The following is a 57,671-nucleotide window of genomic DNA, read 5'->3' on the forward strand; positions in this document are numbered from 1 at the left end:
CTTCTTGGCCGGAGCGGCCTTCTTCGCCGGAGCGGCCTTCTTGGCCGGAGCGGCCTTCTTGGCCGGAGCGGCCTTCTTGGCCGGAGCGGCCTTCTTCGCCGGAGCGGCCTTCTTCGCCGGAGCGGCCTTCTTGGCCGGAGCGGCCTTCTTCGGTGCGGCCTTGGCCGGGGTCTTCGCAGTTGCCATGGTTTTCTCCTTGATCAAGTGGAAAAGTCACCGTCCCACACGGACCGGTCCGTGCAGATACGGTTATTCACCGTCCGAGAGTCGCTCAGGAGGAACGCCTCGGTACGGTGAATGGGATCGCCATGCAGCCCCGCCACCTCAAGGGTGTTGATGCGGGTTTCGCTCGGTGACTGCATTGGCCAGGTCTTGATCTTGTTGAGGCCGGGGGATCAGTCCCAGCTCAGCGCCCCGCCCGACTGGTACTCGATGACGCGGGTCTCGAAGAAGTTGCGTTCCTTCTTCAAGTCGATCATTTCGCTCATCCAGGGGAAGGGGTTTTCTTCGTTCGGGAACAGGGCTTCGAGGCCGATCTGCACCGCACGGCGGTTGGCGATGAAGCGCAGATAACCCTTGAACATCGAGGCGTTGAGGCCCAGCACGCCACGCGGCATGGTGTCCTCGGCATAGCGGTATTCCAGCTCGACGGCCTTGAGGAACAGCGCCTTGATCTCGGCCTTAAATTCGGCCGTCCAGAGGTGCGGGTTCTCAAGCTTGATCTGGTTGATCAGGTCGATGCCGAAATTGCAGTGCATGGACTCGTCGCGCAGGATGTACTGGTACTGCTCGGCCGCACCCGTCATCTTGTTCTGGCGGCCCATCGCGAGGATCTGCGTGAAGCCAACGTAGAAGAACAGGCCTTCCATCAGGCAGGCGAAGACGATGAGCGACTTCAGCAGTGTCTGGTCGGCCGCGGGCGTGCCGGTGACGAACTCCGGCTTCATGATCGCTTCGATGAAGGGGATCAGGAACTCGTCCTTGTCGCGGATCGACTTCACCTCGTTGTAGGCGTTGAAGATCTCGCTCTCGTCCAGACCCAGGCTCTCGACGATGTACTGGTAGGCGTGCGTGTGGATCGCCTCTTCGAAGGCCTGGCGCAGCAGGAACTGGCGAGCCTCGGGCGCCGTGATGTGGCGGTAAGTGCCCAGCACGATGTTGTTGGCGGCCAGCGAGTCGGCGGTGACGAAGAAGCCGAGGTTGCGCTTAATGATGCGGCGCTCGTCTTCGGTCAGGCCGTTGGGGTCCTTCCAGAGCGCGATGTCGCGGCTCATGTTCACCTCCTGCGGCATCCAGTGGTTGGCGCAGGTGGCAAGGTACTTCTCCCAGGCCCACTTGTACTTGAACGGCACCAGCTGGTTGACGTCGGTCTGGCCGTTGATGATGCGCTTGTCGGCAGCCTTCACGCGACGCGCGGTCGTGGGTTCACCGGACAGTTGGGGGGCGGGCATCGAGACGCTGGCAGCTCCGTGCGACGCTGTCGCCGAAGGCATGGCCGCGAGGGGTTTCGCGGCAGAGGTATCAGTGGACTTCAGGTCTTCGTCCCAATCCAGCATGGTTTGCTTCCTATCACTTCGAATTATCGGCAGTGCTGGTGCAAATCAACAAGAACCAGCAACTGCTATTTGCATCATTCGCGCAATCTTTGTTGCGCGAGGGCATCGAAAACAAGCAGCGCCAACTTGTCTATACATGTCGACGCTGCCGCTTCGATTACTGGCAGGCCTCGCAACCTGGGTCGTCGATGGCGCAGAACTTCATGTCCGTCGCCGGCAGTTCCGGCTCGACGGCGGCGACAGGCGCGGCCGTCGCAGCCATCACCGGCGCGGCGCTGTTGGACACCGCATTGAGCTGGCCCGAGCGCGTGACGGTGCTCTTCTCGGCCTGCGTGGCGCTGATGGTGCGCAGGTAGTAGGTCGTCTTCAGGCCGCGCTGCCAGGCAAGCTTGTAGGTCTCGTCGAGCTTCTTGCCCGACGCCCCGGCCATGTAGATGTTCAGGCTCTGCGCCTGGTCGATCCACTTCTGGCGGCGCGCGCCGGCTTCGATCAGCCACACGGTGTCGACTTCGAAGGCCGTTGCGTACAGCGCCTTGATGTCCTCAGGCACACGGTCGATGCGGCGCAACGAGCCGTCGAAGTGCTTGAGGTCCATGACCATCACGTCGTCCCACAGGCCCAGCGCCTTCAGGTCACGCACGAGGGACTCGTTGATGACGGTGAACTCGCCCGACAGGTTGGACTTGACCGAGAGGTTGCCGAAGCACGGCTCGATGGACGCGTCGACGCCGATGATGTTGGAGATGGTGGCCGTGGGCGCGATGGCGACGCAGTTGCTGTTGCGCATGCCGTAGGTGGCGATGCGGCCGCGCAGTGCGTCCCAGTCCATCGAGGTCGAACGGTCCACGTCGACATAGCCACCGCGGGCCTCGGCCAGCAGGTCCAGCGAGTCGATCGGCAGGATGCCGCGATCCCACAGCGAACCCTTGTAGCTGCTGTAGCGCCCGCGCTCCTCGGCCAGCTCCGTCGACGCCCAGTAGGCGTGGTAGCAGACGGCTTCCATCGAGCGGTCGGCGAACTCGACGGCGGCCTGGCTCGCGTAGGGCGTGCGCAGCTGGTAGAGCGCATCCTGGAAGCCCATGATGCCCAGGCCCACCGGACGGTGGCGCAGGTTGGAATCACGCGCCTTCTTGACGGCGTAGTAGTTGATGTCGATGACGTTATCCAGCATGCGCATGGCCGTGCGCACGGTCTTCTTCAGCTTGGCCTGGTCGATCTGGCCATCCTTGATGTGCTGGGCCAGGTTGACGGAGCCGAGGTTGCAGACGGCGATCTCGCTGTCGTTGGTATTCAGCGTGATCTCGGTGCACAGATTGGACGAGTGCACGACGCCGACATGCTGCTGCGGGCTGCGCACGTTGCAGGCGTCCTTGAACGTGATCCAGGGGTGGCCCGTCTCGAACAGCATCGAGAGCATCTTGCGCCACAGGTCTTTGGCCGGCATGCGCTTGAAAAGCTTGAGCTCGCCGCTGTCCGCCTTGCGCTCATACCCCACATAGGCCTCCTCGAAGGCCTTGCCGAACTTGTCATGCAGATCCGGGCAGGTGGAGGGGCTGAACAGCGTCCAGTCGCCGCCTTCCAGCACGCGCTTCATGAACAGGTCGGGAATCCAGTTCGCCGTGTTCATGTCATGGGTGCGGCGGCGGTCGTCGCCGGTGTTCTTGCGCAGGTCCAGGAACTCTTCGATATCCAGGTGCCAGCTTTCCAGGTAGGCGCAGACGGCGCCCTTGCGCTTGCCGCCCTGGTTCACGGCCACGGCCGTGTCGTTGACGACCTTCAGGAAGGGCACGACGCCCTGCGACTTGCCGTTGGTGCCCTTGATGTGCGAGCCGAGCGCGCGCACCGGGGTCCAGTCGTTGCCCAGGCCGCCGGCAAACTTGCTCAGCAGCGCGTTTTCCTTCAGCGCCTCGTAGATGCCGTCCAGGTCGTCGGACACGGTCGTCAGGTAGCAGGACGACAGCTGCGAGCGGCGCGTGCCGGCGTTGAACAGCGTCGGCGTGGAGCTCATGAAGTCGAAGCTCGACAGCACTTCGTAGAACTCGATGGCGCGGGCCTCGCGATCGATCTCGCCCAGGGCCAGGCCCATGGCCACGCGCATGAAGAAGGCCTGCGGCATCTCGATGCGCACGTCTTCGATGTGCAGGAAGTAGCGGTCGTACAGGGTCTGCAGGCCCAGGTAGTCGAACTGCAGGTCGCGCTCGGCCTTCAGCGCTGCGCCCAGCCTGGCCAGATCGTACTGACCCAGCTTCTCGTCGAGCAGCTCGGCCTTGATGCCCTTCTTGATGTAGCCGGGGAAGTACTCGGCATAACGCGCCTGCATCTCGGCCTGCGTGACCTCGCCGCCAATGATCTCGCGGCGGATGGTGTGCAGCAGCAGGCGGGCGGTGGCGCGGCTGTAGCCCGGGTCCTTCTCGATCAGCGTGCGCGCGGCCAGGATGGCAGCCTTGTAGACCTCGTCGATGGCGACGCCGTCGTACAGGTTGCGCTGGGTCTCGGCGAGCACGGGCTCGGGCTTCACGTCGGCGCCCAGGTTCTCGCAGGCCGAGGCGATCAGCGACTTCAGCGCGCCGAGGTCCAGCGGGCGGCGCTCGCCGCCGTCCACCACCATCAGCTGCGGCTCGGCGGCGCGGGCGGCTTCGCCTTGGGCGGCGCGCTCCTGCGCGCGGCGCTCGCGGTACAGCACATAGGCGCGGGCGACTTCATGGTGACCGCTGCGCATCAGGCCCAGCTCGACCTGGTCCTGCACGTCTTCGATGTGGAAGGTGCCGCCGCTCGGGCGCGACCGCAGCAGCGCGCGCACGACGTTCTGGGTCAGCTGCTCGACCGTCTCGCGCACGCTGGCCGAGGCCGCGCCGCTGGTGCCGTGCACAGCCAGGAAGGCCTTCATCAGCGCGACGGCGATCTTGCTCGGCTCGAACGAAACCACGGCGCCGTTGCGGCGAATGATCTGGTAAGCCTGGTAGGTCGTCAGCGTCGGGGCGGTGGGGGCTTGTGCGTCGGATCCAAACGCAACCGGCGATACCGGGGAAAGCGAGGCGGCGGGGGCGGCCTGGCCCGTGGCGGCTTCTTGCAGCATGAGGGGATCCTTTATCGAGAAATGACGGGCAAATGCGCGGCAGCAACCCGGGTCCGGGTCGGCGCGTCGCGCGTTGGTTCAGTTGGGGTATTTCGTCCCTGCCGGTCCACTGCCAAGCCGGCATTCCGGCTTGGGCCTCGGGTGCATTGCCGCTGCGGCCTGGCCACAGCGAACAGCGATTCCGAGGGGATGGGCATGGGGGTCGACTGGGTCAGCAGGATAACACGAAGGGACACTATATCTATGGCCCTCGCCCCCCTCAAGCACTACCGCTAGTGTCAAACCCTGGCCGGCGCTTGACCGGAAAAGCAGCCGGTCGTGCACCTTGCCCCGATCAGATCGGGGCTTGTCCGCCACGGCCCGCATGGGCATTGGGCTAGCGGGCTGAAGCGGGCCGCCAGCCCGCGCCGTTGCTGCATTTCGGCGCGCAACACCCGCCGCCAATCAGTCCTCGTGACGGATTCAAGCAGGGCAAATCCCGAGAGGGATTTTTCTCGCCTCAGCTGTCGCCGGCCGAGATCGCCAGCCGTGCCATGCGGTAGCGGATCTGCCGCAGCGACAGCCCCAGGCTGGCCGCCGCCGCCGTGCGGTTGAAGCGGTGCAGCTCCAGCGCGCGCAGCAGGATGGCGCGCTCGACCTCGTCGAGATAACGCGCCAGATCGCTGGGCAGTTGCTCCGGCAGCGACAGCCCCTCGGCCACTGGTTCGGCGGCCACCGGCGTTTCCAGCGAGGCGAACTGCGATTCGCTGCGGCTCTCGTCCAGCAAGGTATCGGGCAGGCCGAGGTCGTCGGCGTCTATCCACTCGCCACCGGCCAGGGCCAGCGCGCGGTGCAGCAGGTTCTCCAGCTCGCGCACGTTGCCGGGGAAGGCGTAGCGCGACAAGGTCTGCAGCGCGGCAGCCGTCAGCCTCGGCGCAGGCGACACGCCGGCGTCCTGGGCGATGCGGGCCAGCACCCGGGTGCTGATCAACCCCAGGTCTTCCAGCCGCTCGCGCAGCGGCGGCACGCGGATCTGGATGACGTTGAGGCGGTAGAACAAGTCCTGGCGGAAGCGCCCGCCGGCCACCTCGGCGCCGAGATCCTTGTGCGTCGCACTGAGGATGCGCACATTGATGGGTGTCTCCGCAGTCGCCCCCACCGGGCGCACCGAACGCTCCTGGATGACCCGCAGCAGCTTGCTCTGCATGGCCAGCGGCAGGTCGCCGATTTCGTCCAGGAAGAGCGTGCCGCCGTCGGCCGCCTGGAAGAAGCCCTCGCGGTCCTCGTTGGCGCCGGTGAAGGCGCCCTTGCGGTAGCCGAAGAACTCCGCCTCCAGCAGGTTCTCGGGAATGGCGCCGCAATTCACCGCGACGAAGCGCTGCCCGGCGCGCGCGCCATGGTCATGGATGGCGCGCGCCACCAGCTCCTTCCCGGTGCCCGACTCGCCCTGCACCAACACCGGCGCCATGCTGCGCCCCACCTTGTCGATCAGCGAGCGCACGGCACGGATGGCCGGGGATTCGCCAACCAACCGCAGGGCCGAGGCCGGCGCCGCGACCTCCTCCTTCGCCACGGGCGCCGGCTCGGCCGCCACGCGCCCCAGCGCAGAGCCCACGACGAGGCGGAACTGGCGCAAATCCACCGGCTTGGTCAGGTAGTCGTAGGCGCCGGCCTTCAACGCCTCGACGGCGTTCTCGGCCGAGCCGAAGGCCGTGATGACGATGGCCTTCTCCGGCCGCCCGGCCTGCTCCAGCCAGCGCAGCAGCGACAGGCCCGAGCCGTCGGGCAGCTTCATGTCGGTGATGACCGCGCTGTAGGTTCCGGCCTGCAGATGGTCCAGCGCCTCGGCCACCGAGCCGGCGCTGTCGATCTCGTAGCCCTCGCGCAGCAGCGTCAGCTCGTAGAGCGTGCGCAGGTCGGGCTCGTCGTCGACGACCAGCAGGCGCGGGGGGGGGGCAGCAGAAGTCATGCGGATTGAGGGGTGCGCAGTCGAACGCTGAATTCGTTGGCGGCCGCCTCGGATGCACGGCGGTAGTCGATGGCGGCGCCGTGGCGCTCGCACAGTTCACGGCAAATATAGAGGCCCAAGCCCGAACCGCGGCTGCGCGTCGAGAAGAAGGGCTCGAACAGATGGCGCTCGATCTCGGGCGGCACCGGGGCGCCGACGCTGCGCACGACCAGGTCCAGCGCATCGCCCTGCCGGGCCAGCACGACCTGGATCGCGCCGGCGCCGGGGTCGGCATGCCGGTGTGCGTTGTCCAGCAGGTTGACGAGCACGCGGCGCAGGTGCTCAGCATCGAACAGCCCCATCAGGCCGGGCGAGGCGATCTGCAGCCGGAGGCGGCTCGCATCGCCGGCCACGATGTTGTTGACATAGGCCCAGTCCTCGCAGGCCTCCTGCACCAGGGCGCTGATATCCAGGGCCTGAGTGTCGGGCTGCACGCTGGGCGCCAGCTCGCTGACGTCGTCGACCAGTCGCTTGAGCCGCTGCACATTCGAGGCCACCATCTGGGTCAGCTGCTCGGCGCGCGTGCCGCCCACGTCCTCGGCCAGCAACGCATTGGCCTGCGCGATGGCCGCCAGAGGGTTGCGGATCTCGTGCGCGATGCCGGCCGACACCCGGCCCATCGCAGCCAGCTTCTCCTGGCGGGTGCGCGCCAGCAACTCGCGGTTGTCCTCGACGAAGAGCACGCACAGCTCCTCGCTGCCCTCGCGCTGGCGCGTGAAGCGCAGGCGCAGGCGCAGGCTGCGGCTGGCGCCACTGGCCAGGGGCAGCGCCACGTCCACCTCCGCACCCGCGCCGCCCGCGCCACCGGCATAGGCGCTTTCCAGCGCCAGCACCAGAGGCTGCCAGTCGGCCCGGCCGCGCAGCTGCCAGCTCAGCTCGCCGCTGGCTGCGCCAAGCAGTGCGCGCGAGGCCGGGTTCATCGCCCGCACCCGGCCACGCCGGTCGACGACGAGCACGCCCTCCTGCATCTCGTCGATGACCAGACGGTTCAGCAGCTCCTGCTGACGGGCCAGCGCCAGGCTGCCGCGCGCGGCCTTTTCCTCGCGCGCCAGCCGCGCACTCAGCTCGCCGGCCAGCAGGCTGACGGCGAACAGACCGCTGCCCACCAGGCCGGCCTGCGTCGTCTTCAGGCCCACGTCCGCGCCCGACAGCAACGACCAGCCCGCCGCACCCAGCAGGCCCAGCGTCGCCATCGCCGCTGTGGCCAGCGCCAGCAGGCGCGGGCTCAGCACGGCCGCCATCAGCACGGGCATCACGAACAAAGCACCGTAGTTCACGCCGCTGGGGTCCAGCGCATGCAGCACGCCGAACAGGATCAGGTCGACGCCGATGGCGCTCCACCAGTGGGGGCTGCTGATGCGAGCCAGGCTGCGCGCCGACGCGCCGCGGCGCAGCTGGGGCAGCAACCACAGCGCCACCGCGGCGGCTGCATAGGAGGCGCTCAGCCCCAGCGTCGACGAGGCCGGCGGCGTGGACAGGGCCGCCGCGATCAGCTGGGCCGCGATCAGCGCCAGGCCCAGCGCCGCGCGGGCGGCCAGGAAGGCGCGGTACAGGCGCTCGAAGCTGGCGCTGCTCTCGGCCGGCTCGGCCGGCGTGGACTCGACGAACCAGCTGCCCTCGCCGGCGAGGCTGCTCACGCTCAAGCCTGGCCCTGGCGGGCTTCGAAGCTGGCCCGATGCGCCGCGCTGCAGAACATGCCGCCCTTGCCCGGCAGCGCCTCGTCCGCCGGCAGATGCACGCCGCACTCTGCGCAGCGCGACATGGCCTGCGGCGCTGCCGGTGGCGCGGGCGCGCGCGATTCGGGCTCGCGCGGCCGGCCGCGCCGGGCACCCAGCACGAGGAAGAGGCCGCCCAGCAGCAACAGCAGCAACAGGTATTTCAAGCACCGACTCCGTTGACCGCCCGTTGCAGGATGACCTCCAGCACGAAGCGCGAGCCGGCATAGGACAGCAGCAGCAGGGCCGCACCGGCGTAGAGCCAGCGCGTGGCGCGTCGGCCGCGCCAGCCATAGATGCGCCGGCCCACCAGCAGGCCAGTCAGCACGAGCCAGCCCAGCACGGCCAGCAGGTTCTTGTGGTCCCACTTCCAGGTCGGCGTGAACCACCAGCCGAGGAAGATGGCCAGCGACAGCACACCCACGCCCGCGGCCACGAACTGGAAGGTCAGCCGCTCCAGCTGCAGCAGCGGCAGGCCGCCAGGCGTGGCCTGCTTCTGGCGCAGCCGCGTCTCGGCCCGATTCATCAGCGCGGCGTGCAGCACGGCCACGCCGAAGAGCCCGTAGGACGCCAAGCCCAGCACCCAGTGCAGGGGCGCCCAGGGCGAGGCGGCGGTCGGCCGGCTCTCGCCGGGAAAGCTCCAGGCCAGCAGCACGGCGGCGGCGGCCAGCCAAGCAAGCACGCGGCGCACGCTGTGCAACGGCAGGAAGCGGCTTTCCACCAGATAGACGGTCAGCACCAGCCAGGTCGTCATCGAGAGCGCCGGCGCAAACCCGAAGCGCGCTCCCGGCGTGGCCAGCCCATAGCCGCTGATGTCGATGTACAGGGCGACGAACTGCGCCGTCCAGGCCATGGCCATCGGCGGCACCGAGCGCAGCGGGCGGCGCACCACCACGTCGCCCTCGGCGGCGCGGGCGCGCAGCAGCCCGACCCACACATAGCCCAGCAAGGCCAACGCACTGGCAATGGCCAGCACCAGACCCGGCCCGAGGCCTTGCGCGCCGGCAGCAGCGTCTCCGAGGGGAGCGGGCGATAAACTCATGGCTGCAGTGTACTTTTGGGTTCCGCGCGTTCTGCCGGTCCAACCCTCCCCAACGATGGCTTCCAACCTCACCGACCGCCTGAGTCGCCTCGTGAAGACGATGCGCGGCCAGGCCCGCATCACCGAGAGCAATGTGCAGGACATGCTGCGCGAGGTGCGCATGGCCCTGCTGGAGGCCGACGTGGCCCTGCCGGTGGTGCGCGACTTCATCGCCCGCGTGAAGGAGAAGGCGCTCGGCCAGGAGGTCGTCGGCTCGCTGAATCCGGGCCAGGTTCTGGTCTCGGTCGTGCACAAGGAACTCGCCGCCACCATGGGTGAGGGCGTGGCCGACATCAACCTCGCCGCCCAGCCGCCCGCCGTCATCCTTATGGCCGGCCTGCAGGGCGCCGGCAAGACGACGACGACCGCCAAGCTCACCAAGCACCTAATCGAGAAGCGCAAGAAGAAGGTGTTGACGGTCTCCGCCGACGTCTACCGCCCCGCGGCCATCGAGCAGCTGAAGACGGTCACCCGGCAGGCCGGCGGCGAATGGTTCCCTTCCGAACCCAACCAGAAGCCGCGCGACATCGCCCTGGCCGCGCTGGACTACGCCAAGCGCCATTTCTTCGACGTGCTGCTGGTGGACACCGCTGGCCGCCTCGCCATCGACGAAGCGCTGATGGCCGAGATCAAGGAGCTGCACGCGACGCTGAACCCGGTCGAGACGCTGTTCGTCGTCGACGCCATGCAGGGCCAGGATGCGATCAACACGGCCAAGGCCTTCAAGGAAGCCCTGCCGCTGACCGGCGTCATCCTGACCAAGCTCGACGGCGACTCGCGCGGCGGCGCGGCGCTGTCGGTGCGCCAGATCACCGGCGCGCCGATCAAGTTCGCCGGTGTCTCGGAAAAGATCGACGGCCTGGAGGTCTTCGACGCCGACCGCCATGCCGGCCGCGTACTGGGCATGGGCGACATCGTCGCCCTGGTGGAACAGGTCACTCAGAGCGTGGACCTGGCCTCGGCCCAGGCCATGGCCGAGAAGCTGAAGAGCGGCAGCGGCTTCGACCTCAACGACTTCCTGCAGCAGATCGCCCAGATGAAGAAGATGGGCGGCCTCGGTGGCCTGATGGACAAGCTGCCGCAGAACATGATGGGCAACAAGCAGCCGGGCCAGGCCGACATGGACCGCGCTGAGCGCGACATGAAGCGCATGGAAGGCATCCTGCGCGCCATGACGGCCAAGGAACGCGCCCAGCCCGCGCTGCTGATGGACGGCAAGAGCAAGGCCAGCCGCAAGCGCCGCATCGCCGCGGGCGCCGGCGTGCAGATCCAGGACGTCAACCGTCTGCTGAACCAGTTCGACCAGATGCAGGGCATGATGAAGAAGATGAAGGGCGGCGGCCTCATGAAGATGATGAAGCGCATGGGCGGCATGAAGGGCCTGCCGGGCATGTGACCCGGGAAGGCTGCCCGACAGTCTTCCGTCAGCGGCGACACAAGTGCTCACACTTGGTCCCAGGGTCGAGGGACAGCCGGGCATGGTCAAGCGCCGCCGCTGCCGATAGCGTCGCGCGCATGCTCAACCTCCACCTCCCCCGCGCCGTCGGCGCCTGGCTCGACAACCTGACCGGCCAACGCGACACCCATCGCGCCAAGCAGACCGAGGCCTCCGACACCGTCATGCACTGGCCGCCCACGGCGACGCGGGTGCTGGTGAGCGCGGAACGCCATGCCCACAAATGCATCGCGCAGGCCCTGGCCCTGGAGCACCCCAAGGGCTTCCTGCTCGCGCATGTGCCGCTGCACAAGCTGGTCAGCGTGCCCAAGCAGTATTCCTACCGCGAATGGTTGTCGCGCACGGGGCTGCTGACGGCCGACTTCGCGCTGTGCGACGAGCACGGCTATGTGCGCTCGGTGATCCTCATGCCGGTGGGCGAGGACCAGGCGCGCCAGTCCCGCAAGCGGGAGCGGCTGATGCGGGTGCTGGGCGCCACCGAGCTCAAGGTCACGCTGTGGGACCGGGAATGGCAGAACGACGCCAACGACCGGCTGCGCGACAGGCTCTTCCCCAAGACGCGCGGTGACGGCTACTACGCCGACACGCCGCACGCTGAACACTGACGCCCCTCGACCAAGGCTTGCGTTGGCCGGCCCTGCAGACCGCACTGCGGCCCGCGGCGCTGAGCCGCAAGCACACCGCCGGGCGGGCAGGCTTGGGGCGGTCCGGCGCCCGGCCCGCTTGCTATTCCAGCAACGCCCGCGCGAACTCGCGCGCGCTGAAGGTTTCCAGGTCTTCCAGCTTCTCGCCCACGCCGATGAAGTAGACCGGCACGGGCCGCTCGCGTGCAATGGCGGCCAGCACACCGCCCTTGGCCGTGCCGTCGAGCTTGGTGACGACCAGCCCCGTCAGGCCCAGCGCCTCGTCGAAGGCCTTGACCTGGTTCAGCGCGTTCTGGCCGGTGTTGCCGTCCACCACCAGCAGCACCTCGTGCGGCGCGCCTTCCTGGGCCTTGGCGATGACGCGCTTGATCTTCTTCAGCTCCTCCATCAGGTGGATCTGCGTCGGCAGGCGGCCGGCGGTGTCGGCGATGACGACATCGGCGCCGCGCGCCTTGCCGGCATTCACCGCGTCGAAGGACACGGCCGCCGGGTCGCCCCCCTCCTGGCTGATGATCTCGACCTTGGCGCGGTCGGCCCACACGCCCAGCTGTTCACGCGCTGCGGCGCGGAAGGTGTCGGCAGCGGCCAGCAAGACCTTCTGATCAGCCTCGGCGAGGTGGCGGGTCAGCTTGCCGATGCTGGTCGTCTTGCCGGCGCCGTTGACGCCGACGACCATCATCACCGTGGGCGTGAAGCGGCCCACCTCCAGCCCTTTCTCCAACGGTGACAGCAGCTCGGTAAGCGCGTCGACGAGCAAGCCGCGCACGGCCTGCGGATCGCTGGCCTTGACCTCCTTGACGCGACGCTTCAGGTCGTCGAGCAGGAACTGCGTGGCCTTGACGCCGGCGTCCGCCAGCAGCAGGGCCTCTTCCAGCTCCTCGTAGAGCTGATCGTCGATCCTGGTGCCGCTGAAGACGCCGGCAATGCTGCTGCCGGTCTTGCGCAGGCCGTTGCGCAGCCGGTCCATCCAGCTGGCGCGAGGCGCCGGCGCCGGGGCGGCAGCGGGGACAGGAGACGGTGCCGAGACGACGACGGGTGCCGGCACGGGTGCGGCGACGGGTGCGACCACAGGAGCCGGAACGGGTGCGACGACCGGGACGGCCGCCGGCGCGGGCTTGCTGGCGGGCTTGGTGACCCAGCCTTCGGGCAGCAGGGCCGGCGCCTCGGCAGCGGGCGCGGGAGGCGGGGGCGCCTTCTTGAAGAAACTGAACATAGGCCGCCATTTTCGCCTGCCCTCGCAACACCCCTCTGGCGGCCCTTTCTCGCACGCGCTTGATTTTTTGGCGCTGACAAACCGGGTGACACTGATTCAGGCTTCCCGCACTCCCGGTCCGCTATGCCCGCTGCCTTGCCGTTTGCACCAATGCCCCGCACCGCCGTCTGGCTGGCTGCGCTGTTGTCGAGCAGTGCCCTCCAGGCGCAGGATCTGCCCGGCCAGCTGCCCCCCACGGCCGTCAGCACACCGGCTCTCGCGGTCAAGTCCGTGGTGAAAGCCGAGCGGACCTTCCTGATGTCGGCCTTCATGGCCACCTCGCAGGACAAGCTCAGCCTGTTCACATCGAACGACGGCGTCACCTTCACGTCGCTGGGCTCCGAGGTCTACCAGCCGCCCCGGGACCTGCTGCGCGACCCGTCCATCATCCGGGCCACCGATGGCCTCTACTACATCGCCTACACGACCAACTGGTCGGGCTCCACCTTCGGCATCGCCAGGTCGGCCGATCTGAAGCACTGGACGCATTTGGCCGACGTACCGGTGAAGCTGCCCGGTGTCTCCAACGTCTGGGCGCCAGAGTGGTTCCGCGAAGCCGACGGCAGCCTGAAGCTGGTGGTCAGCCTGTCCAGGACCGGCACGCAAGGCCCCTTCGCCGCCTACTCCGTGAAGGCGCTGGATGCCGGCTTCACGAAGTTTTCCGACCCGGTGCCCATGAAGGGTCTGGAGAACAACACCATCGACACCTTCGTCATCCAGCACGAAGGCCGCTACGTCGCGTTCACGAAGAACGAGACCACCAAGTTCATCGAACTGGCGACCGCACCGTCGCTGGACGGCCCCTGGACCTTCGAGAAGACCGGCGACTGGGCCGGCTGGGGCGGACCGTCGGAAGGCCAGGCGCTGGTGCCCATCCAAGGTGTCGATGGCAAGCCGGGCTGGCGCATCTACTTCGACGACTACACGACCAAGCGCTACTGGTATTCCGACAGCTTCGACGGCCTGAAGACCTGGACGCCCAAGAGGGAGCTGGGCGGCGTGTCGGGCACGGTGCGTCACTTCACCGTGATCTCCGAAGAGACCGCGCAGCTGGAGCGCACGACGGCGCCGAGGAACAAGCCCAAGGCCATCGCCTGGGACCGCCACTCGCTGATCATCGACGGCAAGCGCGAGATGATCTTCGCCGGCGAGTTCCACCCTTTTCGCCTGCCCTCGCCCAGCCTGTGGCGCGACGTGCTGCAGAAGATGAAGGCGTCCGGCCTCAACGCCGTGTCCTTCTATTTCAGCTGGGGCTACCACTCGGCCAAGCCCGGCCACTACGACTTCACCGGCGTGCGCAACATCGAGCGCGCCATCCAGATGGCCGAGGAAGAAGGCCTCTACGTCATCGCCCGCATGGGGCCTTACGTCAATGCCGAGCTGACCGCCGGCGGCTTCCCCGGCTGGCTGCTGCGCCAGCGCGCCGAGGCCCGCACCGACGCCGCCGAGTACCAGGCCGCGGCCGACGAATGGATGACGCAGATCAACGCCATCCTGGCCCGCCACCAGATCACCAACGGTGGCGGCACCGTCATCGCCTACCAGCTGGAGAACGAGCTGTTCTCGGTCCAGCCCAAGAACATCCGCCACATGCAGCACCTGGCGGACAAGGCGCGCGCCGACGGCATCACCGTGCCCCTGTTCCACAACGCCGCCTCGCGCCTGCCGGACTGGACACCGAAGAACTCCACCGCGCCCTTCGCCAATCCAGGCCCGACGGACCTCTACGCCTTCGACGGCTACCCCGGCGGCGTCTGCAGCGTCGATGGCCAACCCGGCACGCCGGCTCCGGCACCGGACTGGGGCATCTACGGCAAGAACTATCCCAAGGTCGGGTCCCTGGCCTCGCCCAACACGCCAGGCTTCGTCGCCGAGATCGGCGCGGGCTGGTTCGACTACTGGGGCAGCAACGGCACCTACGAGTGTACGGCCCAGCGCCAGGGCGGCGGCTATGCGCGCGTGTTCTACGGCAGCAGCCTCATCAACGCGCTGACCATCCACTCCATCTACATGGCCTATGGCGGCACCAGCTGGGGCTGGCAGCCGGGGCCCATCGTCTACACCAGCTACGACTACGGCTCGCCCATCAGCGAAGCCCGCGTGATGCGCGACAAGGCCCTGGTGCTCAAGCAGATGGGCAGCTTCGTGCAGGCGGCCGCGCCCGTGCTCGCGCAGATGGACAAGGGCGAGGTGCTGGACCCCGGCAACGCCAAGGTCGGGCTGTATCACAACATCAACAAGGCTTTAGGCAGCCATGTGCTGCTGGCCCAGCACAACCAGCTGGCTGGAACGGAGGCCTTTGGCTTCAGGCTGCAGACCAGGGACGGCAGCTACCAAGTGCCGCAGGCTGGCAAGCTGACGCTCACCGGCCAGGACGCCAAGATGCTGCTGGCCAGCTACGCACTGGAGCGCCAGCACCTCGTCTACAGCACCAGCGAGCTGCAGACGCAATTGCAGCAAGGTCCGCGCGATCTGGCGCTGTTCTACGGCCGCCATGGCGACGACGGCGAGACGGTGCTGCGCTACGCCGCCCGGCCGACCGTGAAGCTGCTGCGCGGCCAGGCCCAGGTGAACTGGGATGCCAGGAGCGGCGACCTGCGGCTGAACTACCAGCACCGCGGCCTCATCGAAGTGCTGATCAGCGGCGCCGGCCGTGCGCCCCTGATGCTGCTGATCGCAGACGAGAAGACAGCGCAGGAGTTCTGGCGCCTGCAGGGCGTGCTGGTGCGCAGCCCCGCCCTCATCCGCTCGGCAGCCATCGACGGCAAGACCTTGAAGCTCAGCGGCGACACGACCATGCCCAGCACGCTGCGCGCCTGGGCGCCGGACAGCATCGACGCACTGAGCTTCAACGGCCACGCGGTCGCGACGGCGGCGCAGGATTTCAGCCTCAGCGCCCGCGCCGCCCTGCCCGGCCCCGACGCGATCACGCTGCCTGATCTGGCGCAGCTGACATGGACCCGCCGCTTCGACTCCCTCGAGGCCGATCCCAAGTTCGACGACAGCGCCTGGCGCCAGGCCGACGCCGGCGCATCCGCCGCCAACGTCTACACCGCGCCCGACAAGGGCCAGCCCGTGCTGGCCATGAGCGACTACGGCTTCCACCATGGCGACGTCTGGTACCGCGGCCGCTTCACGACGACGGACGCCAAGCCGCTGCAACTGGAGCTGTTCTTCGGCGCCGGTGGTGCCGGCATGATCCAGGTCTGGCTGGATGGCCGATTCCTCGGCCAGCAGGAGAACGACACCGGCCGCCCCTTCCCCGAGACGACCGACACCTTCAAGCAGTGGCTGAAGGACCTGCCCGCGGGCGAGCATGTACTCTCGGTGGTCGTGCGCAACAACTCGCACAACTGGGACCTGTTCGCCGACGACGCCCACAAGGAGGCGCGCGGACTGATCGCCGCGTCGCTGTCGCCGCGCGGTGGTCAGCGCTTCGCCACGCCCGTCGCATGGAAGATCCAGGGCAACAAGGGTGGCGAGGACATCGCCGACCTCGTGCGCGGCCCCATGAACAACGGCGGCCTGCATGGCGAGCGCATGGGCTGGCATCTGCCCGTCGACGCCGCCAAAACGCAGCCCGGCTGGGACACCACAACGCCCAACGCCGCACCGCCCGCCCCAGGCACCTACTGGCTGCGCACGAATTTCACGCTGAATCTGCCACAAGGCCACGATGTGCAGCTGGGCCTGGCCTTCGGGGACACGAGCAAGGCGCGCTCCGAGGTCGAGAACCGCGCACTGATCTTCCTCAACGGCTGGAACCTGGGCCAGTTCATCGCCCACATCGGCCCGCAACGCGTGTTCGTGCTGCCGCCGGGCATCCTGAACCCGAACGGCGACAACACGCTGACCCTGGCCGTCACCACCGACGGCCAGGCGGCCAACGCACCCGAAGCCGTGCGCCTGGTGCCTCTGGCCGTGGCCCGTGGCGGCGTGCCGCTGGAAGCCGTGGCCCAGCCGCGCAACCTGCAGCGATGAACGCCGCCGCCCGATTGAACGTGCTCGCCGCCGGCATCGCGCTGGCGCTGGTGGCCGGCACCGTGCTCGCCCAGCGCCAAGTGCAGCTGCTGGACAGCGGCTGGCGCTTCCAGAAAAGCGATCCCGGCGCAGCGATGAACCCCGCCTTCGACGACAGCGGCTGGCGCACCGTGCGCGTGCCGCATGACTGGAGCATGGACGAGCCCTTCCGTGCCGAGTTCGGCAGCGGCAACGGCTACGCCGCTGGCGGCATCGCCTGGTACCGCCGCAGCTTCACCATCGACGCTTCGCAGCAGGGCCGCGTCGCCCGCATCAGCTTCGACGGCGTCTACGACCACGCCCAGGTCTGGCTCAACGGCCACTACCTGGGCGGCCGGCCCTATGGCTACAGCAGCTTCCAGTTCGAGCTGACGCCCTACCTGAAGACCGACGGCAGCGCCAATGTGCTGGCGGTGCGCGTGGACCATTCGCGCCAGACCGACTCGCGCTACTTCACCGGCTCGGGGCTGTATCGCGACGCGCGGCTGGGCTTCACGGACGCGCTGCACATCGCGCCCTGGGGCAGCTACGTGACCACGCCCAAGGTCAGCGCAGCCCAGGCGGAGGTGAAGGCCGAGGCGGAACTGATCAATGCCGCCACGAGCGCCCGCCGGTTCACGTTGCGCGCCGAGCTGATCGCGCCGGACGGCCGCGTCGTCGCCACGCGCGACACACAGGCCCAGCTCGCCGCCGGCCAGCGCCAAACGCTCGCACAGACGCTGGCGGTGGACAAGCCCCGGCGCTGGTCGCTGGAGTCGCCCGTCCTCTACACGCTGCGCCAGACGGTGCTGGTCGGCGGCAAGCCCGTCGACCAGACCGACACGCCCTTCGGCATCCGCAGCTTCCGCTTCGACGCCGACACCGGCTTCACGCTAAACGGGCAGCTGCTCAAGCTCAAGGGCGTCTGCCTGCACCACGACGCCGGCAGCCTGGGCGCGGCCGTGCCAGTCGCCGTGCTGGAGCGCCGGCTGCAGCAGCTGCAACGCATCGGGGTCAACGCCATCCGCACCAGCCACAACCCGCCGGCCCCCGAACTGCTGGACTTGGCCGACCGCATGGGTTTCCTGGTGCAGGCCGAGGCCTTCGACGAGTTCACGCCGACCAAGAACAAATGGATCGCCGGCTGGAACGTCGGTGTGCCGGGCCGCCAGGGCTATGGCGAGGAATTCGCGCAGTGGAGCGTGCGCGACGTCGAGGACATGGTGAGGCGCGACCGCAATCACCCGAGCATCGTCATGTGGAGCGTCGGCAACGAGATCGACTATCCCAACGACCCGTTCTCCCACCCGGTGCTGGGCGCCAAGTACCGCCCCGCCGCGCCCCCGGCCAGCGACCTCGTGCGCTGGGGCAAGCCACTGGTGGACGCAGTGCGCCGCATGGACCCGACACGCCCGGTAACCGCGGCGATGGCCTCGGTCGAGATGAGCGATGCCGTCGGCTTTGGCGAGCTGTTCGACGTGGCCGGCTACAACTACCAGGAAGCCCGCTACGCGGCCGACCACGCCAGGTTCCCAAAGCGCGTCATCTACGGCAGCGAGAACCGCCACGACTACCGCGCCTGGGCCGTCGTGCGCGACACGCCCTGGATCAGCGCCCAGTTCCTGTGGACCGGCTTCGACTATCTCGGTGAAGCCGGCCGCTGGCCGCAGCGCGCGGCGGACTTCGGCCTTTTCGACCTGGCCGGCTTCATCAAGCCGCGCGGCGCCTTCCGCGCCAGCCTGTGGGCGACGGAGCCCGTCGTCTACCTCGCCGCCGCCACGGCTTCTGCCACGCAGATCGCCTCCCAATCCGGCCAGGGCACGCCGCTGCTGGACCAGCAGAAGCGCGCCAAGGTGGCCGAGCACTGGAACTGGCCAGCGGGCGAGTCCATGGTCGTGTCGGCTTACGCCAACACGCCCGAGGTCCAGCTGTGGCTGAACGGCCAACTCATCGGCACGCAGAAGGCTGCCGACGCGGTCGAAGGCATCCTGAGCTGGACCCTGCCCTTCCAGGCCGGCGAGCTGAAGGCCGTGGGTCTGAAGGACGGCAGGGCCGTCGCCGAGTTCAAGCTGGAGACGGCCACGGCCGCCACGCGCATCGAACTGAAGCGCGTCGCCGCGGCCAAGGGCGGCATCGAGCAGATCGCCTTCTTCATCGTCGACGCCCAGGGCCGCCGCGTGCCGGAGGCTGCCTCGCGCCTGCACTTCTCCCTCGAAGGCCCTGTCGAGGTCCTCGGCATCGGCAACGGCAACCTCGCGGACGTGGATGATCCGAAGGCTGCCGAGCACGCCGCCTACGAGGGCCGCGGCCTGGCCGTCCTGCGCCGCACCGACAACCACACCCCGGCGCGCCTGCGCGTCACCGCCCCCGGCCTCGCGCCGGCCGAGCTGGATCTCTAAAGAGCAGTACCCGGAGACACAACACCATGCCCAAGCAAGTCCTCCAACCTGTCGATTCCTCCCGCATCCACCCGCTGCTGGCCCACCACACGGCCCACCTCGGCGCGGACCGCGACGACATCCGCGGTGCCATCGATCGGCTGATCCACAACCTGATCAACATCGAAGACACCGACGGCAGGTTCCTGCTGCGCCTGGACGACGGCCGCGTGCTGGACACCAAGGGCTGGAACGGCTTCGAGTGGACGCACGGCGTGGGCCTGTACGGCGTCTACAAGGTCTGGGAACTGACCGGCGACGCGAAGGCCTGGGAGATCATGACCAGTTGGTTCGAGGCGCGCTTCGCCGAGGGCATGCCCAGCCGCAACATCAACACGGTGGCGCCCTTCCTGACGCTGGCCTACCTGTTCGACCGCACCGGCGAGCGCCGCTATCTGCCCTACATCGACCGCTGGGCCGAGTGGGTCTACCGCGACCTGCCGCGCACCGAGGAAGGCGGCTTCCAGCACATCGTCTACAACAGCGTGAACCACCAGCAGCTGTGGGACGACACGCTGATGATGTCGGTGCTGCCGCTGGCCAAGTTCGGGCTCTTGTTGGGCCGCCCGCACTACGTGGAGGAGGCCAAGCGCCAGTTCCTCGTCCACATCAAATACCTGGCCGATCGCAAGACGGGGCTGTGGTTCCACGGCTGGACCTTCGAGGACCGGCACAACTTCGCCAACGCGCTGTGGGCGCGGGGCAACTCCTGGGTCACCATCGTCATCCCGGAGTTCATCGAGCTGCTGAACCTGCCCGAGGGCGACGCCTTCCGGCAGTTCCTCATCACCACGCTGGAGGCCCAGGTCAAGGCGCTCAGCGCATGTCAGTCACCGTCGGGCCTGTGGCCCACGCTGCTGGACGATCCGACCTCCTATGACGAAGCTGCCGCCTCGGCGGGCTTCGCCTACGGCATCCTGAAGGCCGTCCGCAAGGGCTACATCGCGCGCGACTACGAGGCCTTCGGCGTGAAAGCGGCGCTGGCGGTGCGCAAGCACATCAACGAAGCCGGCGAGCTGACGCAGGTGAGCTTCGGCACACCGGTGTTCAACACGCTGCAGGAATACAAGGACATCCCGCTGACGTCCATGCCCTTCGGCCAGGCGATGGCACTGCTGGCGATGGGCGAGCTGCTCGTCCGCTTCATCTGAGGCCGCGATGCAGCTGCCGAAGAACCTGCACCCCGCCGCGCGGGAGCCGAACTGGATCAACTACTGGGGCTGGGGCAGCGGCGACATGCTGGGCGCCGGCGCCCAGGCCGTCATCACCGGCTGGCTGTTCTATTTCTTCACGACCTTCTGCGGCCTCAGCGCCGCCGAGGCGGGCATGGTGCTCGGCCTGCCGCGCCTGCTCGAAGCCATCACCTGCCCGCTGATCGGCTATGTGTCGGACAACCTGCGCCACACCTGGGTGGGGCGCAAGATCGGCCGGCGCAAGCTCTTCCTGCTGATCACCATCCCGCTGCTGCCCAGCTTCGCGCTGATCTTCCGCACCGGCCACAGCTTCACCTACTACCTGCTGGCCTTCGTCTTCTTCGAGCTGCTCTACACGATGTTTCTCATCCCCTGGGAAACGCTGGCGGCCGAAATGACCAAGGACTACAAGGCCAAGGCCAGGTTCGCCGGCGCCCGCATGATCGTGGCGCAGAGCTCGGCCATCCTGGCCTCCTACCTGCCCACGCTGCTCATCAACCAGTTCGGCGGCAAGGACTCGCCCGACACCTTCTTCTGGATGGCGGCGATCTTCGGCGTCATCTTCTCGGTTGTCGTCACCATCGTCGTGCTGACCACCTGGGAGCGCCCCTACGGCACGCGCGAGCAGGCCGTCATGTCGCAGACCTTCGGCGGGGTGAAGTTCGGCGTCTTGTGGGGCATCCCGCTGAAGATGTTCCGCGACCTGTTCTCCACGCTGAAGATCCGCGCCTTCCGCCAGCACCTGTCCATCTACCTGGGTGGCTATCTGTCGCAGGACATCTTCAACACCGCCTTCCCCATCTTCGTGGCGACGGTGCTGATGGGCGCGACGCTCGTCATCTCGCAGCTGATGACGGTCATGTACGTGGCCCAGCTGATCTCGGTGATGGTGGCCATCCAGATCGTCATCCGCACCGGCCCCGTGCTGGCCTACCGCCTGGCCATCGCCTTGTTCGGCGCGGCGCTGCTGCTCTACCTCGGCTTCTACCTGGTGCGCCCCGAAGGCTTCGAGGCGGGCTTCCAGGCCCTGGGCACCAACCTCTTCGCGGCGCTGAATCCGGCAAGCGGCAACTTGAGCCTGGCGTTCTGGCTCTTCGTCCCCATCCTGCTCGCCGGCCTGGGCCGCGGCACGCTGAACTTCGTGCCCTGGTCGGTCTACAACTACCTGCCCGACATCGACGAAGCCGTCACCGGCCAGCGCCGCGAAGGCATCTTCGCCGGCGTGATGACGCTGGTGCGCAAGATGGCCCAGAGCGCCGCCATCATCGCCAGCGGCTGGATCATCGACCTGGGCGGCTACATCTCGCCTAGGAGCCGCCCCGGCGAGCTCATCGTGCAAAGCCCCGAGGCCATCCAGACCATCACGGCGCTGATGGTCGGAGGGCCGCTGCTGATGATGGTGCTGGGCATGCTGGCCTCGTGGCGCTTCCGCCTCAACGCCAGCACGCATGCGGTGCTGGTGCATGAGGTGGAGCGCCTGCGCAACGGCGCCACCGAGGCCGAGAACGACGCCAACCGCCAGATCGTCGAAGACCTGACCGGCTGGTCCTACGACCGCCTCTGGGGCCGTGCCGGCCCCGCCCCGCAGTCTGAGCTGCCCCCCGTCCAACACGCCCGCCCATGACCGACTTCAGCCGTCGCCATTTCTTCAAGACTGCGTCCCTGCCGCTGGGCCTGACCGGCCTGGCCACAGCCGCCGCAGCGGCAGTGCCCGCACCGGCTGCCACTACCGCCGCCACGGACCCGGAGGCCCTGCGCTGGTTGGACAGCACCGCGCCCGAACTGATGCTGGGTGCGACCCTGGGCTTGCCCTGGCCGCGCGGCCAGCAGCAGAAGGCCCAGGCCTTCCACGCCGTGGACGCCCAGGGCCGCGCCCTAAGGCTGCAGACCTGGCCGCTGGCCCACTGGCCCGATGGCTCGCTGAAGTGGACGGCCCATGCCTTACCGGCAGGCATCGACGCCGGCGCGGCGCCCAGCATCCGCCCGGGCCCAGGCACGGCGGCAGCGGGCGCCACCGTCAGCGTCAAGGAGAGCGCCGACTTCATCGAGGTCGACACCGGCGTCATCCGGGCCCGGCTGCCGCGCAGCGGTGGCCAGCTCGTCAGCCGCATCGAACGCGATGGCCGCGAGATCCTGCGCGCCGCCACGCTGATCGCCCAGACCGACGACAAGCCCGATGCCGAGCAAGGTGCCGTCACCCAGACCCGCTTCGACAGCCGCATCACCAAACTCAGCGTCGAGCAGACCGGCCCGGTGCGCGCCGTCGTCAAGGTGGACGGCCAGCACTGCAGCGCCGCCGGCCGCGAATGGCTGCCCTTCTCGGTGCGCCTGTACTTCTACGCCGGCGCCGAGTCGCTGCGCGTGATGCACACCTTCGTGTTCGACGGCGACGAGCACAAGGACTATCTGCGCGGCATCGGCCTGCGCTTCGAGGTGCCCATGCGCGACGCGCTGCATGACCGCCATGTGCGCTTTGCCGGCGAGGCCGTCGGCAAGGATTACGGTCTTTGGGCCGAGGGCGTGCGCAACCTGACCGGCTTGCGCCGCGACCCCGGTGCCGCCGTCCGCGAGGCCCAGCTCGCCGGCCGCGCCACGCCGCCGCTGGAGCAGTGGGGGGCGCAAGTCCGCAAGCTGCACCACCGCATTCCCGCCTGGGGCGACTATTCGTTGAGCCAGCTCAGCGCCGACGGCTTCCAGATCAAGAAACGCACCAAGGCCGGCCACGGCTGGATTCCCGCCGCCTTCGGCAAGCGCGCGCCGGGCAGCGGCTACATCGGCGGCGCCAGCGGCGGCGTGGCCTTCGGCCTGCGCGACTTCTGGCAGCGCCACCCGACCCAGATCGACATCCGCCACGCCGTCGGCGACGCCGCGGAGGTCACGCTGTGGATGCACTCGCCCGAGGCACCGGCCATGGACCTGCGCTTCTATCACGACGGTCTGGGCATGGAGACCCACGAGCAGGAGCTCGAAGGCCTGGAGATGACCTACGAGGACTACGAGAAGGGCTTCGGCACGCCGGTGGGCATCGCGCGCAGCAGCGAGATCACGCTGTGGGCGCTGGCCTCAACCCCCACCCGCGAGCGCCTCGTGCAGATGGCCGCCGCCGTGCAGACCCCGCCCCAGCTCGCCGCCCATCCGTCGCGCTACCTGCAGGCCGGCGTCTTCGGCAAGCTGTGGAGCCTGCCCGACCGCTCGACGCCCGCCCGCCGGAAGATCGAGGACAAGCTGGACTTCCTGTTCGGCTTCTATGCGAAGGAGACGGAGCAGCGCCACTGGTACGGCTTCTGGGACTATGGCGACATCCGCCACACCTACGACGCCGACCGCCACGAATGGCGCTATGACGTCGGCGGCTTCGCCTGGGACAACTCGGAGCTCTCGCCCGACCTGTGGCTCTGGTACAGCTTCCTGCGCACCGGCCGCGCCGACATCTTCCGCTTCGCCGAGGCCATGGTGCGCCACACCAGCGAGGTGGACATCTATCACCTCGGCCGCTTCCAGGGCCTGGGCACGCGGCACAACGTGCAGCACTGGGGCTGCAGTGCCAAGCAGGCGCGCATCTCCACCTCGGCCTACCGCCGCTTCTACTACTACCTGACGGCGGATGAGCGCATCGGCGACGTGATGCGCGAGGTGCTGAGCGCCGACAGCAAGATGGACGAGGTCGACCCCGTGCGCAAGATCGCCGGCCGCGTCGACAAGGGCCCCTGGCCGGCCCGCATCGGGTTCGGCACCGACTGGGGCTCGGTCGTCGCCAATGTGCTGACGGAGTGGGAGCGCACCGGCGACGCGCGCTGGCGCAACAAGCTGCTGCGCGGCATGCAGGGCATCGCCGCCATGCCGCATGGCTTCTTCACCGGCAGTGGCGGCTATGAACCGACAGGACCGAACGAGGGCGCCTTCCACAACGTCAGCGGCGACAAGCTCAGCGCCAGCCACCTGAGCGCCGTTTTCGGCGCCGTCGAGATGATGGCCGAGCTGGTGGAGCTGATCGACGAACCCGAATTCAAGCGGGCCTGGCTGCAGTACTGCGAGCTCTACAACGCGCCGCGCGAGCAGCAGGTCAAGGCCCTCGGCGCCCCGCACGGTGGCGGCACGGTGCTGAGCGTGGGCCACTCGCGCCTGTCGGCCTACGCCGCGAAGCACAAGCAGGACAAGGCCCTGGCCCAGCGCGCTTGGCGCGAGTTCTGGGCCGACGACCCGCGCGGCCACAAGACGTTGAAGACCACGCGCATCGCCGGCCCGCTGGCGCTGAACCCGGTGGACGAAGCCCCGTGGATCAGCACCAACGACACGGCGCAATGGGGCCTGGCGGCCATCCAGAACCTGGCGCTGATCGGCGACCAGCTGAGCGACTGACATGAAGCGCCTCTTCCTCATCGCCAGCCTGATGGCAGCACCGGCCTGGGCCGTCGACCCGGCCCCGAGCTTCGACCTGACCGGCGCCGTGCCCGTCTACAGCCGCGAGCGCGGCCATGGCTTCGAGCCCGGTGCGCCGGCTAACGCCGCGAGCCAGCCCAGCTTCTTCTCCGTCGACCTGCCCGAAGGCAACTACCGCGTCACCGCGACGCTGGGCGGCGCCGACGCGAGCGACACGACGATCAAGGCCGAGCTGCGCCGGTTGATGCTGGACAGCGTCAGGCTGCCCGCCGGCAGCACCGAGACGCGCAGCTTCATCGTCAACGTGCGCACGGCCGACATCGCCGCCACGCCGGGCGTCGAGGCTGGCCGCGTCAAGCTCAAGGAGCGCGAGATCGCCAGCGAAGCCTGGGCCTGGGACCGCCGCCTGACGCTGGAGATCAACGGCTCCCGCCCGGCGCTGCGCCGTCTCGTCATCGAACCGGTCAGGGTGCCCACCGTCTTCCTGCTCGGCGACTCGACTGTCGCCGACCAGAGCGGCGAGCCCTATGCCAGCTGGGGCCAGATGCTCACCAGCCTGTTCAAGCCGACCGTGGCTGTGGCCAACCATGCCGAGTCGGGCGAGACCTACCGCGACTCGCTGGCGCGCCGGCGCCTCGACAAGATCCTGTCCGTGCTGCAGCCCGGCGACACGGTGCTGCTGCAGTTCGGCCACAACGACCAGAAACAGCAGAAGGACGGCAGCGGCAATGCCGAGACCTACAAGGCAGAGCTGCGCACCCACGCCGAGCGCATCCTGGCGCGCGGCGGCGTGCCGGTGGTCGTGTCGTCGATGGAGCGCCGCAACTTCGACGCCGACGGCCGCTTGAGGCCCAGCCTGCTGGAGTACGCCGACGCCGCCCGCACCGTCGCCCGGGACATGAAGCTGGCCTTCATCGACCTCAACGCGATGAGCCAGAAGTTCTATGCCGCGCTGGGCCCCGAGCGCTCCCAGGCCGCCCACCCGCTGAACAACGGCAAGCTGGACAACACCCATCACAACAACTATGGCGCCGCTCAGTTGGCGCGCTTGGTCGCTCTGGGCCTGAGGCAAGCCCGGGTGCCCGTGGCGAGCGAGCTACGTGATGATCTCGGCGCCATTGAACCAGGCAAGCCGCAGGCACCGGAGCAGTTCCGCGTCGCAGCCAGCCCGGGCTTCACGAACCAACGACCTCTCGGCGACTGATGCGAACCACCCTTGCGATCCTGGCGCTGGCCTGCGCCGCGCTGACTCACGCCCCCACCGCCGTCGCCGCACCGCCCCAGCCGGCCCTGGTCGCCGGCTTCTCGCCCGAGCGCCTGCAGCGTCTGGACGCCGCGATCGAAGAGCAGATCGGAAGCAAGCAGCTCGCCGGCGGCGTCATGGTGGTGCTGCGCGACGGCAAGCCCGTCGTCTTCAAGGCCTATGGCCAGCAGGACGTCGAGAACGCGAAGCCGATGCAGAAGGACACCATCTTCCGCATCGCCTCCATGAGCAAGGCGCTGACGACCGTCGCGGCCATGATGCTGTACGAGGAAGGCCGCTTCCTGCTCAAGGACCCGGTGGCGCGCTATCTGCCGGCCTTCGCCAACGTGCAGGTCGCCCTGCCCGGTGGCGGCACCGAGAAGCCGCGCCGCCCGCTGACCATCCATGACCTGCTGACCCACACCGCCGGCATGAGCTATGGGCCGGGCCCGGCCAAGGCAGCCTACGACGCCGCCGGCATGAGGGACTGGTATCTCGTCGGCAACGACGAGACGCTGGCCGCCTGGACCGATCGCATGGCCGCCCTGCCGCTGCAGGGCCAGCCCGGCGAGGCTTTCATCTACGGCTATGCCACTGATGTGCTCGGCCGCCTGGTCGAAGTGGTGTCCGGCCAGTCGCTGGACCGCTTCATCAAGGAACGCATCACCGACCCGCTGCGCATGCCGGACACCAGCTTCTTCCTGCCGCCGGAAAAGCTCGCGCGCCTGGCCAATGTCTACGGCCTGGAAGGCGGCCAGCTCCAGCTGATGGAGACACCGGCCAGGAGCGACTTCGTCGACGGCCCGCGCAAGCTGCTGTCCGGCGGCGCCGGCATGCTGTCCACAGCCGGCGACTACACGCGCTTCCTGCAGATGCTGCTCAACAAGGGCGAGCTCGACGGCGTGCGCCTGCTAGCGCCTCACACCGTGGCACTGATGACGGCCGACCATCTTGGCACGAAGTCCGGCGGCGACGCCGATGGCTTCGGCCTGGGCTTCTGGGTCAACGTGAAGCGCGGCGGCTTCAGGGAACTGGGCAGCGAAGGCGCTTTCGGCTGGGGCAGTGCCTATTTCCCGCAGTACACGGTGGACCCCAAGGAGCGCCTGGTCATCCTCTTCATGACCCAGCTGCGGCCCGCCGGCAACTCGACGCTGCATCTGCGCGTACGCAACCTGACCTATCAGGCACTGATGCGCTGAGGCGCTGACGCGCCCCCGGGCACCGTTGCCATCACAGCAATGCGTGGTTGAGCGCTCCCACGATTCCGATTCGACATCGCGCGCGCACGCGATCGATCACGTCCGTGAGCGTCTGCCCAAACGCTCATGCGGTTGAGTACACGCGATGAAGACCCCTGCCTAGAGTCCGCTCCCGGTCGACGGCTAACCGCCAAGACCGTGAACAACGACACAAACCAGGAGACTTCATGAACACGACTTGCTCGCGCCCGCCCTGGGCGCGCTGGCTGGCTGCGGCCCTGTTGGCCGCGGCGGCCCCCACCGCGATGGCGGCCTTCAGCATCACCACGGTCTGGGACGGCGGCAACGCGGCCAAGCCCCAGTACGTCGTCGATACCGATGCCGGCCTCGTGTTCAAGGTGCGCGCCTATGACAACGGCGCCAGCACCACCTCCTCGGGCGACATCTCCAGCCTCGTCTACAAGGGCGTGGAATACGCCGACCAGACCAAGGGCACGCAGCTGAACTCCGGCGCGGACTGGCTCTACACCAACGTCAGCGCGGTGGCCGTGAAGGCCGAACTCGTCGACGCCAACGGGGTGGCCACGCCGGCCGCCAGCAGCAACGGCGGCGTCGTCACCGGCAGCGACTTCATCAAGATCACGCTGACCAGCACCAGCACCAAGGGCGGCGTGCTGACGCACTACTACCTCGTCAAGAAGGGACAGCCCCACGTCCACATGGGCACCCACTTCACCGAGGAGCCCGACGTGCACGGCCTGGTGCGCTTCATCGCCCGCGTGCCCATCGCCAGGCTGCCCAATGGCGGCCCGGCCTCGACGGCCGGCGGCCTGGTCAGCTACGGCGGCCAGGACTTCTGGGCCGAAGACCTGCGCGGCACCAACGGCGCCATCGAATCGGCCGACATCTTCGGCTACGCCAGCACCGACCCGCGCTACGGCCAGTCTCGCTCCAAGCACTACTCCAACCGCCGCCTGAAGGACTGGCAGATCCTCGGCGGCACTGGCCCCGGTGTCGGCCTCTGGTTCTGGCGCGACAACCATGAGGGCGACTCGGGCGGCCCGTTCTACCGCAGCCTGCTGCAGCAGATCACCGACACGACCAACGAGCTGACCTACATGGTCAATTACGGCGAGGCCCAGACCGAGCCCTTTCGTCTCGGCATCCTGAACACCTACATCCTGATGTTCACCGACGGCGCGCTGCCAACGGTGAGGCCGGACACCAGCTGGTACGGCACGATGAACCTGGTGGGCTATGTGCCGCCGGTGGGCCGCGGCTCGGTCAGCGTGGCCGGCCTGACCGGCCGCGTCGCGGGCGTGCCCTACACCGCCGGCTTTGCCAACAGCAGGGCCCAGTACTGGGTCGACGCCGATCCCGTGGACGGCCACTTCACGGCCGAGGGCATGCTGCCCGGCACCTACACGATGACCATCTACAAGGGTGAGCTGGAGGTGCAGACGGCCCAGGTCACCGTGACGGCCAACGCGAGCTACGCGCTCAATCCCATCGCCATCACCGCCGACCCGGCCGCCACGCCGGCGATCTGGCGCATCGGCCAGTGGGACGGCACGCCGCAGGAGTTCATCAACGGCGACAAGCTGACCTTCATGCACCCGGGCGATGTGCGCATGGCCTCGTGGAATGTCGGCCCCTACGTGATCGGCACGTCCGTGCCCGCCACCGGCTGGCCGGCCTACCAGTGGAAGGACGTCAACAACGGCCTGCAGGTGCGCTTCACGCTCAGGCGCGGCCAGAACGCGGCGCCGCTGCGGCTGCGCGTGGGCCTCTCGGCCGACTTCGCCGGCGCCCGCCCGCAGGTCACGGTCAACAGCTGGACGTCGGCCATCCCCGCCGCGCCGCCCAAGGTGTCGCGCAACATGACCGTGGGCACCTACCGAGGCGTGAACCGCATCTACGCCTTCGACATCCCGGCCAGCCAGCTCGTCGTCGGCACCAATGTGCTGACCATCAACACGGTGAGCGGCACCGCCGGTGCCAAGTTCCTCAGCCCCAGCATCTCCTTCGACGCCATCGACCTCGTCGCCATTCCTTGAAGCCCCTCGTCCAGCCAGCCCGCTGGACGCGGGCTCGCCTGGCCGATCCCCCGAGGAGATGGCGATGCATGCGGCGTCAAGCCGCATGCACATCGCCGTCGCGGGCCGGCTTGGGGCGGCCCGGCGCTCGGCCCGAAATACAACTGAGTTCACCACCATCATGAAGACCCGACTGCTTTCCCTTCTCGCCACCCTGTTCGCCGCACCAGCCATGGCCGGTGTCGTGCAGACCACGGGCGTCGGCAGCGCCACCCCGAGTGCTCAGCATCTCACCTACGCCGCCGACTTCGAGGCCAACACCAGCCTCGCCAGCCCCTGGTCGGAAGGCGGCCTGCTATTCAGCCACACGGGCCTAGCCAACGACAACGGCGGCTGCGGCTACGCCGGCGGCGGCTGCGTAGACCTGGGCGCCGGCGAGACCTTCAGCCAGGCCTTTGCGGGCAACTACTTCGCGACCGCGGGCATGAACGCCTATCTGTCCATCCGCAGCACGGCGCGCGACCTCAACGGCATCGAGTTCGCCGTCGACTCGGGCTACGCCAACATCTACCTGATGTGGCAGACCTGGCTTGACGGCGTGCTGACCGGCAGCGGTCGCGTGTCGCTGGGTGCAGCCGGCATCGGCGGCGTGCTGGGGCTGAGCGATGCGACCGGCTTCGACGAGGTGCGGGTCTACGCCTTCGACAGCGCGACCGACACCAGTGGCTACAGCGCCCCGGCCATCGACAGCGTGCGCGCGTTCACGGTACCGGAGCCGGGCTCGCTCGCACTGGCTTCGCTGGCCGGGCTGGGCGTGGCCGGCGTCCGCCGGCGTCGCCGCTGATCCGGCAGCGCAGCCCCAGGACGAGAGGGCCGGCCTCTTGCGGGGCCGGCCCTTTTTGCCAGGGGATTCTCAGTGCGCGCCGGCGCGGGTCCGCCAGGCGTCGCGGTAGGCCCGCCAGCCCGGCGGGTTGAGCATGGCCACCGGTGCCGCCGCAGTGGCCGCGGGGGCGCTGTCGCCCCAGGCGGCCAGCAGCCAGGCGCCGCAGGTCGTGCCGCTGCTGTCGTCGGACACGCTCACGTCGCGCCCCTCGGCCAGCCCCGACAGCAGCGGGCCGAACCACGGATTGGCCGTGAACGCGCCTTCCACGACGACGCGGCCGCGGGCACCGAGGGCGTCCAGGCAGTGGTCGGCCATCAGCGCGACGTAGATCGTGGCCAGCGCGGCCTGCTCGGCCGGCGTGGCTGGCACCGGCCCCGTGATGCGGCCGGCCTGGCCTGCGAACGGCCCACCGGTCTCGGCGAAGCAAGGCAGGGCCATCGTCCGCTGCGCAATCAGGCGCTCGACATCCGCGGGCGTGAACGCCACCGGCTGCGCGCCGGCCAGAGAGCCGAACTCGCGCCCGCCCATGAAGCGGATGCAGGGCACGGCGTCACCGAAGACATTGCAATTGGCCAGCATGTCCTGGGCCTCCACCAGCGGGCGCGTGGCCGATCCCAGCGCCGCGGCAATGACCCAGGTGCCGGTGGACAGCACGGTGCAGGGGCCGCTCTGTTGCAGCGTCAGCAGATGGCGCAGCAGCGAGGCGTTGCTGTCGTGGATGCCGCAGACGATCTCGCAGTCGGCGGGCAGGCCGGTGTCGGCCGCCAGTTCCGGCCGCAGCGTGCCGAGACGCGCCCAGGCTTCGCGCTGCGGCGGGAACAGCGGCTGCCAGCCATGGCCCTCGACGAGCGACGACCAGCTGCGCTGGCGCGGCCGCCACAGGTCGGTGTGGCAGCCCAGCGAGGTGACCTCGCTGGCCGCCACGCCGCACAAGCGCCAGGCCCAGTACTGCGGGTACATCAGCACATGCCTGGCACGCGCGAACTCGGTGGGAAAGCGCGCTTGCAGCCAGTCCAGCTGGCGGCCCAGGTTCAGGCCCGCCGGCAGCTGCGGCGAGCCGCTCTCGTCGAAGGCCGGCCGCAGCGCGTCGTAGCGCGCCGCATCGGTGGCGTCGCCCGGCACGTGCTCGTAGTCGGGCACCGGCAGCACCAGTCCGACGTCGTCGACCAGCGCCGCCGTCGCGCCATGGGTGACGGGCACGATGGCGCGGACATGCGCCAGCGCCGACAGCTCGCGCAGCTGGTCCAGCATCCAGGCCCACAGCCGCTCGGTGTCATGGTGCGGATAAGGCCCGTCGCGGCGCACGGTGTTGGGCGTGCGCACCTCGGCCAGCGTCTTGCCAGCCGCATCGATCAGCGTGAGCTTGGCGTTGGTCTTGCCGATGTCGAGGACGACGGTGCCCGGGACCGCAGCGCTCAAGAGTTCAACCCCGCATGACGGTGGTAAGCGCCCGACTCCAGCACGGCCGCGTAGTCATGCGAGCTCATGGCCGAAGCCTCCACCACCCGAGGGTCCACCGCTTCGGGCTCCACGGTGATGACGCGCACGCCGTAATGCTCCAGCAGCTGCACGGCGCTGTCGGAGGCGCCGGTGTCGGTGATGACGGTGGACACGCGATTCAGCCCGCACAGCACCAGACCGGCCTTTCGTTGGAACTTGGAGCTGTCCACCAGCACGACGAGTTCCTCGGCCTGGCCGATGAGGCGCTTCTCGGCCTGGATCAGCAGCGGGTCGGCTTCCATCAGGCCCAGGATGCTCAGACCGTAGACGCCCATGAACATCTTGGCGGCGTAATGGTGCTGGGCCACGTCGTTCTCGAAGGGGCTGAGGATGACGTTCTGCTCGCGGTAGACCTTCCCGCCGGGCAGGATGATTTCGTTGTCGCTGGTGACGAGCAGGCGCTCGGCCATCAAAAACGAGTTCGTGAGAATCTTCAGCTGTTTCTCGACGAGAAATTCCGCCATCATGAAGGTGGTGGTGCCACCGTTGATGATGATGGTTTCGCCGTTATTGCACATCGAGGTGGCATAACGGGCGATGGCGCGTTTGGCCGCAGTATTCTGCTGGGCGTTGTTCTGAAAAGTCTCGCTGGACAGCGTGTAGGACTTTTTCTTTTGTTCCAGCCTTTGCGCACCGCCTCGGGTACGCGTCAGCTGGTTTTTGGCGGCCAGCCAGGAAATATCCCGGCGCACGGTGGCGGCGGATGCCGACAGCCACTCCATCAATTGCTGCACGCTGGCATGCTCGCGCTCGTCCAGCAGTTTCAGCAGACGCTTGTGACGCTTGTGATTGATCATGAGGATCACCTTTGTCGGGCGCCCCTTCGATGCCGGAGGCGACCGTTGTCTCGTCGTTATGGCACCCAGCCTCTGGAGGGCGGGCGTCGCTTGGCTTGGCGGCCCGGCTCGGGCCGGGTCCTTGATCGCAGCCGGTGAAGCGTAGGCCCCGGCCACCACAGCCACTTTCCCACTCATGCTCGGAGAACCGATCAAAGCCTGGGTGAAACGCTGTTCCAAGTGCAGATTACGTCAGGCCCATGACGAGGTCAATCAGCAAACGCTCACGGCCATGAGCGTTTCGTGAGCGGAGGCTTGGCGGCCGGCGCTTTCGATCATCCTTTTGATTTACTGCGGCAGCGCCGCGCATGGCGCCCGGTTTGAGCCCACACTGCGGCCCGTTTACACGATGAACCTGCCACAAAAGGCGGGCCCAGACCGCAAGCCGCGGCCCTGGCGATGGATGACGTACCGATTACAGGCAAGCTGATGACTGCAAATTCCCAAACTCCTGCGCAAACCCCTATCGTTTCCAAATGGGACGATGCCGTGGCAGCCAAGCTGAGCGAGCCCGAACTGCTGCTTTACCGTTCGAATCTGCTCGGTTCGGATTTGCGCGTGACGAATTTCGGTGGCGGCAATACCTCGGCCAAGGTCAAGATGCGCGACCACCTGACGGGCGACGATGTCGAGGTGCTGTGGGTCAAGGGCTCGGGCGGCGACCTGGGTTCGATCAAGCTGGATGGTTTTTCCACGCTCTACATGGACAAGCTGCAGGCGCTGAAAAAGCGTTATCGCGGCCTGGAACATGAAGACGAGATGGTGGATTACCTGCCGCACTGCACGTTCAACCTGAACCCGCGCGCGGCGAGTATCGATACCCCCCTGCACGCCTATATCCCGAAGGCGCATGTCGACCACATGCATCCGGACGCCATCATCGCCATCGCGGCCTGCGCCGACAGCCGCCGCCTGACCGAAGTGATCTTCGGTGGCCAACTGGGCTGGCTGCCCTGGCAGCGCCCCGGCTACGACCTGGGCCTGAAGCTCGAAGCCCTGGCCACCTCGCAGCCCAAGCTCAAGGGCATCATCCTGGAAGGCCACGGCCTGTTCACCTGGGGCGACACCGCCAAGAGCTGCTACGAGATCACGCTGGACATGATCCGCCTAGCTGAGCAGTGGCTGGGCGAGAACGTCAAGCAGCCGGTGTTCGGCGGCGTGAAGACCATCACCCTGCCCGCCGAGCAGCGCGCCGCGCTGGCCGCCAAGCTGATGCCCGCACTGCGCGGCCGTATCAGCGCCGGAGAGCGCAAGCTGGGCGACTTCAACGACAGCGCCGCGGTGCTGGAGTTCGTCGCCAGCAACGATTTGCCCAAGCTGGCCGCGCTGGGCACCTCCTGCCCCGATCACTTCCTGCGCACCAAGATCCGCCCGCTGGTGCTGGATTTCGATCCGAGCAAGCCCGACGTCGACGCGCTGCTGGCCGGCCTGGACCAGGCCCTGGAAGACTACCGCGCCGACTACACCGCCTACTACGAGCGCTGCAAGCGCGCCAACAGCCCGGCCGTGCGCGATGCCAACCCCGTCATCTATCTGATCCCCGGCGTGGGCATGCTGTCCTTCGCCAAGGACAAGGCCACCGCCCGCATCGCCGGCGAGTTCTACATCAACGCCATCAACGTGATGCGCGGCGCCAACGGCGTGGACACCTACGTCGGCCTGCCCGAGCAGGAGGCCTTCGACATCGAGTACTGGCTGCTCGAGGAAGCCAAGCTGCAGCGCATGCCCAAGCCCAAGAGCCTGGCCGGCCGCGTGGCCCTGGTCACCGGCGGCGCCGGTGGCATCGGCCAGGCCGTGGCCCGCCAGCTGCTACAGGAAGGTGCCTGCGTCATGCTGACCGACATCGATGCCGGCGCGCTGGCCGAAGCCCACGCCAACCTCGTGAAGGTGGCCGGCAAAGACGCCATCGCCACCGTGCAGGGCAACATCACCTCCGAGTCGGAAGTGGAAGCCGTGCTGTCGGCCACCGCGCTGCGCTTCGGCGGCCTGGACATCCTCGTGTCCAACGCCGGCATCGCCTCCGCAGCGCCGCTGGAAGACACGACGCTGGAAATCTGGCAGCGCAACCAGGACATCCTCGTCACGGGCTACTTCCTGGTCGGCCGCGGTGCCTTCCGTCTGATGAAGCAACAGAAGATCGGCGGCAGCATGGTCTTCGTCGCCAGCAAGAACGGCCTGGTTGCCTCCGCTGGCGCCTCGGCCTACTGCACGGCCAAGGCGGCCGAGATCCACCTGGCACGCTGCATCGCGCTGGAGGGCGCTGCCATCGGCGTGCGCGTCAACGTCGTCAACCCCGACGCCGTCATCCGCGGCTCGCGCATCTGGGACGGCAAGTGGAAGGAAGAGCGCGCCGCATCCAACAAGATCGACAGCGACAACATCGAAGAGTTCTACCGCCAGCGCAGCATGCTCAAGCTCAGCGTGCTGCCCGAGGACATCGCCGAAGCGGTGTACTTCATGGCCAGCGACAAGTCGGGCAAGAGCACCGGCAACGTGCTGAACGTGGATGCCGGCAACGCCGCCGCGTTCACGCGCTAACAATCGGCGCAGGAGACAACCATGACGACGAACATCATCGACGCCGGCCAGATCGAGCAACACAACGCCAGCCAGCGCGCCACGCTGCAGGCCGACTACGACGCGCTGGGCGGCATGCTGTCGCGCCGCGGCGTGGACATCGATGCGCTCACCGCCAAGGCCCAGACCTTTGCGGTCGCCGTGCCCAGCTGGGGCGTGGGTACCGGCGGTACGCGCTTCGCCCGCTTCCCCGGCAAGGGCGAGCCGCGCGACGTCACCGAGAAGCTGGAAGACTGCGCCGTCATCCACCAGCTCACCCGCGCCACGCCGGCCGTGTCGCTGCACTTCCCCTGGGACAAGCCGGCCGACCCCAAGGCCCTACGCCAGCAGGCCGACGAGCTGGGCCTGGGCTTTGATGCCGTCAACTCCAACACCTTCCAGGACCAGGCCGGTCAGGCTGCCACCTACAAGTTCGGCAGCCTGACGTCGACGAACAAGGCCTCGCGCGAGCTGGCGGTCCAGCACAACATCGACTGCATCGAGCTTGGCAAGACGCTGGGCTCCAAGGGCCTGACGGTGTGGGTCGGCGACGGCGCCAACTTCCCCGGCCAGAGCAACCTGCGCGGCGCGCTGGAGCGCTACATCGACTCCGCCCGCGGCATCTACGCCGCGCTGCCCGACGACTGGCAGATGTACATCGAGCACAAGCTGTTCGAGCCGGCGTTCTACTGCAGCGTCATCGCCGACTGGGGCACCAGCTTCGCCGTGGCGCAGACGCTGGGCGACAAGGCCAAGTGCCTGGTGGACCTGGGCCACCACGCGCCCAACACCAACATCGAGATGATCGTGGCGCGCCTGGCGCAGTTCGGCAAGCTCGGCGGCTTCCACTTCAACGACAGCAAGTACGGCGACGACGACCTGGACTCGGGTTCTATCGACCCCTTCCAGCTCTTCCTGATCTTCAACGAGCTGGCGGACTCGCAGGCCCGTGACGGCGCGGCGTTCAACCCGTCGTACATGCTGGACCAGTCGCACAACGTGACCGATCCCATCGAGAGCCTGATGAGCAGCGCCGTCGAAGTGCAGCGCGCCTTCGTGCAGGCCGCGCTGGTGGACCGCACCGCGCTCGTGGGCTTCCAGGAAAGCAACGACGTGCTGCAGGCAGCGCAGACGCTGAAGAAGGCCTTCCGCACCGACGTGAGCCCCATCCTCGCGATGGCCCGCCTGCGCTCGGGCGGCGCGATCGACCCGGTCGCGGCCTACCGCGCTGCCGGCTATCGCGAGCAGGTCGCGGTGAAGCGCCCGCCCAAGGCCGGCGCGAGTGGCTCCGGCATCGTCTGATGACGCGGGCTTGCGTGGAAGCGCAGGCCTACGGTGCACGCGGCGACGGGTGCACCCTCAACACCCGCGCCCTGCAGGCCGCCATCGATGCGGCAGCCCTGCAGGGCGCGGAGTTGCGTCTGGGCCCCGGCGTCTACCTGACAGGCGCCCTCTTCCTGAAAACCGGCATGACGCTGCGGCTGGAGTGCGGCGCCACGCTGCTGGGCTCGCGTGACCTGGCCGACTACCCGTTGCTGCCCACCCGCGTGGCGGGCATCGAGATGCGCTGGCCGGCGGCGCTGGTCAACATCTACGGCGAGCGCGACGTGGGCCTCACCGGCGAAGGCTGCATCGACGGCGACGGCAAAGTCTTCTGGGACACCTACTGGGCCCTGCGCGCCACCTACGAGCCGCGTGGCCTGCGCTGGGCGGCGGACTACGACTGCCAGCGGCCCCGGTTGATCCAGGTGTTCGAGTCGTCACGCATCCATGTCGGCGGCGGCCTGCTGCTGCGCCGCTCTGGCTTCTGGACGCTGCACCTCTGCTACTCGGAAGACGTGACGGTGAACGGCGTCGTCATCCGCAACAACGACGACGCGCACGGGCCGTCCACCGACGGCATCGACATCGACTCCTGCCGCCGCGTGCAGATTCGCCACGCCGACATCGCCGTCAACGACGATGCGCTGTGCCTGAAGGCCGGCCGCGACGCCGACGGCCTGCGCGTGGCGCGCCCTTGCGAAGACATCACCATCAGCGACTGCATCGTCCGCGAGGGCGCCGCGGGCCTCACCTTCGGCAGCGAAACCTCGGGCGGCTTTCGCCGCATCACCGCCGAGCGCATCGACGTGCATGCGAAGGTGCCGGTGGGCCTGCTGTTCAAGAGCGCGCCCACGCGCGGCGGCTTCATCGACGGCGTGAACATCCGCGAGCTGCGGCTGCACGGCGTGCCCGTCGTCCTGCGCGCGACGATGAACTGGAACCCTGCCTACAGCCGCGCCGCCATCCCCGAGGCCGAGCTGGCCAACGCCGCGGCCCACTGGCTCGCCATGGCCCGGCCCGTGCCGCCAGGGCAGGGACGCACCCATGTGGGCGACGTGCACATCCAGGGTCTGCAAGCGCGGGACGCGAAGGTCGCCTTCGAGGTGGACGCCGACGCCGAAGCGCCCATGCGCCACTTCCGCTTCAGCGGCATGGACGTGCAAGCCGAGCGCGGCGGCCATGTGATGGACGTGCTCGGCTGGCGCTTCGACGCCGATTGCCGCCTGCAGCTTGGCGCGCCCATCTCCGTGAACGCCGACGTCGCGCTGGCGGGCCTCGAAGCCGCACACTGGCAGGTGGAGCCCGGTCTGGCCCGGCGCGATGTGTCGGGCCTGAGCACGGCGCAGCAGGACATTCTCTGACGACAGATCTGGCCTCAGTGCCACAACACGGAGTGCTTCATGGGATCCGCATTCAGCTTCATGAGCGTCATCGCCTTCACCGGCTACATCGTTCTCATCATTTTTCTCGTCCTGCTCGCCGTTCGCTTCGTGCGTGCGCACGAACGCGGCGCGGCCGCACTGGAAGAGATGGCACGCCGCCTCAATGACCGCAACCCCGGCGCGCCGGGCTGAGCCCGCTTTCATGTGATCAGGAGACCCACTTCGATGACCGACGACATCCGCGCCTTCAAGATGCAGCTCAAACCCGGCGTGGTGGCCGAGTACCGACGCCGCCACGACGAGCTGTGGCCCGACCTGGCCGAGGCGCTGCGCGGCGCCGGCATCCATGACTACTCCATCTTCCTGGACGAGAGCACGCTGAGCCTGTTCGCGGTCCTCAAGCTCAAGCCCGGCTACCCCATCGACGAACTGCCCACGCTGCCCGTCATGCGCCGCTGGTGGGACTACATGGCCCCGCTGATGGAGGTGGAGCCCGACAACAAGCCGCGCCAATGGGACCTGCCCTCCGTCTTCCACTTTGCGGGCTGATCCTCGCCGCGCCGCTGCTGGCAGCGGCCTGGTGCGAGGCGCCGCGCAAGCTGGAGCAGGTCGCCGCTGACGACTTCCACGCCGGCCTCGCGCGCTGGCGGCTGGAGGCCGAGGACGCGCGCGCCCTCGTCAACGCGGCCAACGGCGTGCTGGACATCGCCACGCCGGCCGGCCTGTCGCTGTGGTGGCGCGAGCCGCTCTCCGGCGATTACGCGATCCGCTTCACCGCCGTGGCCCTGCCCGCGCCGGCCAGCGCCGGCGCGCATGCCGGCCGCCTCTCGGACCTCAACATGTTCTGGAACGCGCTGGAGGCCGACGGCGGCGCGCCCCAACCGCGCAGCGGCAAGTTCGCCAGCTACGACACACTGCCCGGCTACTACGCGGGCTTCGGCGCCAACGCCAATACGACGACGCGACTGCGCCTGTACACCGGCAGCGAGCGCCGCCTGCTGACCGGCTTCGCAGACGGTCCCATCGCCGATCCCGGCGAGCAGCCCATGACGCCGCAGACCCGTCTGCACGCCGGCAAACCGCTCAGCATCGAGATCGTTTCGCGTCAACCCACCGCCGCGGACCCCGTTCACCTTCGCTGGCGCGTCGACGGCAACGAGCTCTTCGCGCGCGCCGACGCCAATCCACGCCTGCACGGCTACTTCGCGCTGAGGACAACAGCGAGCCGATTGCAGATCAGAGACTTCCAAATATTCCGCTGCCAATGAAACACCTGCTCCCCGCGCTCAGCCTCGCCTTCAGTTCCATGACGTCGATCGCTGCTCACGCGGCGGAGCCTGTCAAGCTGAACATCCAGGCCGACAAGCCCGGCCCCGTCATCGCGCGCCAGATCTACGGCCAGTTCGCCGAGCATCTCGGCAGCGGCATCTACGGCGGCCTGTGGGTGGGCCCTGACAGCAAGATCCCCAACGTGCGCGGCTGGCGCAGCGACGTGGTGGGCGCACTCAAGGCCATCAAGATGCCCGTCGTGCGCTGGCCCGGCGGCTGCTTCGCCGACGAGTACCACTGGCGCGACGGCATCGGCCCGCAGTCGCAGCGCCCGCCGCGCGTGAACACCAGTTGGGGCGGTTTCATCGAACCCAACACGGTGGGCACGCATGAGCTCATGGACCTGGCCGAGCAGCTGGGCACCGAGGTCTACATCAACGCCAACCTCGGCTCCGGCACGGTGCCTGAGATGGCGCAGTGGCTGGAGTACCTGACCGCCGAGGGCGACACGGCGCTGGCCCGCGAGCGCCGCGCCAACGGCCGCGACAAGCCCTGGAAAATCCAGTACTGGGGCATCGGCAACGAGAGCTGGGGCTGCGGCGGCAACATGAAGCCGAGCTACTACGCCGAGCTCTACAAGCACTGGTCCACCTTCGCCAAGGCACCGCGCGGCAACCGGCCCAAGCTCGTCGCCAGCGGCGGCCAGGAGCTGGAGTTGAACTGGGTCGAGACGCTGAGCGCCGAGATCAAGGGCCGCATGGACGCGGTGACCCACCACCAGTACTCGCTGCCCACGCGCGACTGGAAGAAGAAGGGCTCGGCCGCCGGCTTCCCAGAGGCCGAATGGATCTCCACGCTGGCCGTGCCGCAGACCATCGACGGCTACCTCGCCAAGCATCGCGAGATCCTGGACCGCAACGACCCGGCCAGGAAAGTCGCCATCTACTTCGACGAGTGGGGCAGCTGGTACGACCCCGAGCCCGGCACCGACCCCGGCTTCCTGGTCCAGCGCAACACGCTGCGCGACGCGGTGCTGGCGGCCCTGCACTTCCATGTGTTCCACCGCCACGCCGACCGCTTGAAGATGGCCAACATCGCGCAGATGGTCAACGTGCTACAGGCCATGATCGTGACCGACAAGGAACGCATGGTGCTGACGCCCAGCTACTACGCGTTCGCGATGCACCTGCCGTTCATGGACGCGACGTCGCTGCCCGTGCAGCTGGCCGGCGTGCCCGACTACACCTTGGGCAAGTACAGCATCCCCGCGCTCAGCGCGAGCGCGGCCAGGGGCGCCGACGGCAAGCTCATCCTCAGCCTGACCAACACCAACCCCAACCAGCCGCTGCCGCTGCAGCTCGCCGTCGGCGGCCAGGGTGTGCGCGCCGCGATCGGCCAGCTGCTGACCGCCGCGACGATGGATGCCGAGAACCGCTTCGACGCGCCGGACCACGTCAAGCCCCAGCCCTTCAAGGCCGAGGCCAAGGACGGACGGCTCGTGATGACGCTGCCTGCCAAGTCCGTGCTGGTCATCGAGGTGCAACCATGATCCGTCGTCTCCTCTGCCTGCTGGCCCTCGTCGCCGGCACCGCCTCCGCCGCCGACGCGCTGCGCCCGCCGCTGCTGCTGACGGCCCGCAGCGCCGCACAGGACCTAGGCGGCAGCTGGACCTATTCCAAGGACTACTACCGCACCAGCCTGACCGACATCAACGGCTGGGTCGCCAAGTCGCGCATGCAGCGCTTCCGCGACGTGGACGTGGCGACCGAGGAGAAGAAGCCCGGCCCGACCTTCTTCGAGTTCGACCTCGACCGCGGCCCGACGATGGAACTGCCCGGCGCGTGGAACTCGGCCGTGCCCGAGCTGCGCTGGTACGACGGGCTGATCTGGTTCCAGCGCTGCTTCGATGCCGCGGTGACGCCGGGCCAGCGCAGCTTCCTGCGCTTCGAGGCGGTGAACTACCGCGCCATGGTCTACCTGAACGGCAAGGCCGTCGCCCAGCACGAGGGTGGCTTCACGCCCTTCGTCGTCGAGGTGACCGACACACTGCGCGCCGCGGGCAACCGTCTCGTCGTCGGCGTGGATTCCAAGCACGACGCGCAGACCATCCCCGGCGAGATCACCGACTGGGATCTCTACGGCGGCATCACGCGGCCGGTGCAACTGATCCAGACCCCCGCCACCTTCATCGACGACGCCACGCTGCGCCTGACCGACGACGGCCACCTCATCGGCAGTCTGCAGCTCAACGGCCCGCAGGCAGGCAACCAGGCGGTCAGCCTGCGCATCGTCGCGCTGGGCGTCACGCTGCAGGCCCGCACCGATGCCCACGGCGAAGCCCGCTTCGACACCGCCGCACCCGCATCGCTGAAGCGCTGGTCGCCCGAAGCGCCGACGCTCTACGACGTGGACTTCGAGATCACCGGCGGCGACCACGTGCGCGATCGCATCGGCTTGCGCACGATCGCCGTGCGCGGCAGCGACATCCTGCTGAACGGCCAGCCCGTCTTCCTGCGCGGCATCTCCATCCACGAGGAGGAGATCGGCCCCAACCCCGCGCGCCGCCTCGACGCCGCCGCCGCCCGCCGGCTGCTCGGCGAAGTGAAGAACGGCCTGCACGGCAACTACGTGCGCCTGTCCCACTACCCGCACAACGAGACCCTGCTGCGCGCGGCCGACGAGCTGGGGCTGCTGGTGTGGAGCGAGATCCCGGTCTACTGGACCGTGGACTGGGACAGCCCCGCCGTGCTGGACAAGGCCCGCCGCATGCAGGCCGAGACGATCTACCGCGACCGCAACCGCGCGGCCCTGGTGCTGTGGAGCATCGGCAACGAGACGCCCGTGGCCGACAACCGCACGCGCTTCCACGCCGCCCTCGCCGCCACCGTGCGCGCGCTGGACCCGAGCCGCCTCGTCAGCGCTGCGCTGCTGGTGGAACGCCAGGGCGACACCATCCGCCTGGCCGACCCGCTGCTGAAGGAGCTCGACGTCATCGCCGTCAACACCTATGCGGGCTGGTACGGCGACGACACGCTGGACGCCGTCCCCAGGCTGCGCTGGGAGCTGCCGGCGGACAAGCCCCTGCTGTTCTCCGAGTTCGGCGCCGACGCGCAGGCGGGTTTCCGCGACCCCGCGCTGCGCCGCAAGTTCAGCGAGGACTACCAGGCCGACTACTACCGGGCCACGCTCGCGATGGCCGCCCAGGTGCCCACGCTGCGCGGCCTGTCGCCCTGGGTGCTGAAGGACTTCCGCTCGCCGCGCCGCGAGCATCCGGTCTTCCAGCAGGGCTGGAACCGCAAGGGCCTGATCTCCGAGACGGGGCAGCGCAAGCTGGCCTTCGACGTGCTGGCCCGGCACTACGAGGCGCTGCCGAAATGAAGCACGTACTGGCGGCGCTGCTGATCGGGCTCGCGTCGACGGCGCAGGCCTTCGACGTGGCCATCACGGTGGACGACCTGCCGGTGCACGGCAAGCTGCCGCCGGGCGTAACGCGCCTGCAGGTCGCCCAGGCCCACCTCAGCGCGTTCGCGGCGTTCGGCGTCACCGAGGCCTGGGGCTTCGTCAACGCCAGAGGGGCCGAGGCCGAGGGCGACGCCGTGCTCGCCGCCTGGCGCCAGGCCGGCCACCCGCTGGGCAACCACACCTTCAGCCACATGAACCTGGCCAGGGCGGCGGCGCTGGATACCTGGACGGCCGACGTGGCGGCGGGCGAACCGCTGCTCGAAAAGCACATGGCCGGGGCCGACTGGCGCTGGTTCCGCTACCCCAATCTGTCGGTCGGTGACGGCGAGCGGCGCGACGCGGCGCTGGCCTTCCTGAAGTCACGCGGCTACCGCGTGGCCGACGTCAGCCTGGCCTTCTCCGACTGGGACTACACCGACGCCTACGCGCGCTGCAAGGCGGCGGGCGACGATGCCGCGGTGGCGGCGATGACGGCGCATTACCTGCGCGGCGTCGATGCCGGTCTGGCCCGGGCGCGCGCCGATTCGCAGGCCGTGTTCGGCCGCGACATCCCCTTCGTGCTGCTCACCCACATGGGCGCCTTCAGCGCCGCCACGCTGCCCGAGGTGCTGCGCCGGCTGCAAGCCGCGGGCGTGCGCTTCGTACCGCTGGCGCAGGCCCAGGCCGACCCGGCCTATGCCCGCTTCGGCGGCGGCAGCCTCATCACCCGCGAGGCCCGTGCGCGCGGCACCGGCCTGCCCGCGCATGCACCTGCCGACAGCCTGGACCCCAAGGCCTTATGCCGCTGATCCGCATCACCCTGGCCCTGCTGGCGGCGCTCGCCCTGCCAGCCCAGGCCGCCCGCGAGGTCTACAACTTCAACCCCGGCTGGCGCCTGCACGCCGGCGACGCCCAGGGCGGTGCCGCCACCGCTGACACCGAAGTCGCCAACCAGAAAATCGTCGACACCGACGCCGGCCGCGGCGTGCTGTCCATCGTCGAAGCCGAGTTCTACCGACTGCCCTGAACCATGTCTGCCTCCCTCCTCCACCGGCGCCAACTGCTGGCCGCCGCACTGCTGGCGCCGGCCCTGCCCGCCCTCGCCCAGACCCCGCCGGCCGCCTGGCCCAACCCGCTGGTCGCCCAGCGCGCCGACCCGCAGATGCTGCGCCACGGCGACTGGGTCTACCTGATGGCCACCGTGCCCGAGTACGACCGGCTGGAGCTGCGCCGCGCGCGCTCGGTCGCGGGCCTGGCGACGGCCGAGGCCCAGGTCGTCTGGCGCCGGCACGACAGCGGCCCCATGAGCCGCCACATCTGGGCGCCCGAGCTGCATCGCATCGACGGCCGCTGGTTCATCTACTTCAGCGCCGGCGAGGCGAAGGAGCCCTGGAAGATCCGCCTGTGGGTGCTGGAGAACGCCAGCGCCGACCCCTTGCAGGGCGAGTGGACCGAGCGCGGCCAGATCAAGACCGCGTGGGAAAGCTTCACGCTGGACGCCACGGTCTTCGAGCACCGCGGCAGGCGCTACCTGGCCTGGGCACAGACCGACCCGGCGAAGAAGAACCACAGCACCGACATCTACCTCTCGCGCATGAAGAGCCCCACCGAGCTGGAAGGCCCGCAGGTGCGCCTCAGCCAGCCCGAGTACGCGTGGGAGAAGGTGCGCCATAGCGTCAACGAGGCGCCCGCGGTGCTCGTGCACCGCGGCCGTGTCTTCATGACCTACTCGGCCGCCGGCACCGGCGCCGAGTACTGCCTGGGCCTGCTCTGGGCGGACGAGAGCGCCGACCTGCTGGACGCGAAGAGCTGGCACAAGTCACCCGGCCCGGTGTTCGTCAGCAGCCCCGAGAACGGCCAGTACGGCCCTGGCCACAACAGCTTCCTCGTCGAGCCGGACGGCACGGTGCTGAACGTCTTCCACGCCCGCAACTACCGCGACATCGAGGGTGACCCCTTGCGCGACACCGGCCGCGCGACGCGCGTGCAGCCGCTCGCCTTCACGGCCGACGGCATGCCCGACTTCGGCCTGCCGCTGAAGGAGACGCCATGACCGTGATCGCCTTGTCGGCGGGCGAGCCCAACGTCTTCGAGGGCCAGGCGCCCGACCGCATCTGCCGCCGCCCCACCCGTGCAGAGCTGCATGCCTACCCGTCGCCCGCCCCGGCGCGTGGCCGGGCCGTCGTCTACGCCGGCGGCGGCTATCTGCAGCTGATGCACGACAAGGAGGGCGTCGAGATCGCGCAATGGCTGAACACGCTGGGGCTGGATACCTACGTGCTGGTCCATCGCCTGCCCGGCCAGGACGGCCACCCCTTCGACATCGCGCTGCAGGACGGCCTGCGGGCGCTGGACCACCTCGCCACGCTGCCGCCGCTGCCGCTGCTGCACGTGGGCCTGTCCTCCGGCGGGCACCTGGCGGGCGTCATGGCCTGCCAGCGGGATTGCGCAGGCGCCGTGATCGCCTACGCGCCGATCAACGCCAACCACCGCGACCACAAGTTCCCGCCGGGCAAGCCCGACTTCACGCCGCCCGAGAAACAGGCCTTCTACGACGCCTGGCCCATCGGCATCGCCAGCGAGCCGCACGGCCTGCCGCGCTGCCCGGTGTTCCTGGCCTACGCGCTGCACGACCCCATCGTGCCGGTCGCCCATGCGCTCAACCTCGTCGCCACCGCGCAGCAGCGGGGGCTGGACGTGGAGGCCCATGTCTTCCCGCAGGCTGAGCACGGCTTCGCGCTGCGGGCCCTGGAGGGCACGCACGGCCAGTGGCCGGCGCTCGCCGCCCGATGGCTGGAGATCCGGCTGGGCTGAGACTTCGTTACCCTGCACGCCCATCAGAACCACGGGCCGCGCATGCTGGAAGCCATCAACACCTGGAGCGACTACCGGACCAAGGTCCGCGAGTTCGACGCCGTGCTAGAGCACGGCAAGGCCGTATCGGCAGCGCTGACGGGTATCACCCTGGGGGCGCCCCACGCCAGCTACGGCGAGCAGATCTTCGTCAAGCTGCTGGCGCACTGCATCGCGCTGCGGCGGCTGGCGCCCGCCCCGGCCCAGGCCATGCCCGGCGAGCCGTGGGACCTGCCCTCCATGAGCGCCGTGGCACGCTGCGTCATCGAAGCCCACGACGCCTTCGAGTACATCGCGGGGCAGACGGTCACGGAGGATGAGCGTGGCTTCCGCATCCGCCTGTGGGAGCTGCACGACGCGACGCGCCGCCTGAAGATCCTGGCCCGCATCGGCTCGACCGACCCGGCCGTCGCCGGCATCCGGGCCGACGCCGCGCGGCTGCAGCTGGCGCTGGAAGCGCACGAGCACATGGCCTCGCTGCCGGCCGAGCAGCAGCAGGCGCTGCGCCTGCGCCTGCGGCGCAACGACCCGCCGGACTTCCACCTGAGCCGGCATCAGCGCTGCGAGATGAGCGGCGTGGACGCCGACTGGCACGAGGCCGTCACGATGCAGCTTTCGCAGCATGTGCACACGCTGCCTTTCTCCGTCCATCAGCTGATGCACTTCCAGGCCGGCACGCCTGAAGCCCTGCGCCTGATGGCGCAGCCGCTGGTGTTCGCCCTGCCCTTCCTGGCCCGCACGCTGCTGGCCATGGACCAGCTGCTGCCGGGCCGCGCGCCGGCGCCGCCGAGCCGCACGGCGCGGACGATGGCGGCATGGCGGGGGCTGGCGGCACAGGGGACGAAAGACCTGTAGCCGCTCCGTGGTGATCAGGGCCGGCAGGCACCGGGCTGCAGCTCGGCGCCATCGAACATCAGGTCGGGCTGCAAGGCCCTGAGCTGCAGGCGCCAGGGGCCGGCGGCGCGCTCGGGCAGCGTCAGCGTGGCGGTCAGGCGGTTGGCCAGCACGCCCTGAGCCCAGGCCGCGTCCTGCGCGCCGCGCGGCCAGCGCAGTGCGTGGCGCTGGCCGTCGAACAGCAGCTCGGACTGCCAGGCCTCGCCGGCCTGCAGCGGATAGGTCGGCAACACATGAACACGCAGGCAGCTGGCGTCGCCGGCCGGGTCGCCCACCAGCGCCAGCGTGGCTCCCGGCTGCCGCGCGGCCAGCACACCCTCCCCCCGGCCCAGGCCGGGAACCAGGCGCCAACCTTCGGCCGCGGCGACAGACAGCGCGACGGGCGCTGGCTCGGCCGGCGCCACCGTTGCCAGATCGGCCGCGGCGCTGGCGAGGCCGCGCAGGGCATCGGGCGCCACACCGCCCAGGCCGGGCGCCGGCAGCAGCGGCGCCTGCAGGCGGTAGCCGGCCCAGAGCCCGTCAGCGGGCTCCTCGGCCAGCATGCCGGCCCAGCGGCCGGCGTTGTAGCGCGCGGTCAGGGCCTTCAGGCGCAAGTCCGCGCGCACGGCCTGCGCCGCCAGGCGGCGGGCACCGGCAGGGTCGCGCTCCAGCGTCGCGGCATAGCGCTCCAGCGCGAAGAAGCGCTCGTTGGCCAGCGCCGAGGCACGCAGCGGGTACTCGACGAGCTGGAAGAAGCCGTCGCGCTGCGCGGCGGCGATGCGGGGGCGCACGGCGTCCAGCGCGGCCAGCAGTTGTGCGAAGCGGCCCAGACGCTCGTTCACCACCGCCGCCGGGAGCGCGCTGCGGCGCGGCTTCTCGCCGGGCAGGTGGTACTGCAGATGCTCGGGGCGGCGCTCGAAGTTGAGGCGGTAGTAGCCGTCCCAGATCGCGCCCACGTCGGCGACGCCGAACAGCCGCAGCGCCAGCCCGCGCAGCCAGGCCGGCTGGCCCTGGGCGCGCACGGCAGCCGGGTTCCAGGCCAGCTCGAACCAGTGGCTGAGGTTGACCTCATGGGGCTTGATGTCGCCGGCGTTGGTCATCCACAGGCGCTGCGCGCCGGCGTCGAAGGCGCGGCCCATTTCCTCGGCCACCAGGGCGGGGGGCGTGGTGGACAGCCAAAGATAGGACAGCGGCGCGCCGAGGTAGCTCAGGTGGTAGTACACGCCGGAGCCGCCCGGGCGCTGCGCCTGCGTGGCGTCCGGGAGCTGGCGGACGTAGCCGAAGTTGTCGTCGGGCCAGACCAGGGTCACGTCGTCGGGCAGGGCCAGGCCGGGCAATAACGGCAGCACTTCCTTGTAGGGCACGAAGACCTGCGGCAGCGCGGCAGGGTCGCCCACATGCCGGGCCAGCAGCTCGCGCTGGTCGGCAATCACCCGGCCCAGCAAGGCCTGCTTCTCGGCCGCTGAGCCGGGGCCCTGCATGCCACTGTCGTGGATGCCGCGCATGCCCAGCGTGTAGAGGTTGTCGTAGCGGCCGTTCGTCTTCAGCCGCTCGGCCCAGTAATCGCGCACCTGCTCAGGATGCGTGGCGTAGTTGTATTGCTCGTGCGGCGCGCGCCACTCGGCCACGTTGTTGCGCAGCAGCGGCTCGGCGTGGGACGAGCCCATGACGATGCCGTAGCGCTGGGCCAGCGCCGCATTGCGCGGGTCGGCGTTGAAGGCGCCCGAGACCTGGTGCATGGCCGGCCACAGCGTGTTGGCCTTCAGGCGCAGCAGCAGCCGGAAGACCTGCTCGTAGGTGCGCGGGCCGAGGGTGCCGGCCTCGGGCTCGAAGGTGCGCGCGGCCCAGGGGAAGAGGCCCCAGTCCTCGTCGTTGATGAAGAGGCCGCGGTACTTCACCGCGGGGCCGTCATGCAGCGGGGCGTCGAGGCTGAGGTACAGCGGGCCGCGTCGGAGCGGCGCGACATCGGCCCACCAGTGCCAGGGCGACACGCCCAGCGCCTGGCTCAGGGTGTAGACCCCATAGGCCGTGCCGCGGCGGTCGGCGCCGGCGATGACGAGGGCCTGTTTCACGCCGGGCGCGGGGTCGCGCAGCAGGGCGATCTGGAAGCATTCCCAGCAACCCTTGAGTTGGCCGAGATCGAGCTTCGCGGCGTCGATGCGCGGGTGGCGGCCGGCCGTGCCGACCCAGATCTCCACCGCCCCCTTGCCGCCGGCACCGACGCGCAGGCCCAGGCGCTTCAGGTCGTCAGCCAGGTCGCGGGCGACAAAGGCTTCGAGCGGGTCGGCATCGGGCGCCGCGACGATGACGGCGCCGTCCAGCGGCAGGCTGCCGGGCGTGGCGCGCGTGTCGACGGACAGCCCTGCGTGCGCCGCGCCGGCCAGGCTCAACAGCAGGGCCGACAGCAGCGCGCGCATCAACGGGCCTTGAAGGCTGCGCGCAGGTCCGGCGGCGGCGCGTTGCGGTCCACGCTCAGCCAGCCGTCCTTCACTGTCAGCTCGGCCACCTGGATGACGGTGCGCTGGTGCCAGCGGTCGTCCGCTTTCGCCTCGGGCTCGCCGCCCTGGTGCGTGAAGTAGAAGAGGTAGGCGCGGCCGTCGACGACGGTGACGCCGGGGTGCTGGCCCTTGGCACGGTCGGTAGGGTGTTGGCCGATGTCGGCCAGCAGCCGCGCGGGCTGCTCCTCCCAGTTCAGCGCGTCGTCGGAGCGCAGCACCAGCAGGCCCCTCCACAGGTCGGCCACCAACCACCACTTGTCGGCGAACTGAAAGACGGTGGGGCCTTCGCCGGGCAACTGACTCACCGGGCCGCGCACGGTCCAGGTCTTGAGGTCGGGGCTGTCGGCCACCTTGAGCTTGCTGCCGCCCTGCTCGTCCTTGAACCACATCCGCCAGCCGCCTTGCGGCGCGCGGATGACGGCCGCGTCGATGACCTTGGACGAGCCCAGGTCCACGCGGCCGGCACAGGTCCAGGTGCGCAGGTCGGTGCTGGTCAGGTGCTCGATGCGGCGCTCACCGGTCCAGCTCTTGTGCACACCGGGCACGATGGTCAGCCACAGGTGGTAGGTACCGTCGAAGTCCTGGATCTCGGGCGCCCACAGCGTGGCGCCGGTGCATTCGGCCGGGAACTTCGCCTCGCCGGCGGCGCGCCAGTGGTTGCCGTCGTTGGTGGTGGCCATGCCGATGGGCGTGGCGTGTACCCAGCTGACGTCCTTGGGATCGCCCAGCCGCAGCGTGGCGCGGCGGTTGGTGTAGAACATCTCCCAGCGCTTCATGCCGCGGTTGAAGACCAGGGCCACGTCGGCCGCGCCGTCCAGCACCGGGTCGCGGTACAGCGGCCGCGGCGCGGGTTCGACGCCGGCGCAGCCCGTCAGCAAGGCAAGCAGGAGCAGGGCGACGAGCTTCATGGCGTGGTGATGGGCAGGTAGCGCGGCGGCTTCATGCCGTGGCCCAGGTGAAAACTGGTGTGCGGCGGCTGGTTGTAGCCGGCGTTCTGGTTGGCCACCTGCACGCGGTACTGCGGGTCGTGCATCAGCGTCACCAGCCGGTGTTCGGTGGGGAGGGCGGTCGAGAAGATCAGCAGCGCCGTGCTGTCCTCGTTGCGCCAGACGACCTCCTCGCGCCAGTCGCCGAACAGGTCGGCCGACAGCACCGGGTTGCCCTTGGTGCCGTTGTTGGACGCGGCACCGAACGCCTTGCCGTTGAGCAGGTTCTCGAACTTGAAGGCGGCGGGGTTCCACTTGTCGATGGACACATGGTCCAGCGATTCGCGCAGCAGGTCGCCGTCCCACCAGACGGCGAAGTTGTAGCGGTTGGGGTGCTTGTCGCTGATGAGCTTGCCACCCGCGCTCATCAGGCCGCCGACCGAGCCCCAGCATTCGGCGCCGGGCCAGGCGGGGTCGATGTCGAAGCAGACGCCGCGGCCGACGTCGCTGTTCTGGCCCGACATGCTCCACAGGAGCTTGCCGGTGGCCGCGTCGTGCATCTCCAGGCCGTGCTCGCCATAGCAGCGTGGCGTCTCGTGGACCATGAAGATCTGCTGGCCTTCACGCGCCGGGTCGAAGGCGCTGACGTGCAGCGCGTCGCCATGGCACAGGCCCGTGCTGTAGAGCAGCTTGCCGTGGCTGGCGATGGTGGCGGCGCCGTAGACGATGTCGTCACGGCCGTCGCCGTCCACGTCGGCCACGGCGAACCAGTGGGCGCCTTGGCCGGCGGCGGGCTTGCTCGCTTCGTCGCTGTCGCTGTCGAATATCCAGCGTGGGGTGAGCTTGCCGTCGCGCCAGTCCCAGGCCGCCAGCACGGCGCGGGTGTAGTAGCCGCGCGAGAACACGGCGCTGGGGCGCTGGCCGTCCAGGTAGGCCACGCCGGCCAAGAAGCGGTCCACGCGGTTGCCGTAGGCATCACCCCAGGCGCTCACGTCGCCGCGCGGCGGCGCGTAGGGCACGGTGGCCATGACGGCACCGGTCCGGCCGTTGAAGACGGTCAGAAACTCGGGGCCGGCCAGCACATAGCCGGCGGCGTTGCGGTAGTCCGCCTTGGCGTCGCCGATCACCTGGCCCGCGCCATCCACGGTGCCGTCCGCCGTCTTCAGCATCACCTCGGCCTTGCCGTCGCCGTCGAAGTCGTAGGCAAGGAAGCTGGTGTAGTGGGCACCGGCGCGGATGTTGGGGCCGAGGTCGATGCGCCACAGCCGCGTGCCGTCGAGCTTATAGGCATCGATCAGCGTGGGGCCGGTGTAGCCCTTGTGCGAGTTGTCGTGGGCGTTGGTCGGCTGCCACTTGACGATGAGCTCGTACTGGCCGTCGCCGTCGAGGTCGGCGGCAGCGCCGTCGTTGGCTTCGTAACGGTAGGCCACGCCGTCGGGCGTCACGCCGCCTTCGGGCTTTTGCAGCGGCACGCGCAGGTAGGGCTGGCGCCAGGGCACCACGGCGGCGGAGGCGGCCTGCTCGTGGCCGTCGACGACGGCGCGCACGGTGTAGAGGCTGTCGGCCCGCCCCTGGGCGTCCATGAGGTTGGTCAGCGCCTGCGGGTCGCGGCTGAGGCGCCGGCCGTCACGGTAGACGTTGAAGCGCACGCCGGCCGGCTCGGTGCCCAGCAGCCGCCAGCTAACGAAGACGCCGGACGAGGTCGTCAGCGCGACGACGCCGCGGTCGAGCCTCTCCATCTGCCTGGGTTGGGCCTGGGCCAGGCCGGCCAGCAGCGTGCAGCAGATGACAAGATGACGCAGAGGATTCATGGTGGCTGATAAAAAAACGGCCCCAGCAGGAGCGGGGGCCGGCGCGCGTGCAGCGCAACTTCGGAGGCCATGCCGGCCCGGAGGTCAATCAGGTCAGAGCTTGTAGCCCAGCGTGACGTAGTAGCGGCGGCCCGACCAGGCCAGCTCGTTGGGGCGGCTCAGGTCACCGGCGTAGGTCAGCTCGGCCTGGTTGGTCAGGTTCTTGGCTTCCAGGGCCAGCGTGAAGTTCTTCGTCGCCTTCCACTGGATCTTGGCGTCCAGATAGCCGGTCTTGTCGCTGAAGTTCGGGTTGCCGGACACGTCGTTGTTGCCGGTGTAGTACTTGTCGCGGTAGGCGTAGGCCAGGCGGGCGTTGAAGTTGCCGTCGTCGTACCACAGGCCCAGGTTGTAGGAGTTCTTCGACAGGCCGGGATACGGCAGGACCGAGTTGTCCAGCGGGCTGATGAGCTCATTGCCCTGGGCGTAGCTGAAGCTCATGCGGGTGTAGTTGGCATCCACGCCGAAGTTGGCCAGGAAGCCCGGCAGGAAGGACAGCGCTGTGCGGCCGGCCAGTTCGATGCCCCGCGTCTTGGCACCCTCGCCGTTGATGGCCTGGGTCACGTCGAAGATACGACCGTCGCCGTAGAAATTGACCCCCCGGTTCACGATGCCCTTGCGGACATAGGTGCCGATGTCGGTGCGGAAGGTGGCCAGGCTCAGCTGCGTGTCGCGGCTGGGGTAGTACTCCACGCTAAGGTCGTACTTGGTGGCGCGATAGGGCTTGAGGTCGGGGTTGCCGGCCGTGCAGTCGTCGGTGCCGTCGCCGCCGCGGGCGGGGTCGCCGCTGCCGGTCGTGCAGGTGACGTTGGGCGCCAGCAGGTCGATGGCCGGCCGCGCCATCACCTTGGCCGCGCCGCCGCGCACCAGCAGCTTGCCGTTGATCAGCTGCAGCGTGGCGTTCAGGCTGGGCAGCACGTCGTTGTAGCTGTTGCTGAGCGACACGACGGTGTTGCTGTTCACGAGCACCGAGCAGCTCGACACGGTGGCCGGGTTGCAGGTGCGGTCCGTGCGGATGCCGGTGGAGGTCACGTCGGTGCGGGTGTAGCGCACGCCGACGTTGCCATCCAGCGGCAGGCCGAGGACCTCGGTGCCCCAGTCCAGCCGCACATAGCCGGCCTTGACTTTCTCGGTGATGTCGAAGGCCGGGATCTGGGGATAGGTCTTGCCGTCGTTGCCGGGCGTGCTGTAAAGGTATTTGTGCGAGAAGTCGCTGGTGTCGAAGATGCCCGAGGCCGCGGTGGCCGCATAGCTCGGCGACGTCCAGTTGGCGGGCACGCCGGAGACGTCGCCATAGCCGCCCATGAAGGTGCCGGGCGACTTGGTGCGGATCGCGGTGACGATCTCCTGCATGCGCGCGCTGGTCACGTAGGAGGTCTTGAAGCCGCTGTTGATGTAGGTCTGCGCGTCGTTGGGACGCTGGGCCGTGCCGGTGTAGAGCGGGTCCCAGATGATGGTCTGGTTGACGTTGGCGGTGCGGGCGTTGATGTCCACCGCCTCGTCGGTGGCCGTCAGGCTGCCGTTGTTCTGCACCAGATAGCCGCCGCCGTTGTACTGGCGCGAGCTGGACTCGCGCATCTGGCCGCCGAACCACAGACTCTGGAAGAAGGCGTGGTCGAAGTTGTACTGGAAGTCCAGCTTGCCCTGGCGCTCCTTGTTCTGCGTGGCGGACGGGCGGTACTGCATCTGCGCCTGCACATAGGACGAGGCGTTGTCGGGGCTGTAGGCCGTCGGGAAGGTGAACTGCGGCAGGTGGTTGCCGTCGAGCTTGACGACCAGACCCGGCGCGTTCTGCGTGAGCACGATGTTGTTGCTCTCGCTCTTGTAGTCGGACTTGGAGTCGCCCAGCAGGCCTTCGACGCGCCAGCTGCTGTTCTTGAACTTGAAGCCGGCGGTGGTGTACTTAGAGTCGATGTCCAGCGCGAAGTCACGGGCCGAGGTGCTGAACGCGCCCTGGCCGCCCTGGCCGGCCACGTTCAGGCAGTTGCCCGCGGTGAACTGCGTGACGTGGTGGTTCTCCACCACCATGCCGGCCGGCGTGGTGGTGGTCGGCGCGGCCACACAGGTGCCGGCCGTCTGCACCGTGGCGTCGGCGCGGTAGACCGGCGCGTTGCCCGGCGAGGCCAGCCGCGTCACCGCCGAGAAGTCGGTGCCGTAGTTCATGTCGTTGAGCCGCTGGGCCTGCTTGTTGGCCTGGTAGCTCACGTAGGCGTCGAACTCCTTGGTGAACTGGTATTGCGCCGTCAGCTCGGCGGAGCTGCGCTTGTGGTCGCGCGTCCAGATGCCGTAGCGCGAGATGCGCGGCGAGTAGTCGAACCACTGGGACAGGCAGGCGTTGCGGTCGGTGGTGTTGGTCAGCGCGGCGCAGCCGGCCGAGGTCGTCACGGCCGCGGCGTTGGCGTTCAGGCTGGTGAGGGTCTTATCGGCCGAGAAGTCCCAGTCGCGCAGGAAGGCCCAGGAGGTGTTGCGCGAGAAGTCGCCGCGCGTGTAGATCTTGTCGTAGACGAGGTTGGCCATCAGGCCGAGCTTGCCGTCCAGGAACTTGTCGGCCAGCAGCAGCGTGCCGCGCGGCTGCAGCCCCCCGCGCAGGCTGCCCTGCTCGGCGGCCAGCGTGCCGGCGACGGTGGTCTTGGTGAAGTCCAGCGGCTTGCGCGTGTTGATGCGCACCGTGCCACCGATGCCGCCTTCGGTCAGGTCGGCGGTGGAGCCCTTGATGACGTCGATGGAGGCGATCAGCTCCGAAGCCAGCTCGCGCAGCTCGGCGCCGCGGCCGGCACCGCCGTTGGTGCCGAGCACGGACATGCCGTTGATCTCCACGCGGTTCAGGTCGGGCTCGACGCCGCGGATGGAGACCTGCGAGCCTTCACCGAACTGGCGCGACAGCTGCACGCCCGTGATGCGCGACAGCGCCTCGCCGACGTTCTTGTCCGGGAACTGGTCGATGTCTTCCGCGACGATGCTGTCGCTGACCGTCGAGCCGTTGCGCTTGCGGTCGATGGCGCTCTGGATGGAGCGGCGGATGCCGGTGACGGTGACGGTGTCGAGCTGCTGGGTCTTGGCCTTGTCGGCGGCCGCCGGCGCAGAGGCGGCCTCGGCCGGAGCTGCGGCCTGCTGGGCGTGAGCCTGGCCGGCAAGTGCTGCCGAAATGGCCAGGGCCAGCGGTGTCCAACGCGAAACCGGCGTGCCGCCGTGAATCTTCTTCAGCATTTTGTCTGTCTCCAGAATATCGACCAGGGAGGGCTCGAAATGGCGCTCCTTATTGCCCCGAAGACAGTCTAGGGGCCGGGTTTGGCGCTGTGTTCACACAACAGCAAAGAATCACGGCCTTGATTGCTTGAACTCCGCAGAAACCCTCGAACACGACGCAATCCGATCAAGTCGATGATTACTCTGCCTGGCCGCTGAGCGTTGAGTGCCCGTGGGCACTGGCCGCAGCGGCTTCCCGCCCGATACCTCGGCTTCGATTTCAAACATGAAAAAACCCGCTTGCCGCGGGTTTTCATTTGAGTATTTCAGATACTTATATTTAAATTATCGAAAGTTTCGCCAATATCGAAGTTCGACCACCGCCGATTCTCAAGGCTGGCGTTCCAACCAGGCCTTGGGCACCGGCACGATGCAGATATTCATCTCGCGCCCGTCCGCCGCCAGCAGGGCCGACTGGATCTGGATCTTCTTGCCGTCGGGGCTGAACGTGGGGTGCGGATGGTCGCGCGCCGTCGTCTTGTGGCCAGTCGTCAGCAGCGTCATTTCGCGCGTCCGGCGGTCGATCAGGTACAGGCTGCGGCTGAAGTCGTCGCCCACCGCAAAACGCCCGTCCGGCGAACCATGCACATGCCACAGCCCGCTGCCCGAGGGCGTCTGGCCCACCAGGCTCACCTCGCGCGTGCGCAAGTTGACGATGGCCAGGCCGGTCGGCTTCTCGCGCGTGCCGGCATCGCCCCAGGCGGCATCTTGGCCCGGGTTGGCGCCCTCCACGCCGGTGCCGGCCGGGCGGCCGGCGTCCGCGACGCCCGGGATGGCGCGGTGGCCCATGATGGCCAGCGCCACCTCGTCGCGGCCGATGACGGCCTCGTGCGTGACCCACTCGTAGGGCGCCTCGGGGTAGAGCGGGCGCAGGCCCGTGCCGTCGCCCTTCACCGTCCAGGTGCGCTGCGGCGACTTGCCGCCGGTCTCCCAGCTGAACACCAGCTCGCCCGGGTTCCACAGGTTGGCCTGGATGTGGCCGATCTGGAAGGGCACGGAGACGACGTGGCGGATCTCGCCGGTCTGCACGTTGATCTTGCCGATGGCGTGCGGGCCGGCGCCCATGCCGCGCGGGCCGAAGGGCGGCTCGATCTTGGCGCCCGGGGCCAGGCGTGCGCCGGCATAGGCCTTGCCCTGGATGCGGAAGTAGAACCACTGGCCGTCCGCGTCCAGCGCGTTGTCGCCCACGGCTTCCAGCTCGGGCGGCAGCGTGCCGATGACGCGCTGGTAGCTGCTGGCCGGCTTCATGACGCCCGCCCTGCTGTCGGCGAAGACGCGGTCCAGGTCCACCTCGACGGCCTGCATGGCCTTCGGCGCCCCCTTCCGGTCGGGACGCAGGAAGTAGAGCCGGTTGCCGCCTGACTGCGCGAGGTTGAGCATGCCGTCGTAGCCGCCCTCGGTGACCTGCACCATCTCGCCGCTGGCCTCATTGACGGCGATGGCCTCGCCCTTCACGCGGTTGGAGCGGAACACCAGCCACTGGCCGTCGGCCGTCCACTGCGGGTGGCTGGGGTAGATCTTGGAGTCGCCGCGCGGCTGCGTCGTCAGGAAGGTCAACGGCGTGCCGGTGACGGGGTCGTTGACGACGCGCTTCTCCGACGGGAAGCGCTGGCCGATCTGGGCCCAGGCGGGAGCCAGGGTCAGGCTCAGCACAAGGGCGATGAACAGTGAGGATGATGTGCGCATGACGGGATGCCGGTTCAGGGTGCGGCGACTCTAGGGCCGGTGGTGTCAAGGACTGTTGCCGGCGGCGAATCGCTCAAGAACTTGCGCCTTCGCACCCGGCCGGCGGGTCGCATCGCTCCTAGCATGCGCGCCATGATCGCTACGCCCACTCGCCGCTGCGTTGCGGCCCTGCTGCTCGCCCTGCCCTTGATGCCCGCCCAGGCGCAGGAGTTCACCGCCAGCACCGACCCCGCGCGCGCCCAGGTCACGCTGCCCGAGCCGGCGAAGCCCGAACTGCCGTCGCTGATCCTCATCGGCGACTCCACCGTGCGCAACGGCCGCGACGATGGCCAGGGCAAGGGCGCCGAAGGCCAGTGGGGCTGGGGCAACCCGATCGCCGCCTACTTCGACCTGAACAAGATCAACGTCGTCAACCGCGCCGTCGGCGGCCTATCCAGCCGCACCTACCGCAGCAGCGGCCACTGGGACCGCACCAGGCCCTTCATCAAAAAGGGTGACTGGGTCGTCATGCAGTTCGGTCACAACGACGCCAGCCCCATCAACGACAACAGCCGCGCCCGCGGCGTGCTGCGCGGCACCGGACCCGAGAAGGAAGACATCAACAACCTGCTGACCGGCAAGCCCGAGACCGTCACCACCTACGGTGCCTACCTGCGTGGCTACATCGCCGAGATCCGCGCACTGGGGGCCACCCCCGTCGTCGCCTCGCCCGTCATCCGCAAGCGCTGGGAGGCCGACGGCCTGAAGGTGACGCGCGCCGGCGGCAACTTCGCCGCCTGGGCGGCCGAGGTTGCAAAGCAGGAGGGCGCGGCCTTCATCGACCTCAACGAATGGGGCGCGCTTCGCTACGAGGCGCTGGGCAAGGCCGAGGTGGAAAAATTCTTCCCCGCGGACACGCCCCAGGAAACCGTGCACACCAACTGGCTCGGTGCGGCGGTCAACGCCCAGTTGGTCATCGCCGGCCTGATCCAGCACAAGCTGCTGCCCGATGCCGTCTACCTGCGCCGCTTCGCGCCCGATGGCAGCGACGACCGTCCCGTCGTCGATGCCCGCAAGGTCAGGGTCGAGGCCCCCCGCGACGCGAGGCTGCCCAGCCTCGTGCTGATCGGCGACTCCACCGTGCGCAGCGGCGGCCAGAACGGCGCCTTCGGCTGGGGCGAGCGCCTGGCCGCCTTGCTCGACACCCAGCGCGTCAACGTCGTCAACAACGCCATCGGCGGACGCAGCAGCCGCACCTTCTTCACCGAAGGTCGCTGGGCCTCGGTGCTGGAGCAACTGAAAGCCGGCGACTGGCTGC

At 68.8% G+C, this 57,671-nt stretch carries 40 protein-coding genes (1 of these 40 cut by a window edge); 25 read left to right on the forward strand and 15 right to left on the reverse strand.

The features are described from left to right. From AC07VX_RS00335 to AC07VX_RS00365, 7 genes are all read right to left on the reverse strand, one after another. A partial coding sequence (locus AC07VX_RS00335) for a hypothetical protein (RefSeq protein ID WP_493163728.1) occupies positions 1–186 on the reverse strand: 186 nt, incomplete at its 3' end. A 209-nt stretch (positions 187–395) separates the two neighbouring features. After that, on the reverse strand, positions 396–1,556 hold the full coding sequence (locus AC07VX_RS00340) for a ribonucleotide-diphosphate reductase subunit beta (RefSeq protein WP_493163727.1): 1,161 nt from the start codon (positions 1,554–1,556) through the stop codon (positions 396–398). A 157-nt stretch (positions 1,557–1,713) separates the two neighbouring features. Further along, complete coding sequence (locus AC07VX_RS00345) at positions 1,714–4,629, reverse strand: ribonucleoside-diphosphate reductase subunit alpha (RefSeq protein ID WP_493163853.1); 2,916 nt, start codon at positions 4,627–4,629, stop codon at positions 1,714–1,716. A 502-nt stretch (positions 4,630–5,131) separates the two neighbouring features. Then, positions 5,132–6,580, reverse strand: a complete 1,449-nt coding sequence (locus AC07VX_RS00350; protein WP_493163726.1) for a sigma-54-dependent transcriptional regulator — start codon at positions 6,578–6,580, stop codon at positions 5,132–5,134. Continuing rightward, a complete protein-coding gene (locus tag AC07VX_RS00355; protein WP_493163725.1) occupies positions 6,577–8,256 on the reverse strand; it encodes a sensor histidine kinase in 1,680 nt (559 codons plus the stop codon). The genes AC07VX_RS00350 and AC07VX_RS00355 overlap by 4 nt, the downstream gene beginning before the upstream one ends. Positions 8,257–8,258: 2 nt before the next feature. Next, complete coding sequence (locus AC07VX_RS00360) at positions 8,259–8,501, reverse strand: PP0621 family protein (RefSeq protein ID WP_493163724.1); 243 nt, start codon at positions 8,499–8,501, stop codon at positions 8,259–8,261. Next, positions 8,498–9,376, reverse strand: a complete 879-nt coding sequence (locus AC07VX_RS00365) for a cytochrome C assembly family protein (RefSeq protein ID WP_493163723.1) — start codon at positions 9,374–9,376, stop codon at positions 8,498–8,500. The genes AC07VX_RS00360 and AC07VX_RS00365 overlap by 4 nt, the downstream gene beginning before the upstream one ends. 55 nt (positions 9,377–9,431) lie before the next feature. On the opposite strand from AC07VX_RS00365, the gene ffh reads away from it, so the two are divergent. Then, a complete protein-coding gene (gene ffh / locus AC07VX_RS00370; RefSeq protein ID WP_493163722.1) occupies positions 9,432–10,811 on the forward strand; it encodes a signal recognition particle protein in 1,380 nt (459 codons plus the stop codon). A gap of 119 nt (positions 10,812–10,930) precedes the next feature. Then, positions 10,931–11,476, forward strand: coding sequence for a hypothetical protein (locus AC07VX_RS00375; protein ID WP_493163721.1), 546 nt, complete (start codon positions 10,931–10,933; stop codon positions 11,474–11,476). Between the two features lie 121 nt (positions 11,477–11,597). On the opposite strand, the gene ftsY is transcribed toward AC07VX_RS00375, so the two are convergent. Beyond that, entirely contained in the window at positions 11,598–12,728 is a 1,131-nt protein-coding gene (gene ftsY / locus AC07VX_RS00380; protein ID WP_493163720.1) for a signal recognition particle-docking protein FtsY, read from the reverse strand. Positions 12,729–12,878: 150 nt separating this feature from the next. Here ftsY and AC07VX_RS00385 point away from each other — a divergent pair, with 150 nt between their 5' ends. The 9 genes from AC07VX_RS00385 (at position 12,879) to AC07VX_RS00425 (ending at position 30,099) form a co-directional block, all read left to right on the forward strand. Next, entirely contained in the window at positions 12,879–16,748 is a 3,870-nt protein-coding gene (locus AC07VX_RS00385; protein WP_493163719.1) for a beta-galactosidase, read from the forward strand. Beyond that, positions 16,745–19,165: a glycoside hydrolase family 2 TIM barrel-domain containing protein gene (locus AC07VX_RS00390; RefSeq protein ID WP_493163718.1), complete on the forward strand. Its 2,421-nt coding sequence runs from the start codon at positions 16,745–16,747 to the stop codon at positions 19,163–19,165. The genes AC07VX_RS00385 and AC07VX_RS00390 overlap by 4 nt, the downstream gene beginning before the upstream one ends. A gap of 26 nt (positions 19,166–19,191) precedes the next feature. Then, positions 19,192–20,355, forward strand: a complete 1,164-nt coding sequence (gene bglB / locus AC07VX_RS00395; protein ID WP_493163717.1) for a beta-galactosidase BglB — start codon at positions 19,192–19,194, stop codon at positions 20,353–20,355. Positions 20,356–20,362: 7 nt separating this feature from the next. Beyond that, the gene (locus AC07VX_RS00400) at positions 20,363–22,021 is read left to right on the forward strand and encodes an MFS transporter (RefSeq protein WP_493163715.1); all 1,659 of its coding nucleotides are present in this window, start codon (positions 20,363–20,365) and stop codon (positions 22,019–22,021) included. Further along, the gene (locus tag AC07VX_RS00405; protein WP_493163714.1) at positions 22,018–24,756 is read left to right on the forward strand and encodes an exo-rhamnogalacturonan lyase family protein; all 2,739 of its coding nucleotides are present in this window, start codon (positions 22,018–22,020) and stop codon (positions 24,754–24,756) included. The genes AC07VX_RS00400 and AC07VX_RS00405 overlap by 4 nt, the downstream gene beginning before the upstream one ends. Position 24,757: 1 nt before the next feature. After that, complete coding sequence (locus AC07VX_RS00410) at positions 24,758–25,981, forward strand: rhamnogalacturonan acetylesterase (protein WP_493163713.1); 1,224 nt, start codon at positions 24,758–24,760, stop codon at positions 25,979–25,981. Then, positions 25,981–27,219 carry a serine hydrolase domain-containing protein gene (locus AC07VX_RS00415; protein ID WP_493163712.1) on the forward strand — a complete coding sequence of 413 codons (1,239 nt, stop codon included), beginning with the start codon at positions 25,981–25,983 and terminating at the stop codon, positions 27,217–27,219. The genes AC07VX_RS00410 and AC07VX_RS00415 overlap by 1 nt, the downstream gene beginning before the upstream one ends. Before the next feature lie 227 nt (positions 27,220–27,446). Beyond that, the gene (locus AC07VX_RS00420) at positions 27,447–29,276 is read left to right on the forward strand and encodes a rhamnogalacturonan lyase B N-terminal domain-containing protein (protein ID WP_493163711.1); all 1,830 of its coding nucleotides are present in this window, start codon (positions 27,447–27,449) and stop codon (positions 29,274–29,276) included. 160 nt (positions 29,277–29,436) lie between these two features. Further along, positions 29,437–30,099 carry a PEP-CTERM sorting domain-containing protein gene (locus tag AC07VX_RS00425; RefSeq protein WP_493163710.1) on the forward strand — a complete coding sequence of 221 codons (663 nt, stop codon included), beginning with the start codon at positions 29,437–29,439 and terminating at the stop codon, positions 30,097–30,099. 69 nt (positions 30,100–30,168) lie between these two features. On the opposite strand, the gene AC07VX_RS00430 is transcribed toward AC07VX_RS00425, so the two are convergent. Beyond that, positions 30,169–31,557, reverse strand: a complete 1,389-nt coding sequence (locus AC07VX_RS00430) for an FGGY-family carbohydrate kinase (protein WP_493163709.1) — start codon at positions 31,555–31,557, stop codon at positions 30,169–30,171. Next, the gene (locus AC07VX_RS00435; RefSeq protein WP_493163708.1) at positions 31,554–32,435 is read right to left on the reverse strand and encodes a DeoR/GlpR family DNA-binding transcription regulator; all 882 of its coding nucleotides are present in this window, start codon (positions 32,433–32,435) and stop codon (positions 31,554–31,556) included. Before AC07VX_RS00435 ends, AC07VX_RS00430 begins: the two co-directional genes overlap by 4 nt. A gap of 468 nt (positions 32,436–32,903) precedes the next feature. On the opposite strand from AC07VX_RS00435, the gene AC07VX_RS00440 reads away from it, so the two are divergent. The 13 genes from AC07VX_RS00440 to AC07VX_RS00500 are packed head-to-tail and all read left to right on the forward strand — an operon-like array spanning position 32,904 to position 46,153. After that, positions 32,904–35,012 (forward strand): bifunctional rhamnulose-1-phosphate aldolase/short-chain dehydrogenase, encoded by a 2,109-nt coding sequence (locus tag AC07VX_RS00440; RefSeq protein ID WP_493163707.1) that lies wholly within the window; start codon positions 32,904–32,906, stop codon positions 35,010–35,012. Between the two features lie 21 nt (positions 35,013–35,033). Next, entirely contained in the window at positions 35,034–36,332 is a 1,299-nt protein-coding gene (rhaI, locus tag AC07VX_RS00445) for an L-rhamnose catabolism isomerase (RefSeq protein ID WP_493163706.1), read from the forward strand. Then, on the forward strand, positions 36,332–37,714 hold the full coding sequence (locus tag AC07VX_RS00450; protein ID WP_493163705.1) for a glycoside hydrolase family 28 protein: 1,383 nt from the start codon (positions 36,332–36,334) through the stop codon (positions 37,712–37,714). Before rhaI ends, AC07VX_RS00450 begins: the two co-directional genes overlap by 1 nt. 39 nt (positions 37,715–37,753) lie before the next feature. Continuing rightward, positions 37,754–37,927 carry a DUF8066 domain-containing protein gene (locus tag AC07VX_RS00455; RefSeq protein WP_493163704.1) on the forward strand — a complete coding sequence of 58 codons (174 nt, stop codon included), beginning with the start codon at positions 37,754–37,756 and terminating at the stop codon, positions 37,925–37,927. 33 nt (positions 37,928–37,960) lie between these two features. After that, positions 37,961–38,284, forward strand: coding sequence for an L-rhamnose mutarotase (locus AC07VX_RS00460; protein WP_493163703.1), 324 nt, complete (start codon positions 37,961–37,963; stop codon positions 38,282–38,284). Beyond that, a complete protein-coding gene (locus tag AC07VX_RS00465; RefSeq protein WP_493163702.1) occupies positions 38,248–39,003 on the forward strand; it encodes a DUF6250 domain-containing protein in 756 nt (251 codons plus the stop codon). The genes AC07VX_RS00460 and AC07VX_RS00465 overlap by 37 nt, the downstream gene beginning before the upstream one ends. After that, the gene (locus AC07VX_RS00470) at positions 39,000–40,553 is read left to right on the forward strand and encodes an alpha-N-arabinofuranosidase (RefSeq protein WP_493163701.1); all 1,554 of its coding nucleotides are present in this window, start codon (positions 39,000–39,002) and stop codon (positions 40,551–40,553) included. The genes AC07VX_RS00465 and AC07VX_RS00470 overlap by 4 nt, the downstream gene beginning before the upstream one ends. After that, positions 40,550–42,382: a glycoside hydrolase family 2 protein gene (locus AC07VX_RS00475; protein ID WP_493163700.1), complete on the forward strand. Its 1,833-nt coding sequence runs from the start codon at positions 40,550–40,552 to the stop codon at positions 42,380–42,382. The genes AC07VX_RS00470 and AC07VX_RS00475 overlap by 4 nt, the downstream gene beginning before the upstream one ends. Next, positions 42,379–43,254, forward strand: coding sequence for a polysaccharide deacetylase family protein (locus AC07VX_RS00480; RefSeq protein ID WP_493163698.1), 876 nt, complete (start codon positions 42,379–42,381; stop codon positions 43,252–43,254). The genes AC07VX_RS00475 and AC07VX_RS00480 overlap by 4 nt, the downstream gene beginning before the upstream one ends. Further along, on the forward strand, positions 43,245–43,472 hold the full coding sequence (locus tag AC07VX_RS00485; RefSeq protein WP_493163697.1) for a hypothetical protein: 228 nt from the start codon (positions 43,245–43,247) through the stop codon (positions 43,470–43,472). The genes AC07VX_RS00480 and AC07VX_RS00485 overlap by 10 nt, the downstream gene beginning before the upstream one ends. Positions 43,473–43,475: 3 nt before the next feature. Continuing rightward, positions 43,476–44,498, forward strand: coding sequence for a glycoside hydrolase family 43 protein (locus AC07VX_RS00490; protein WP_493163696.1), 1,023 nt, complete (start codon positions 43,476–43,478; stop codon positions 44,496–44,498). Further along, complete coding sequence (locus tag AC07VX_RS00495; RefSeq protein ID WP_493163695.1) at positions 44,495–45,259, forward strand: alpha/beta hydrolase; 765 nt, start codon at positions 44,495–44,497, stop codon at positions 45,257–45,259. Before AC07VX_RS00490 ends, AC07VX_RS00495 begins: the two co-directional genes overlap by 4 nt. Positions 45,260–45,301: 42 nt before the next feature. Next, the gene (locus AC07VX_RS00500) at positions 45,302–46,153 is read left to right on the forward strand and encodes a hypothetical protein (RefSeq protein ID WP_493163694.1); all 852 of its coding nucleotides are present in this window, start codon (positions 45,302–45,304) and stop codon (positions 46,151–46,153) included. A 14-nt stretch (positions 46,154–46,167) separates the two neighbouring features. On the opposite strand, the gene AC07VX_RS00505 is transcribed toward AC07VX_RS00500, so the two are convergent. From AC07VX_RS00505 to AC07VX_RS00525, 5 genes are all read right to left on the reverse strand, one after another. Further along, complete coding sequence (locus tag AC07VX_RS00505) at positions 46,168–48,588, reverse strand: glycosyl hydrolase 115 family protein (protein WP_493163693.1); 2,421 nt, start codon at positions 48,586–48,588, stop codon at positions 46,168–46,170. After that, positions 48,588–49,577, reverse strand: coding sequence for a hypothetical protein (locus AC07VX_RS00510; protein WP_493163692.1), 990 nt, complete (start codon positions 49,575–49,577; stop codon positions 48,588–48,590). Before AC07VX_RS00510 ends, AC07VX_RS00505 begins: the two co-directional genes overlap by 1 nt. Further along, on the reverse strand, positions 49,574–51,406 hold the full coding sequence (locus AC07VX_RS00515; RefSeq protein WP_493163691.1) for a rhamnogalacturonan lyase: 1,833 nt from the start codon (positions 51,404–51,406) through the stop codon (positions 49,574–49,576). Before AC07VX_RS00515 ends, AC07VX_RS00510 begins: the two co-directional genes overlap by 4 nt. Positions 51,407–51,499: 93 nt before the next feature. Beyond that, on the reverse strand, positions 51,500–54,649 hold the full coding sequence (locus tag AC07VX_RS00520) for a TonB-dependent receptor (protein WP_493163690.1): 3,150 nt from the start codon (positions 54,647–54,649) through the stop codon (positions 51,500–51,502). Between the two features lie 369 nt (positions 54,650–55,018). Then, entirely contained in the window at positions 55,019–56,374 is a 1,356-nt protein-coding gene (locus AC07VX_RS00525) for a hypothetical protein (RefSeq protein WP_493163689.1), read from the reverse strand. A 132-nt stretch (positions 56,375–56,506) separates the two neighbouring features. Between AC07VX_RS00525 and AC07VX_RS00530 the strand changes: the two genes are divergently transcribed. Then, positions 56,507–57,671: the 5' portion of a rhamnogalacturonan acetylesterase gene (locus AC07VX_RS00530; RefSeq protein WP_493163688.1), read on the forward strand. The gene runs 491 nt beyond the window's last position; only the first 1,165 of its 1,656 coding nucleotides appear in the window; its start codon is at positions 56,507–56,509; its stop codon lies off the right edge, out of view.

Source organism: Roseateles sp. GW821-FHT03B02 (genome assembly GCF_059421025.1).

What these genes read in the sequence shown, in the direction of transcription:
- AC07VX_RS00450 (WP_493163705.1), top strand. Translation starts at nt 36,332, where the DNA reads ATGACGCGGGCTTGCGTGGAAGCGCAGGCCTACGGTGCACGCGGCGAC.
- rhaI (WP_493163706.1), top strand. Translation starts at nt 35,034, where the DNA reads ATGACGACGAACATCATCGACGCCGGCCAGATCGAGCAACACAACGCC.
- AC07VX_RS00375 (WP_493163721.1), top strand. Translation starts at nt 10,931, where the DNA reads ATGCTCAACCTCCACCTCCCCCGCGCCGTCGGCGCCTGGCTCGACAAC.
- AC07VX_RS00500 (WP_493163694.1), top strand. Translation starts at nt 45,302, where the DNA reads ATGCTGGAAGCCATCAACACCTGGAGCGACTACCGGACCAAGGTCCGC.
- AC07VX_RS00510 (WP_493163692.1), bottom strand. Translation starts at nt 49,577, where the DNA reads ATGAAGCTCGTCGCCCTGCTCCTGCTTGCCTTGCTGACGGGCTGCGCC.
- AC07VX_RS00415 (WP_493163712.1), top strand. Translation starts at nt 25,981, where the DNA reads ATGCGAACCACCCTTGCGATCCTGGCGCTGGCCTGCGCCGCGCTGACT.
- AC07VX_RS00420 (WP_493163711.1), top strand. Translation starts at nt 27,447, where the DNA reads ATGAACACGACTTGCTCGCGCCCGCCCTGGGCGCGCTGGCTGGCTGCG.
- AC07VX_RS00385 (WP_493163719.1), top strand. Translation starts at nt 12,879, where the DNA reads ATGCCCCGCACCGCCGTCTGGCTGGCTGCGCTGTTGTCGAGCAGTGCC.
- AC07VX_RS00425 (WP_493163710.1), top strand. Translation starts at nt 29,437, where the DNA reads ATGAAGACCCGACTGCTTTCCCTTCTCGCCACCCTGTTCGCCGCACCA.
- ffh (WP_493163722.1), top strand. Translation starts at nt 9,432, where the DNA reads ATGGCTTCCAACCTCACCGACCGCCTGAGTCGCCTCGTGAAGACGATG.
- AC07VX_RS00440 (WP_493163707.1), top strand. Translation starts at nt 32,904, where the DNA reads ATGACTGCAAATTCCCAAACTCCTGCGCAAACCCCTATCGTTTCCAAA.
- AC07VX_RS00410 (WP_493163713.1), top strand. Translation starts at nt 24,758, where the DNA reads ATGAAGCGCCTCTTCCTCATCGCCAGCCTGATGGCAGCACCGGCCTGG.
- bglB (WP_493163717.1), top strand. Translation starts at nt 19,192, where the DNA reads ATGCCCAAGCAAGTCCTCCAACCTGTCGATTCCTCCCGCATCCACCCG.
- AC07VX_RS00405 (WP_493163714.1), top strand. Translation starts at nt 22,018, where the DNA reads ATGACCGACTTCAGCCGTCGCCATTTCTTCAAGACTGCGTCCCTGCCG.
- AC07VX_RS00390 (WP_493163718.1), top strand. Translation starts at nt 16,745, where the DNA reads ATGAACGCCGCCGCCCGATTGAACGTGCTCGCCGCCGGCATCGCGCTG.
- AC07VX_RS00520 (WP_493163690.1), bottom strand. Translation starts at nt 54,649, where the DNA reads ATGCTGAAGAAGATTCACGGCGGCACGCCGGTTTCGCGTTGGACACCG.
- AC07VX_RS00400 (WP_493163715.1), top strand. Translation starts at nt 20,363, where the DNA reads ATGCAGCTGCCGAAGAACCTGCACCCCGCCGCGCGGGAGCCGAACTGG.
- AC07VX_RS00350 (WP_493163726.1), bottom strand. Translation starts at nt 6,580, where the DNA reads ATGACTTCTGCTGCCCCCCCCCCGCGCCTGCTGGTCGTCGACGACGAG.
- AC07VX_RS00435 (WP_493163708.1), bottom strand. Translation starts at nt 32,435, where the DNA reads ATGATCAATCACAAGCGTCACAAGCGTCTGCTGAAACTGCTGGACGAG.
- AC07VX_RS00365 (WP_493163723.1), bottom strand. Translation starts at nt 9,376, where the DNA reads ATGAGTTTATCGCCCGCTCCCCTCGGAGACGCTGCTGCCGGCGCGCAA.
- AC07VX_RS00470 (WP_493163701.1), top strand. Translation starts at nt 39,000, where the DNA reads ATGAAACACCTGCTCCCCGCGCTCAGCCTCGCCTTCAGTTCCATGACG.
- AC07VX_RS00485 (WP_493163697.1), top strand. Translation starts at nt 43,245, where the DNA reads ATGCCGCTGATCCGCATCACCCTGGCCCTGCTGGCGGCGCTCGCCCTG.
- AC07VX_RS00480 (WP_493163698.1), top strand. Translation starts at nt 42,379, where the DNA reads ATGAAGCACGTACTGGCGGCGCTGCTGATCGGGCTCGCGTCGACGGCG.
- AC07VX_RS00465 (WP_493163702.1), top strand. Translation starts at nt 38,248, where the DNA reads ATGGGACCTGCCCTCCGTCTTCCACTTTGCGGGCTGATCCTCGCCGCG.
- AC07VX_RS00505 (WP_493163693.1), bottom strand. Translation starts at nt 48,588, where the DNA reads ATGCGCGCGCTGCTGTCGGCCCTGCTGTTGAGCCTGGCCGGCGCGGCG.
- AC07VX_RS00495 (WP_493163695.1), top strand. Translation starts at nt 44,495, where the DNA reads ATGACCGTGATCGCCTTGTCGGCGGGCGAGCCCAACGTCTTCGAGGGC.
- AC07VX_RS00490 (WP_493163696.1), top strand. Translation starts at nt 43,476, where the DNA reads ATGTCTGCCTCCCTCCTCCACCGGCGCCAACTGCTGGCCGCCGCACTG.
- AC07VX_RS00525 (WP_493163689.1), bottom strand. Translation starts at nt 56,374, where the DNA reads ATGCGCACATCATCCTCACTGTTCATCGCCCTTGTGCTGAGCCTGACC.
- AC07VX_RS00455 (WP_493163704.1), top strand. Translation starts at nt 37,754, where the DNA reads ATGGGATCCGCATTCAGCTTCATGAGCGTCATCGCCTTCACCGGCTAC.
- AC07VX_RS00460 (WP_493163703.1), top strand. Translation starts at nt 37,961, where the DNA reads ATGACCGACGACATCCGCGCCTTCAAGATGCAGCTCAAACCCGGCGTG.
- AC07VX_RS00340 (WP_493163727.1), bottom strand. Translation starts at nt 1,556, where the DNA reads ATGCTGGATTGGGACGAAGACCTGAAGTCCACTGATACCTCTGCCGCG.
- AC07VX_RS00515 (WP_493163691.1), bottom strand. Translation starts at nt 51,406, where the DNA reads ATGAATCCTCTGCGTCATCTTGTCATCTGCTGCACGCTGCTGGCCGGC.
- AC07VX_RS00475 (WP_493163700.1), top strand. Translation starts at nt 40,550, where the DNA reads ATGATCCGTCGTCTCCTCTGCCTGCTGGCCCTCGTCGCCGGCACCGCC.
- ftsY (WP_493163720.1), bottom strand. Translation starts at nt 12,728, where the DNA reads ATGTTCAGTTTCTTCAAGAAGGCGCCCCCGCCTCCCGCGCCCGCTGCC.